49 protein-coding genes (2 of these 49 cut by a window edge) are annotated in these 56,886 nt (G+C 64.1%); 17 read left to right on the top strand and 32 right to left on the bottom strand.

The genetic code is table 11. From position 1 onward, the window contains the following. A protein-coding gene (locus CAG22_RS13715) for an alkene reductase (protein WP_013974072.1) crosses the window boundary here: on the top strand, positions 1-754 show its 3' portion. It extends 296 nt beyond the left edge of the window; the window shows 754 of its 1,050 coding nt (coding positions 297-1,050); the start codon falls outside the window, past its left edge; the stop codon is at positions 752-754. A 108-nt stretch (positions 755-862) separates the two neighbouring features. Here the strand turns inward: CAG22_RS13715 and CAG22_RS13710 are convergent, their stop codons facing one another. The 3 genes from CAG22_RS13710 to CAG22_RS13700 all read right to left on the bottom strand — a co-directional run bounded on the left by CAG22_RS13710 (position 863) and on the right by CAG22_RS13700 (position 3,755). After that, positions 863-1,732, bottom strand: coding sequence for an ATPase (locus CAG22_RS13710; RefSeq protein WP_085664401.1), 870 nt, complete (start codon positions 1,730-1,732; stop codon positions 863-865). A gap of 87 nt (positions 1,733-1,819) precedes the next feature. After that, positions 1,820-2,815, bottom strand: coding sequence for an NAD(P)-dependent oxidoreductase (locus CAG22_RS13705; protein WP_085705604.1), 996 nt, complete (start codon positions 2,813-2,815; stop codon positions 1,820-1,822). A gap of 49 nt (positions 2,816-2,864) precedes the next feature. Next, on the bottom strand, positions 2,865-3,755 hold the full coding sequence (locus CAG22_RS13700) for a LysR family transcriptional regulator ArgP (protein ID WP_054573319.1): 891 nt from the start codon (positions 3,753-3,755) through the stop codon (positions 2,865-2,867). A gap of 97 nt (positions 3,756-3,852) precedes the next feature. On the opposite strand from CAG22_RS13700, the gene CAG22_RS13695 reads away from it, so the two are divergent. From CAG22_RS13695 to CAG22_RS13655, 9 genes are all read left to right on the top strand, one after another. After that, a complete protein-coding gene (locus CAG22_RS13695) occupies positions 3,853-4,452 on the top strand; it encodes a LysE/ArgO family amino acid transporter (protein WP_003258234.1) in 600 nt (199 codons plus the stop codon). Between the two features lie 309 nt (positions 4,453-4,761). Continuing rightward, positions 4,762-5,358: a superoxide dismutase gene (locus tag CAG22_RS13690; protein WP_013974076.1), complete on the top strand. Its 597-nt coding sequence runs from the start codon at positions 4,762-4,764 to the stop codon at positions 5,356-5,358. A 351-nt stretch (positions 5,359-5,709) separates the two neighbouring features. Continuing rightward, positions 5,710-7,764 (top strand): bifunctional diguanylate cyclase/phosphodiesterase, encoded by a 2,055-nt coding sequence (locus CAG22_RS13685; RefSeq protein ID WP_085592090.1) that lies wholly within the window; start codon positions 5,710-5,712, stop codon positions 7,762-7,764. Between the two features lie 158 nt (positions 7,765-7,922). Further along, positions 7,923-9,260 (top strand): imelysin family protein, encoded by a 1,338-nt coding sequence (locus tag CAG22_RS13680; protein ID WP_025340520.1) that lies wholly within the window; start codon positions 7,923-7,925, stop codon positions 9,258-9,260. A gap of 277 nt (positions 9,261-9,537) precedes the next feature. After that, positions 9,538-10,965, top strand: a complete 1,428-nt coding sequence (locus CAG22_RS13675; RefSeq protein ID WP_025340521.1) for a di-heme oxidoredictase family protein — start codon at positions 9,538-9,540, stop codon at positions 10,963-10,965. Between the two features lie 20 nt (positions 10,966-10,985). Further along, on the top strand, positions 10,986-12,050 hold the full coding sequence (locus CAG22_RS13670; protein WP_025340522.1) for an imelysin family protein: 1,065 nt from the start codon (positions 10,986-10,988) through the stop codon (positions 12,048-12,050). 2 nt (positions 12,051-12,052) lie between these two features. Then, positions 12,053-13,150, top strand: coding sequence for a DUF1513 domain-containing protein (locus CAG22_RS13665; RefSeq protein ID WP_085705603.1), 1,098 nt, complete (start codon positions 12,053-12,055; stop codon positions 13,148-13,150). A 232-nt stretch (positions 13,151-13,382) separates the two neighbouring features. Beyond that, complete coding sequence (locus tag CAG22_RS13660; RefSeq protein ID WP_075046245.1) at positions 13,383-14,531, top strand: efflux RND transporter periplasmic adaptor subunit; 1,149 nt, start codon at positions 13,383-13,385, stop codon at positions 14,529-14,531. 12 nt (positions 14,532-14,543) lie between these two features. Then, a complete protein-coding gene (locus CAG22_RS13655) occupies positions 14,544-17,588 on the top strand; it encodes a multidrug efflux RND transporter permease subunit (protein ID WP_025340524.1) in 3,045 nt (1,014 codons plus the stop codon). A gap of 169 nt (positions 17,589-17,757) precedes the next feature. Here CAG22_RS13655 and CAG22_RS13650 read toward each other — a convergent pair whose 3' ends face one another. The 5 genes from CAG22_RS13650 to colR form a co-directional block, all read right to left on the bottom strand. Then, the gene (locus tag CAG22_RS13650) at positions 17,758-17,991 is read right to left on the bottom strand and encodes a hypothetical protein (RefSeq protein ID WP_085592097.1); all 234 of its coding nucleotides are present in this window, start codon (positions 17,989-17,991) and stop codon (positions 17,758-17,760) included. Then, complete coding sequence (locus CAG22_RS13645) at positions 17,988-18,689, bottom strand: lipopolysaccharide kinase InaA family protein (RefSeq protein WP_025340526.1); 702 nt, start codon at positions 18,687-18,689, stop codon at positions 17,988-17,990. Before CAG22_RS13645 ends, CAG22_RS13650 begins: the two co-directional genes overlap by 4 nt. Before the next feature lie 6 nt (positions 18,690-18,695). Beyond that, positions 18,696-19,379, bottom strand: a complete 684-nt coding sequence (locus tag CAG22_RS13640; RefSeq protein WP_025340527.1) for a class I SAM-dependent methyltransferase — start codon at positions 19,377-19,379, stop codon at positions 18,696-18,698. Between the two features lie 107 nt (positions 19,380-19,486). Next, positions 19,487-20,797: a HAMP domain-containing sensor histidine kinase gene (locus CAG22_RS13635; protein WP_085592102.1), complete on the bottom strand. Its 1,311-nt coding sequence runs from the start codon at positions 20,795-20,797 to the stop codon at positions 19,487-19,489. Next, positions 20,787-21,470, bottom strand: a complete 684-nt coding sequence (colR, locus tag CAG22_RS13630; protein ID WP_003255215.1) for a two-component system response regulator ColR — start codon at positions 21,468-21,470, stop codon at positions 20,787-20,789. Before colR ends, CAG22_RS13635 begins: the two co-directional genes overlap by 11 nt. Before the next feature lie 183 nt (positions 21,471-21,653). Between colR and CAG22_RS13625 the strand changes: the two genes are divergently transcribed. Continuing rightward, positions 21,654-22,382 (top strand): phosphatase PAP2 family protein, encoded by a 729-nt coding sequence (locus CAG22_RS13625; RefSeq protein WP_085592104.1) that lies wholly within the window; start codon positions 21,654-21,656, stop codon positions 22,380-22,382. A gap of 673 nt (positions 22,383-23,055) precedes the next feature. On the opposite strand, the gene groL is transcribed toward CAG22_RS13625, so the two are convergent. The 5 genes from groL to CAG22_RS13600 all read right to left on the bottom strand — a co-directional run bounded on the left by groL (position 23,056) and on the right by CAG22_RS13600 (position 27,823). After that, the gene (gene groL / locus CAG22_RS13620; protein WP_085592107.1) at positions 23,056-24,696 is read right to left on the bottom strand and encodes a chaperonin GroEL; all 1,641 of its coding nucleotides are present in this window, start codon (positions 24,694-24,696) and stop codon (positions 23,056-23,058) included. 48 nt (positions 24,697-24,744) lie between these two features. Further along, positions 24,745-25,038 carry a co-chaperone GroES gene (locus CAG22_RS13615; RefSeq protein ID WP_003260750.1) on the bottom strand — a complete coding sequence of 98 codons (294 nt, stop codon included), beginning with the start codon at positions 25,036-25,038 and terminating at the stop codon, positions 24,745-24,747. Between the two features lie 323 nt (positions 25,039-25,361). Beyond that, on the bottom strand, positions 25,362-25,823 hold the full coding sequence (locus CAG22_RS13610) for an FxsA family protein (protein WP_085705602.1): 462 nt from the start codon (positions 25,821-25,823) through the stop codon (positions 25,362-25,364). Between the two features lie 67 nt (positions 25,824-25,890). Beyond that, entirely contained in the window at positions 25,891-26,622 is a 732-nt protein-coding gene (locus CAG22_RS13605; RefSeq protein WP_025340531.1) for a HugZ family protein, read from the bottom strand. Between the two features lie 190 nt (positions 26,623-26,812). Beyond that, on the bottom strand, positions 26,813-27,823 hold the full coding sequence (locus tag CAG22_RS13600; protein ID WP_085692171.1) for a DUF481 domain-containing protein: 1,011 nt from the start codon (positions 27,821-27,823) through the stop codon (positions 26,813-26,815). Between the two features lie 166 nt (positions 27,824-27,989). Between CAG22_RS13600 and CAG22_RS13595 the strand changes: the two genes are divergently transcribed. Beyond that, the gene (locus tag CAG22_RS13595; RefSeq protein ID WP_085592113.1) at positions 27,990-28,343 is read left to right on the top strand and encodes an MGMT family protein; all 354 of its coding nucleotides are present in this window, start codon (positions 27,990-27,992) and stop codon (positions 28,341-28,343) included. A 43-nt stretch (positions 28,344-28,386) separates the two neighbouring features. Continuing rightward, positions 28,387-29,934, top strand: coding sequence for an AmpG family muropeptide MFS transporter (locus CAG22_RS13590; RefSeq protein WP_025340534.1), 1,548 nt, complete (start codon positions 28,387-28,389; stop codon positions 29,932-29,934). A 133-nt stretch (positions 29,935-30,067) separates the two neighbouring features. Here the strand turns inward: CAG22_RS13590 and CAG22_RS13585 are convergent, their stop codons facing one another. From CAG22_RS13585 to CAG22_RS13575, 3 genes are all read right to left on the bottom strand, one after another. Beyond that, positions 30,068-31,312, bottom strand: coding sequence for an MFS transporter (locus tag CAG22_RS13585; RefSeq protein WP_085692172.1), 1,245 nt, complete (start codon positions 31,310-31,312; stop codon positions 30,068-30,070). 214 nt (positions 31,313-31,526) lie between these two features. Then, on the bottom strand, positions 31,527-32,369 hold the full coding sequence (locus tag CAG22_RS13580) for a mechanosensitive ion channel family protein (protein WP_084785263.1): 843 nt from the start codon (positions 32,367-32,369) through the stop codon (positions 31,527-31,529). A gap of 114 nt (positions 32,370-32,483) precedes the next feature. Further along, positions 32,484-32,969: a YajQ family cyclic di-GMP-binding protein gene (locus CAG22_RS13575; RefSeq protein ID WP_016713577.1), complete on the bottom strand. Its 486-nt coding sequence runs from the start codon at positions 32,967-32,969 to the stop codon at positions 32,484-32,486. A 100-nt stretch (positions 32,970-33,069) separates the two neighbouring features. Between CAG22_RS13575 and CAG22_RS13570 the strand changes: the two genes are divergently transcribed. Genes CAG22_RS13570 through CAG22_RS13560 form a run of 3 tightly spaced genes read left to right on the top strand, consistent with a single transcriptional unit; the run spans position 33,070 to position 36,624 of the window. Continuing rightward, a complete protein-coding gene (locus CAG22_RS13570; protein WP_085692174.1) occupies positions 33,070-33,987 on the top strand; it encodes a putative 2-dehydropantoate 2-reductase in 918 nt (305 codons plus the stop codon). 38 nt (positions 33,988-34,025) lie between these two features. After that, positions 34,026-36,056 (top strand): ATP-binding protein, encoded by a 2,031-nt coding sequence (locus CAG22_RS13565; RefSeq protein WP_085705601.1) that lies wholly within the window; start codon positions 34,026-34,028, stop codon positions 36,054-36,056. Position 36,057: 1 nt separating this feature from the next. After that, a complete protein-coding gene (locus tag CAG22_RS13560; RefSeq protein WP_085592121.1) occupies positions 36,058-36,624 on the top strand; it encodes a cob(I)yrinic acid a,c-diamide adenosyltransferase in 567 nt (188 codons plus the stop codon). Between the two features lie 125 nt (positions 36,625-36,749). Here CAG22_RS13560 and CAG22_RS13555 read toward each other — a convergent pair whose 3' ends face one another. The 4 genes from CAG22_RS13555 to secA form a co-directional block, all read right to left on the bottom strand. Beyond that, positions 36,750-37,694 carry a Nudix family hydrolase gene (locus CAG22_RS13555; RefSeq protein WP_085692176.1) on the bottom strand — a complete coding sequence of 315 codons (945 nt, stop codon included), beginning with the start codon at positions 37,692-37,694 and terminating at the stop codon, positions 36,750-36,752. Beyond that, positions 37,691-38,323 carry a glutathione S-transferase family protein gene (locus CAG22_RS13550; protein WP_025340541.1) on the bottom strand — a complete coding sequence of 211 codons (633 nt, stop codon included), beginning with the start codon at positions 38,321-38,323 and terminating at the stop codon, positions 37,691-37,693. The genes CAG22_RS13555 and CAG22_RS13550 overlap by 4 nt, the downstream gene beginning before the upstream one ends. A 143-nt stretch (positions 38,324-38,466) precedes the next feature. Then, complete coding sequence (gene argJ, locus CAG22_RS13545; protein WP_023662147.1) at positions 38,467-39,684, bottom strand: bifunctional glutamate N-acetyltransferase/amino-acid acetyltransferase ArgJ; 1,218 nt, start codon at positions 39,682-39,684, stop codon at positions 38,467-38,469. A 173-nt stretch (positions 39,685-39,857) separates the two neighbouring features. Then, entirely contained in the window at positions 39,858-42,593 is a 2,736-nt protein-coding gene (secA, locus tag CAG22_RS13540) for a preprotein translocase subunit SecA (RefSeq protein ID WP_075046258.1), read from the bottom strand. 392 nt (positions 42,594-42,985) lie between these two features. Here secA and CAG22_RS13530 point away from each other — a divergent pair, with 392 nt between their 5' ends. Further along, on the top strand, positions 42,986-43,441 hold the full coding sequence (locus CAG22_RS13530) for a DUF721 domain-containing protein (protein WP_085592128.1): 456 nt from the start codon (positions 42,986-42,988) through the stop codon (positions 43,439-43,441). Between the two features lie 190 nt (positions 43,442-43,631). Here the strand turns inward: CAG22_RS13530 and lpxC are convergent, their stop codons facing one another. The 12 genes from lpxC to CAG22_RS13470 all read right to left on the bottom strand — a co-directional run. Continuing rightward, on the bottom strand, positions 43,632-44,543 hold the full coding sequence (lpxC, locus tag CAG22_RS13525) for a UDP-3-O-acyl-N-acetylglucosamine deacetylase (RefSeq protein WP_003260771.1): 912 nt from the start codon (positions 44,541-44,543) through the stop codon (positions 43,632-43,634). Between the two features lie 112 nt (positions 44,544-44,655). Next, on the bottom strand, positions 44,656-45,852 hold the full coding sequence (ftsZ, locus tag CAG22_RS13520; RefSeq protein ID WP_003251871.1) for a cell division protein FtsZ: 1,197 nt from the start codon (positions 45,850-45,852) through the stop codon (positions 44,656-44,658). Positions 45,853-45,907: 55 nt separating this feature from the next. After that, a complete protein-coding gene (gene ftsA / locus CAG22_RS13515; protein WP_015271706.1) occupies positions 45,908-47,164 on the bottom strand; it encodes a cell division protein FtsA in 1,257 nt (418 codons plus the stop codon). Positions 47,165-47,178: 14 nt separating this feature from the next. Then, positions 47,179-48,048, bottom strand: coding sequence for a cell division protein FtsQ/DivIB (locus tag CAG22_RS13510; RefSeq protein ID WP_025340544.1), 870 nt, complete (start codon positions 48,046-48,048; stop codon positions 47,179-47,181). Positions 48,049-48,053: 5 nt separating this feature from the next. Beyond that, positions 48,054-49,010: a D-alanine--D-alanine ligase gene (locus tag CAG22_RS13505; RefSeq protein ID WP_015271707.1), complete on the bottom strand. Its 957-nt coding sequence runs from the start codon at positions 49,008-49,010 to the stop codon at positions 48,054-48,056. Further along, on the bottom strand, positions 49,007-50,455 hold the full coding sequence (gene murC, locus CAG22_RS13500) for a UDP-N-acetylmuramate--L-alanine ligase (RefSeq protein WP_013974110.1): 1,449 nt from the start codon (positions 50,453-50,455) through the stop codon (positions 49,007-49,009). The genes CAG22_RS13505 and murC overlap by 4 nt, the downstream gene beginning before the upstream one ends. After that, positions 50,448-51,527: an undecaprenyldiphospho-muramoylpentapeptide beta-N-acetylglucosaminyltransferase gene (murG, locus tag CAG22_RS13495; RefSeq protein WP_085592134.1), complete on the bottom strand. Its 1,080-nt coding sequence runs from the start codon at positions 51,525-51,527 to the stop codon at positions 50,448-50,450. Before murG ends, murC begins: the two co-directional genes overlap by 8 nt. Continuing rightward, a complete protein-coding gene (gene ftsW, locus CAG22_RS13490; protein WP_085705600.1) occupies positions 51,517-52,731 on the bottom strand; it encodes a putative lipid II flippase FtsW in 1,215 nt (404 codons plus the stop codon). The genes murG and ftsW overlap by 11 nt, the downstream gene beginning before the upstream one ends. Beyond that, entirely contained in the window at positions 52,728-54,074 is a 1,347-nt protein-coding gene (murD, locus tag CAG22_RS13485) for a UDP-N-acetylmuramoyl-L-alanine--D-glutamate ligase (RefSeq protein ID WP_039613069.1), read from the bottom strand. Before murD ends, ftsW begins: the two co-directional genes overlap by 4 nt. A 6-nt stretch (positions 54,075-54,080) precedes the next feature. Beyond that, the gene (mraY, locus tag CAG22_RS13480) at positions 54,081-55,163 is read right to left on the bottom strand and encodes a phospho-N-acetylmuramoyl-pentapeptide-transferase (protein WP_025340548.1); all 1,083 of its coding nucleotides are present in this window, start codon (positions 55,161-55,163) and stop codon (positions 54,081-54,083) included. Beyond that, positions 55,163-56,530, bottom strand: a complete 1,368-nt coding sequence (murF, locus tag CAG22_RS13475; RefSeq protein ID WP_085592136.1) for a UDP-N-acetylmuramoyl-tripeptide--D-alanyl-D-alanine ligase — start codon at positions 56,528-56,530, stop codon at positions 55,163-55,165. The genes mraY and murF overlap by 1 nt, the downstream gene beginning before the upstream one ends. After that, positions 56,523-56,886, bottom strand: the 3' end of a protein-coding gene (locus CAG22_RS13470; protein ID WP_085705613.1) for a UDP-N-acetylmuramoyl-L-alanyl-D-glutamate--2,6-diaminopimelate ligase. 1,124 nt of this gene lie beyond the right edge of the window; only the last 364 of its 1,488 coding nucleotides appear in the window; its start codon lies off the right edge, out of view; it ends in the stop codon at positions 56,523-56,525. Before CAG22_RS13470 ends, murF begins: the two co-directional genes overlap by 8 nt.

The raw sequence follows: 56,886 nt of genomic DNA, 5'->3' as shown, positions 1-56,886 counted from the left end.
GTGGCACGTTGGCCGCATCTCCCACCCCAGCTACCTGAACGGCGAGCTGCCGGTGGCCCCCAGCGCGATCCAGCCCAAGGGCCATGTAAGCCTGGTGCGCCCGCTCAGTGACTACCCCACCCCACGCGCGCTGGAAACCGAAGAAATCATCGACATCGTCGAGGCCTACCGCAGCGGTGCCGAGAATGCCAAGGCTGCCGGTTTCGATGGCGTGGAGATCCACGGTGCCAACGGCTACCTGCTCGACCAGTTCCTGCAGAGCAGCACCAACCAGCGCACCGACCGCTACGGCGGCTCGCTGGAAAACCGTGCTCGGCTGCTGCTCGAAGTGACCGATGCGGCCATCGAGGTGTGGGGCGCAAACCGCGTTGGCGTGCACCTGGCGCCGCGTGCCGATGCCCATGACATGGGCGATGCCGATCGTGCCGAAACCTTTACCTACGTGGCCCGTGAGCTGGGCAAGCGTGGTATTGCCTTCATCTGCTCGCGGGAAAAGGAAGCCGATGACAGTATCGGCCCGCTGATCAAAGAGGCGTTCGGTGGCCCGTACATCGTCAATGAGCGGTTTGACAAGGCCAGTGCCAATGCAGCCCTGGCCAATGGCAAGGCCGACGCCGTGGCGTTTGGCGTGCCGTTCATTGCCAACCCTGACCTGCCGGCGCGGCTGGCGGCGGATGCGCCGTTGAACGAGGCGCGGCCGGAGACTTTCTATGGCAAGGGGCCGGTGGGGTACATCGATTATCCGCGGTTGTGATTCAGGGCCATTCGCGGGCACGCCCGCTCCCACAGGGTCAGCACAATCCTCAAGCTTGTCGCTGTACCTGTGGGAGCGGGCGTGCCCGCGAAGAAGGCTCAGGTGATCTCACGGCCGGGCATTGATCTGCTGCTGCAGGTTCTGGATCTGGCTCTGCAAGGTATTCAGGTTGCGGGTCGTCTGCGCCCGGAAGGCGTCGAATTCCTGTACCGAAGCACCACTGGACGCCGCCGCGGCCGGGCGGTTGTCGATCTGGCTCTTGAGCACCAGGATGTCCTGCTCCAGGTCCTGGATGGCCGCGCTCGGGTTACCCTGCTTCTTCAGCGCTGCCACCTCGTTGCCCAGGCTCTTGAGCTGCCCGTCCAGCTTGGCGCCATCAGCCTGCGCGGCCTTCAGCGCAGCAACCTGTTCGTTCAGGCCCTTGAACTGCGTATCCAGCTTGCCACCATCGACCTGCCCCGAGCGCAACGCGGCCAGCTCGCCATTCACCGCCTTCAGCTGCGCCTGCAACTGGGTTTGCAGCTGGGTCACGACCTTCTGCTGTTCACGGGTATCGGCCAGTACCTGCTCCAGGCGCTTGCCCAGGTCGCCGGTCTGCCCGGCCACACCCTTCTGCAACTGGCGCAGCTGCAGCTTCAACGCCTCGCTGTTGGTAGTGGCGCCGGATTCGCTGGCTGCCACCTTGCCGCTGATCGCCTGCAGGCGCCCGGCAGCCTCTTCGCTGATGCGGGCGAAGCTTTCCTGGGTCGCCACCAGTTGCTGCTCCATCAGCGAGATCTGCTGGAAGCTCCACCAGCCAAGGCCCGCCAAGGCGATGAACGAGGCCCCGAGCAATGCCCACAGCGGCGCCGTGCTGGCACCGCGAGCGGCTTTCTGGCGGCTGCGCACCACGTGCGCCGGCATCAGTTCGTCATCGTCATGGGTGCCGGCCCGCAGGCTAGGCACGTCATCGTAGTCATCGTGAGCATGGTTACGCATGGATACATTCAACCGCGGTAGTCGCAAAGAGGCACGAGTATAAACCGCCAGCGCGGCGCGTTGATGACCATTGTCAGCCGAGCGGCTTCACTGCCCCGGCGGCTGGTGCTTCCACCAGGCACAGAATTCATCCAGCGCCGTCCACAGGCTGACCTTGGGCTGGTAGTCCAGGTACTGCCGGGCGCGGCTGATATCCAGGGTGAAATCGCGGCTCATTACCTGCATCCCCAGGCGCGACAGGGTCGGTTGCGGGCGCCCCGGCCACAACATGCAAGCCGCCTCGTTCAGCGCGGCCAGGCTGTAGGCCAGGCCGTAGGAGCGGTACCGGGTAACCTGCGGCAACTGCATCTGGCGCATCACGTAGTTGACCACGTCCCACAGCGGCAGCGGCTGGCCGTTGCTGATGTTATAGGCCTGGCCCAGCGCCCGGTCGTCAGCGAACAGGGCACTGAGCAGCGCTTCGTTGAGGTTGTGCACGCTGGTGAAATCGACTTTGTTCAGGCCGTTGCCGATGATCGCCACACGCCCCTTGCGCTGCATCTGCATCAGCCGCGGGAAGATACTGGCATCGCCGGCGCCAGTGACGAAGCGCGGGCGCAGCGCCAGCACCTCGAGGCCGAACTCCTGGGCACCGAACACTTTCTGCTCGGCCATGTGCTTGGTCTGCCCGTAGTGGTCATGGAAGCGGCGCGGCACCTGGTCTTCCCGGATGTCCAGGCGCGAGCGGCCATTGAAGTAGACCGACGGCGACGACAGGTGTACCAACCGCCGTACGTGTTCCTTCAAGCAGCCCTCGACCACGTTTTCGGTGACCACCACATTGCCTTGATAGAAGTCCTGGTAGCGCCCCCAGTTGCCCACTGCGCCGGCGCAGTGCACCACCGCCTCGACCCCCTGGCACAGGCGGCGGGCCAGCTCGGCATCACCCAGGTCGCCGGGGATGAACTGGGCGCCGCGCTTGACCAGGTGCTCGACCCCTTCGGCTCGACGGCCGCTGACCCGCAGGTCCAGGCCCTGCTCCAGGGCAAAGCGCGCAAAGCGCCCGCCAATGAAGCCACTCGCGCCGGTGACCAGAATTCGCATGTAAGACTCCGTCTTGCCAGATTTCAGATGCAACTGACGCCAGCCGTGGCTACAAGGGCACCAGCCATTGCCGTGCGGTGTGCCGCAGGTGGTCGGTCAGTTGCGCGAGCAGTTGCCCGCCATTGCGCCAATGATGCCAGTACAGCGGCACATCGATGGGGGTATCGCTGCAGATTTCCACCAACTGGCCGCTGGCCAGTTGCTCGCGAGCCTGCAGTTCCGGCACCAGGCCCCAGCCCAGGCCGGCTTCGGTCATGCGCAGGAAACCTTCGGACGACGGGCACAAGTGGTGCAGGAAGCCATCCTCGATGCCCAGCGATGCCAGGTAGCGGTGTTGCAGGAAGTCGTCCGGGCCGTACACGATCGCCGGGGTACGGGCCAGGCGGCTGGCAGCGAAGCCCTGCGGAAAATGCCGCGCCATGAACCCGGGGCTGGCCAGCGCCCGGTAGCGCATGGCGCCCAGCGGCAGGCTGCGCGCGCCGGCCACCGGCCGCTCGCTGCCACACAGGCAAGCCGCCACTTCGCCCGCACGCATGCGTTTCAGGCCCACTTCCTGGTCTTCCACCACCAGGTCGGTCAGCACGTTCTGCTGTGCGCAGAAGTTGCCTACTGCGCCGGCCCACCAGGTAGCCAGGCTGTCGGCGTTGAGGGCGATGCGCAGGCGCTCCGGCATGCCCTCCTCGTCCAGCGCCGGCACCTGGCGCTGCAGGTCGCGTTCGAGCAGGCGCACCTGCTGCACATGGTTGAGCAACTGGCGGCCGACTTCGGTCGGGCTTGGCGGTGTGGCACGCACCAGCACCGGCTGGCCGACCCGCGCCTCGAGCAGCTTGATGCGCTGGGAGATGGCCGACTGCGACAAGCCCAGCACCTGCGCCGCGCGTTCGAAACCGCCCTGCTCGATCACGGCGGCAAGGGCGGCCAGCAGCTTGTAGTCGAACATCGATTTTCCTAATGACGGATCAGCTCTATTTGTTTTTCTTATACAGCGTGGTTCATCACAATGACCAGCATCTTTTGGACTCTTTGGAGAGCACGCCATGTGGCAAAGCTATCTCAACGGCATGCTCGTGGCCTTCGGCCTGATCATGGCCATCGGTGCACAGAACGCCTTCGTCCTCGCCCAGAGCTTGCGCCGCGAGCATCATTTGCCGGTGGCGGCACTGTGCATCGTCTGTGACGCCATCCTGGTGGCGGCCGGAGTGTTCGGCCTGGCCACCGTGCTGGCGCACAACCCGACGTTGCTGGCGATCGCCCGCTGGGGCGGTGCGGTGTTCCTGATCTGGTACGGCGCCAAGGCTTTGCGCAGCGCCTGCTCCAGGCAGAGCCTGCAGCACCAGCAAGGCCAGGGTGCGCGCTCACGCCGCGCGGTACTGCTCAGCGCCCTGGCGGTGACCCTGCTGAACCCGCACGTATACCTCGACACGGTGCTGCTGATCGGCTCGCTGGGCGCCCAGCAGGCTGCGCCTGGTGCCTACGTGGCCGGCGCTGCCAGCGCCTCGCTGCTGTGGTTCTCGACCCTGGCGATCGGTGCGGCCTGGCTGGCACCGTGGCTGGCCCGGCCGGCGACCTGGCGCATGCTCGACCTGATGGTGGCGGTGATGATGTTCGCGGTGGCGGCGCAGTTGATCTTCAACTGACCACAAGGGCCCTATCGCCGGCAAGCCAGTTCCCACAGGGATATCACCAGGCCTGAGGTCGGTGATATCCCTGTGGGAACTGGCTTGCCGGTGATGAGGCCCTTGCAGGCAATAGCTGACGCCACCGGTCGGCACGCCCCGACCGCTCTGGAACCTCTATTCCCTATCTTTGTTGCGTGGTTATGCGCCGGGCCCGGTGCTATGATCCAGCCCTTGCGTCGCAAAGAGTACAAACTCGCCGACGCTCATCGGGCCGCCCGTGATCGGCCTTGCGCAAACCGCAAACAGACCTGAATCAGGAGATCCACCATGGCTTTTGAATTGCCGCCGCTGCCGTACGCCCACGATGCCCTGCAGCCGCACATCTCCAAGGAAACCCTGGAGTATCACCACGACAAGCACCACAACACCTATGTCGTGAACCTGAACAACCTGGTCCCAGGCACCGAATTCGAAGGCAAGACCCTGGAAGAGATCGTCAAGAGCTCTTCGGGCGGCATCTTCAACAACGCCGCTCAAGTCTGGAACCACACCTTCTACTGGAACTGCCTGGCACCAAACGCCGGTGGCCAGCCGACCGGTGCCCTGGCTGACGCCATCAACGCCGCTTTCGGTTCCTTCGACAAGTTCAAGGAAGAGTTCACCAAGACTTCGGTTGGCACCTTCGGTTCCGGCTGGGGCTGGCTGGTGAAGAAGGCTGACGGTTCCCTGGCCCTGGCCAGCACCATCGGCGCCGGCTGCCCGCTGACCAGCGGCGACACCCCGCTGCTGACCTGCGACGTATGGGAACACGCCTACTACATCGACTACCGCAACCTGCGTCCGAAGTACGTCGAGGCGTTCTGGAACCTGGTCAACTGGGCCTTCGTTGCCGAACAGTTCGAAGGCAAGACCTTCAAGGCCTGAGTCATTCAGCCCTGAACGAAAAACCCGGCCCGGTGCCGGGTTTTTTTATGCCTGTACCGGCCTCTTCGCGGGCATGCCCGCTCCAGCAGGGAGAGCATCAGGTCCACAGGCGGCGCCCTACCTGTGGGAGCGGGCGTGCCCGCGAAGGGGTCAGCACAGATTTCACCTTCAACCCACCAGCAAAGGCTTGCTCAGCCCGCATAGCACGCTAACATCAAACCTCTGGAAGATTGTTACAGCACATTCAAGTTGCGGGGTCAGGCAACCGATACACTATTGATGGTCGGCCGATAGTGTATCGTCATCGTTGATGGCAAAATGATGCCATGCGCATGGATTAAGGAAACCCCATTGAAGCTGGAATTGCGGAACAGCTTGTCGGTCAAGTTGCTCAGGGTCGTGCTGCTGTCGGCGCTAGCGGTCGGTGTCGTGCTCAGCTGTGCGCAAATCGTCTACGACACCTACAAGACCCGCCAGGCCGTGAACAACGATGCCCAGCGCATCCTCGACATGTTCCGCGACCCCTCGACCCAAGCGGTATACAGCCTCGACCGCGAAATGGGCATGCAGGTGATGGAAGGCCTGTTCCAGGACGAATCGGTACGCATGGCCTCCATCGGCCACCCCAACGAAACCATGCTGGCGGAAAAGTCCCGCCCGTTGCAGGACATGTCCATGCGCTGGCTGACCGACCTGATCCTCGGCCAGGAACGTACCTACACCACGCAACTGGTCGGCCGCGGCCCCTACAGCGAATACTACGGCGACCTGAGCATCACCCTGGACACCTCGTCCTACGGCGAAGACTTCCTGATCAACGCCGTGATCATCTTCATCTCCGGTGTGCTGCGGGCCCTGGCCATGGGCCTGGTGCTGTACCTGGTCTACCACTGGCTGCTGACCAAACCGCTGTCGAAGATCATCGAGCACCTCACCCAGATCAACCCCGACCGCCCAAGCCAGCACCAGCTGCCGCTTCTCAAGGGCCACGAGAAGAACGAGCTGGGCCTGTGGGTAAATACTGCCAACCAGTTGCTGGCCTCGATCGAGCGCAACACCCATCTGCGCCACGAGGCGGAAAACAGCCTGCAACGCATGGCCCAGTACGACTTCCTCACCGGCCTGCCCAACCGCCAGCAGTTGCAGCAGCAACTGGACAAGATCCTCGTCGACGGCGGCCGCCTGCAACACCGCGTGGCGGTACTGTGCGTAGGCCTGGACGACTTCAAGGGCATCAACGAGCAGTTCAGCTACCAGGTCGGCGACCAGCTGCTGCTGGCCCTGGCCGACCGCCTGCGCGCCCACAGTGGCCGCCTGGGCGCCCTGGCACGCCTGGGTGGTGACCAGTTCGCCCTGGTGCAGGCCAATATCGAGCAGCCCTACGAGGCGGCCGAACTGGCGCAGAGTATCCTCGACGACCTGGAAGTGCCGTTCGACCTCGACCACCACCAGCAGATCCGCCTGCGCGCCACCATCGGCATCACCCTGTTCCCGGAAGACGGCGACAGCACCGAGAAGCTGCTGCAGAAAGCCGAACAGACCATGACCCTGGCCAAGGCCCGTTCGCGCAACCGCTACCAGTTCTACATCGCCAGCGTCGACAGCGAGATGCGCCGCCGTCGCGAGCTGGAAAAGGACCTGCGCGAAGCCCTGCCGCGCAACCAGCTGTACCTGGTGTACCAGCCACAGATCAGCTACCGCGACCACCGCGTGGTCGGTGTCGAGGCATTGCTGCGCTGGCAGCACCCGGAGCTGGGCATGGTGCCGCCAGATCAGTTCATCCCCCTGGCCGAACAGAACGGCAGCATCATCAGCATCGGCGAATGGGTGCTCGACCAGGCCTGCCGGCAATTGCGCGAATGGCACGACATGGGCTTCAGCGAGCTGCGCATGGCGGTCAACCTGTCGACCGTGCAGCTGCACCACAACGAACTGCCGCGGGTGGTCAACAACCTGCTGCAGGCCTATCGCCTGCCGCCGCGCAGCCTGGAGCTGGAAGTCACCGAGACCGGCCTGATGGAAGACATCAGCACCGCCGCCCAGCACCTGCTGAGCCTGCGCCGCTCCGGAGCACTGATTGCCATCGACGACTTCGGCACCGGCTACTCATCGCTCAGCTACCTGAAATCGCTGCCGCTGGACAAGATCAAGATCGACAAGAGCTTCGTCCAGGACCTGCTGGACGACGATGACGACGCCACCATCGTTCGCGCCATCATCCAGCTGGGCAAGAGCCTGGGGATGCAGGTGATCGCCGAGGGCGTGGAAACCGCCGAACAGGAAACCTACATCGTCGCCCAGGGCTGCCACGAGGGCCAGGGCTACCACTACAGCAAGCCGCTGTCGGCCCGTGAGCTGACCAACTTCCTCAAGCAGGCACAGCGAAACCAGGTTTCGATGTTCTGAGCCGCCTGCCCGGTTACAGGCCGTGACCGGCATTTACACGAATTGCATGCCTGCCCCCTTTACAGCAAATGCAAATCTTTCGCATGATGTTGCGGTTTCGCGTGCCACGGCGCACGGTCCACCCCTTGGTCCAACCACACGACGCAGGAAAACCAATAATGATTCGAATGCCTCTGGCCTCCGCCAGTCTGCTGGCCATTGCCATCGCTCTCGCCGGTTGCGGTGAAGGCAAGGACGACAAGGCCGCCGCGCCGCAAGCCCAGGCACCTGCTGCCGCCAGCACCACCGCTGCGGCGCCCGGGGCTGTCGACGAAGCCGCCGGCAAAGCCGTGGTCAAGCATTACGCCGAGCTGGTCTACGCCGTGTACAGCGATTCGCTGAGCACCGCCAAGACCCTGCAGACCGCAGTCGACGCGTTCCTGGCCAAGCCCAACGACGAAACCCTGAAGGCAGCCAAAGAAGCCTGGGTCGCCTCGCGCGTACCGTACCTGCAGAGCGAAGCCTTCCGCTTCGGCAACACCATCATCGACGACTGGGAAGGCCAGGTGAACGCCTGGCCGCTGGACGAAGGCCTGATCGACTACGTCGACAAGAGCTATGAGCACGCGTTGGGCAACCCGGCGGCCAACGCCAACATCATCGCCAACACCGAGATCCAGGTGGGCGAAGAGAAGATCGACGTCAAGGACATCACCCCCGAGAAGCTGGCCAGCCTGAACGAGCTGGGCGGCTCCGAGGCCAACGTCGCCACCGGCTACCACGCCATCGAGTTCCTGCTCTGGGGCCAGGACCTGAACGGCACCGGCCCGGGCGCGGGCAACCGTCCGGCGTCGGATTACCTCGAAGGCAAGGGCGCCACCGGTGGCCACAACGACCGCCGCCGTGCCTACCTGAAAGCGGTCACCGACCTGCTGGTCAAGGACCTCGAAGAGATGGTCGGCAACTGGGCACCGAACGTCGCCGACAACTACCGCGCCAAGCTGGAAGCCGAGTCGGTCAACGACGGCCTGCGCAAGATGCTGTTCGGCATGGGCAGCCTGTCGCTGGGCGAACTGGCTGGCGAACGCATGAAGGTTTCGCTGGAAGCCAACTCGCCGGAAGACGAGCACGACTGCTTCAGCGACAACACCCACTACTCGCACTTCTACGACGCCAAGGGCATCCGCAACGTCTACCTGGGCGAGTACACCCGCCCGGACGGCAGCAAGGTGACCGGCCCGAGCCTGTCGTCGCTGGTGGCCAAGGTAGACCCGGCCGCCGACGCCACCCTCAAGGCCGACCTGGAAGCCACCGAAGCCAAGATCCAGGTGATCGTCGACCACGCCCTCAAGGGCGAGCACTACGACCAGCTGATCGCTGCCGACAACGCAGCCGGCAACCAGATCGTGCGTGACGCCATCGCCTCCCTGGTCAAGCAGACCGGTGCGATCGAGCAGGCCGCGGGCAAGCTGGGCATTGCCAACCTGAACCCGGATACCGCGGATCACGAGTTCTGATCCTGCTGTAGAGGTTCTGAAAGAGGCGGCCTTCGGGTCGCCTTTTTTGCTTCCGGCCCTATCGCCGGCAAGCCAGCTCCCACAGGTACCCCACAGGGCTCAAGGGCTGTGAAGTACCTGTGGGAGCTGGCTTGCCGGCGATAGGGCCCGACCAGGCAACCACAGACCATGGCCAACTGACACCGATTTCATCCAGCAATTGCAAATTGCTCTTATTCAAACTCCCTCACCCTGCTAAGCTTGCACGCCGGTTTTTCGCTCACGCCCAGGATTCTCGATGTCCTTGTCGCTGTCCCGACTCTCCCCCCTGCTGCTGGCCTTTGCCCTCGCCGCCTGTGACGACGCCCCGCGTTTCACCCAGGCCGAGCCCGGCGAAGCGTTGTCGGGCGGCAAAGCCACCGTGCAGCGCACTGACCGCAATGCCTATTCCCTGCCCTCGGCCAACCTCTCGCCCGAGCGGCGCCTGGACTTCGCCGTAGGCAACAGCTTCTTCCGCAACCCCTGGGTGATCGCCCCGTCCACCACCACCGCCCGTGACGGCCTGGGCCCGCTGTTCAACACCAATGCCTGCCAGAACTGCCACGTGCGCGACGGCCGCGGCCACCCGCCAGAGCCGGGCGACAGCAACGCCGTATCGATGCTGGTACGCCTGTCGATCCCCGACCAGCCCTACCTGGCCAAGGTGGTCGAACGCCTCGGCGTGGTGCCGGAGCCGGTCTATGGCACCCAGCTGCAGGACATGGCCATCCCCGGCGTGACGCCGGAAGGCAAGGTGCGGGTGAGCTACACCAGCGAAACGGTGTCGTTCGAGGACGGCCACCAGGTCGAGCTGCGCAAGCCGGCCCTGCAGATCACCCAACTCGGCTATGGCGTGATGCACCCCGACACGCGCTTTTCGGCGCGGGTGGCGCCGCCAATGATCGGCCTGGGCCTGCTCGAAGCCATCCCCGAAGCCGATCTGCTGGCCAACGAAGACCCGGATGACCGCAACCGCGACGGCATCCGCGGCCGGGCCAACCGGGTGTGGGACGACGCCCAGGGCAAGACCGTGGTCGGCCGCTTCGGCTGGAAGGCCGGGCAGCCCAACGTCAACCAGCAGAACGTGCACGCCTTTGCCGGCGACATGGGCCTGACCACCACCCTGCAGCCCAACGACGACTGTACCCCGGCGCAGGCCGACTGCCTGGCCGCGCCCAACGGGGACGGTGCCAATGGCGAGAAGGAAGTCAGCGACAACATCCTGCGCCTGGTCACCTTCTACACCCGCAACCTGGCCGTGCCGGCCCGCCGCGACGTGGGCTCGCCGCAGGTACTGGCAGGCAAGAACCTGTTCTACCAGGCCGGCTGCCAGGGCTGCCATACACCGCAGTTCACCACCGCCGCCAATGCCGCCGAGCCGGAGCTGGCCAACCAGCTGATCCGTCCCTACAGCGACCTGCTGCTGCATGACATGGGCCCGGGCCTGGCCGACGAGCGCACCGAATTTGCCGCCAACGGCCAGGACTGGCGCACCCCGCCACTGTGGGGCATCGGCCTGAGCGAAACGGTCAGTGGCCACAGCCAGTTCCTGCACGACGGCCGCGCCCGCAACCTGCTCGAAGCCGTGCTCTGGCACGGTGGCGAGGCCGAGGCGGCACGCAATTTCGTACTCACTTTCAATGCCGAGCAGCGTGCCGCGTTGCTGGCTTTCCTGAACTCACTTTAAAAAGCGCAAAGGAGCCGGGCATGTTCCGACCCAAACTGTTGTTCACCAGCCTCGCCGCACTCGCCCTCGGCGCCTGCTCGCCGCAGGACCCGCAAGCCGTGACCTCCGCTGCCATCGCCAAGCAGGTGATCCTGCCCACCTACAGCCGCTGGGTCGAAGCCGACCGCACGCTGGCCGCCAGCGCCCTGGCCTACTGCGAAGGCAAGGAAACCCTGGACAAGGCCCGTGCCGACTTCCTCAACGCGCAAAAGGCCTGGGCCGAACTGCAACCGCTGCTGGTCGGCCCGCTGGCCGAAGGCAACCGCGCCTGGCAGGTACAGTTCTGGCCCGACAAGAAGAACCTGGTCGGCCGCCAGGTCGAGCAACTGGTCAACGCCGACCAGCCGGTCGATGCCGCGGCCCTGGGCAAGGCCAGCGTGGTGGTACGTGGCCTGTCGGCCTACGAGTACATCCTGTTCGACAGCAAGCCGGACATCGCCACAGCCGAGCAGAAAGCCCGCTACTGCCCGTTGCTGGTGGCCATTGGTGAACACCAGAAGGCCCTGGCCGAAGAGATCCTCAAGGGCTGGAACAGCACCGACGGCATGCTCTCGCAGATGACCAAGTTCCCCAACCAGCGCTACGCCGACTCCCACGAGGCCATCGCCGACCTGTTGCGCGCTCAGGTCACCGCCCTGGACAGCCTGAAGAAAAAGCTCGGTGCGCCGATGGGCCGCCAGAGCAAGGGTATCCCGCAGCCACTGCAGGCCGAAGCCTGGCGCAGCCACAGCTCGCTCAAGAGCCTGGAGGCCAGCCTCAAGGCCGCCGAAGCGGTCTGGGTCGGGGTCGACAACCAAGGCCTGCGCGGCTTGCTGTCCAGCGATCAGAAAGCCCTGGCGGACAAGATCGATGCCGCCTACGCTGCCTCGCTCAAACTGCTGGCCGCCAACCAGAAGACCCTGGGCGAGCTGCTGGCCGACGACGCCGGCCAGCAAACCCTGAACCAGATCTACGACAGCCTCAACGCCGTCCACCGCCTGCACGAAGGCGAGCTGGCCAAGGCGTTGAACATCCAGCTGGGCTTCAATGCCAACGACGGTGACTGATCATGCTGCGACGCCAGGCCCTCAAACTCGGTAGCGTATTGCTCAGCGCCCTCACCCTGGGCGGCTGGAGCCTGTTCCGCAACAAAGGCAGCGAGCCCCTGCTGCTGTCGGCGCGTGACGACGGCGAAGGCAAGCACTATGCGGTCGGGTTCCGCCTGGACGGCACCCAGGTGTTCAGCACCCAGGTCGCCCAACGTTGCCATGCCATCATCCATCACCCGGACCTGCCGATCGCCCTGTTCGTCGCCCGCCGTCCCGGCACCGAAAGCTACCTGGTCGACCTGCGCGACGGGCGCCTGCTGCAGACCGTCACCTCGCAGCCGAACCGGCACTTCTACGGCCACGCGGTCATCCACAAAGGTGGCGAATGGCTGTATGCCACCGAGAACGACACCACCGACCCGGGGCGTGGCGTACTCGGTGTGTACCGCTTCGAAGGCGAGCGCCTGGTGCACAGCGGGGAGATTCCGACCCACGGCATCGGCCCGCACGAAGTGGCCTGGCTACCGGACGGCGAAACGCTGATCGTGGCCAACGGCGGTATCCGCACCGAAGCCGAAAGCCGGGTGGAGATGAACCTCGACGCCATGGAACCGAGCCTGGTGCTGATGCAGCGCGACGGTACCCTGCTGAGCAAGGAAACCCTGGCCCAGCAGATGAACAGCGTGCGCCACCTGGCGGTAGGCAGCGATGGCACCATCGCCGCCTGCCAACAGTTCATGGGTGATGCCGATGAAACCGCAGAGCTGCTGGCGATCAAGCGCCCGGGCGAGCCGTTCAAGGCCTTCCCGGTGCCGGAGCGGCAGTTGCAGGCCATGGCCCAGTACACCGCCAGCGTGGCTATCCACAGCGAGCTGCGGCTGGTGGCGCTGACCGCGCCACGGGCCAACCGCCTGTTCGTCTGGGACCTGGACAGCGGCGCGGTGCGGCTGGATGCGCCAATGCCCGATTGCGCGGGGGTGGGCGCGGTACAGGACGGCTTTGTCGTCACCTCCGGGCAGGGCCGTTGCCGGTTCTACGATTGCCGCAAGGCCGAGCTGGTCGGGCAACCGATGAACCTGCCGTCCGGTTTCTGGGACAACCACCTGCATCTCGTCTGATTTTTGGGTTGGCTGTACTGGCCCCTTCGCGGCTAAAGCCGCTCCCACAGGAATAGCGCAACCCGTTGACTGCGCGGTCCCTGTGGGAGCGGCTTTAGCCGCGAAGGGGCCGGCCCAGGCATTCATCTCCCCTTCCCCCAAAAAACAGTCAATACTTCCCCCATCCACACGTGGGCAGGATCGCCCGTTGTCGTGTCTAAGCGAATAACAACCGCATCCAAGGAACCGGACTATGCTGCGCCGCCGCATGCTCATCATGTTGGCCGTGGTTCTGCTGATCGTGCTGGCCCTGGGGGGCTACAAAGCCTTTTCGATCTACCAGCAGATCCAGATGTTCACTGCCCCCAAGCCGCCTATCACCGTGGCGGCCGCCTTGGCCGAACAGCGCCCGTGGCAAGAGCGCCTGCCCGCCGTCGGCAGCCTCAAGGCGCTACAGGGCGTGGAGCTGAGCCTGGAGGTGGAAGGCATCGTCAAGGCCCTGCACTTCGACTCGGGCCAGCAGGTCAAGGCCGGGCAACTGTTGCTGCAACTCAACGACGACCAGGAAACCGCCCTGCTCGGCACCGCCCAGGCTGACCTGGGCCTGGCCAAGGTCGATTTCGGCCGTGGCAGCCAGCTGGTCGGCGACTCGGCCATCTCCCGCGGCGAGTTCGACCGCCTCACCGCCCAGTACCGGCGCAACCAGGCGGTGGTCGACCAGCTCAAGGCATCGAAGACCAAGAAGAGCATCAGCGCCCCGTTCAGCGGCACCATCGGCATTCGCCAGGTGGACGTCGGCGACTACCTGGCCGCCGGCACGGTGATCGCCACCCTGCAGGACACATCCAGCCTCTACGTCGACTTCAACGTACCGGAACAGGCCCTGCCGCACCTCAGCCTGGGCCAGCAGGTGCTGGTGCAGGTGGCCGCCTACCCGGGCCAGACCTTCCCCGCCAGCCTCAGCGCCATCAACCCCAAGGTCGAGGAAACCACGCGCAACCTGCTGGTGCGCGCGACCATGGCCAACCCGGACGGCAAGCTGCTGCCGGGCATGTTCGCCAGCCTGCTGATCCTGCTACCCAACCCGCAGCCACAAGTGGTAGTGCCGGAAAGCGCCATCACCTACACCCTGTATGGCAACTCGGTGTACGTCGCCACGCCGAAAAAGGACAAGGACGGCAAGCCGGAAAACGACGACAAGGGCCAGCCGCAGCTCACCGCCGAGCAGCGCACGGTGCAGACCGGCGAGCGCCGTGACGGCGTGGTGGTGGTCAGCAAGGGCCTGCAGGCCGGGGAACAGGTGGTCACCGCCGGCCAACTGAAGCTCACCCCCGGCGCCGCGATCCGCATCGGCCAGGACAAAGCCCTCAAGCCCGCACAGGGCGCGCCGGGCAAGGACTGACAGGAGGCTGGCATGGCGTTCACCGACCCGTTCATCCGCCGACCGGTGCTGGCCAGCGTGGTCAGCCTGCTGATCCTGCTGCTGGGCTTCCAGGCCTGGAACAAGCTGCAGATCCGCCAGTACCCGCAAATGGAAAACGCCCTGATCACGGTGACCACCGCCTACCCCGGCGCCAACGCCGAGACCATCCAGGGCTATATCACCCAACCGCTGCAGCAAAGCCTGGCCAGCGCCGAAGGCATCGACTACATGACCTCGGTGAGCCGGCAGAACTTCTCGATCATTTCCATTTACGCCCGCATCGGCGCCGACAGCGACCGGTTGTTCACCGAACTGCTGGCCAAGGCCAACGAAGTGCGCAACAAGCTGCCCCAGGACTCGGAAGACCCGGTACTGAGCAAGGAAGCCGCCGATGCCTCGGCGCTGATGTACATCAGTTTCTACAGCAAGGAGATGAGCAACCCGCAAATCACCGACTATCTGTCACGGGTGATCCAGCCCAAGCTGGCGACCCTGCCGGGCATGGCCGAAGCGGAAATCCTCGGCAACCAAGTTTTCGCCATGCGCATCTGGATCGACCCGGTGAAACTGGCAGGCTATGGCCTGTCGGCCACCGACGTGACCAATGCCGTGCGCCGCTACAACTTCCTTTCCGCGGCCGGCGAGGTGAAGGGCGAATACGTGGTCACCAGCATCAACGCCAGCACCGAGCTGAAGTCGGCCGAGGCGTTCGCCGCCCTGCCGGTCAAGACCAGTGGCGACAGCCGCGTGCTGCTGGGCGATGTGGCACGGGTCGAGATGGGGGCGGAAAACTACGACACGGTCAGCTCGTTCGACGGCACCCCATCGGTGTACATCGGCATCAAGGCCACACCGGCCGCCAACCCGCTGGATGTCATCAAGGAAGTGCGGCGCATCATGCCCGAGCTGGAAAGCCAGCTGCCCTCGGCACTGAAGGTATCGATCGCCTACGACGCCACGCTGTTCATCCAGGCCTCCATCGACGAAGTGATCAAGACCCTCGGCGAAGCGGTACTGATCGTCATCGTGGTGGTGTTCCTGTTCCTCGGTGCCCTGCGTTCGGTGCTGATCCCGGTGGTAACCATTCCGCTGTCGATGATCGGTGTGCTGTTCTTCATGCAGATGATGGGCTACTCGCTCAACCTGCTGACCCTGCTGGCCATGGTGCTGGCCATCGGCCTGGTGGTGGACGACGCGATTGTCGTGGTGGAGAACATCCACCGGCACATGGAAGAAGGCAAGTCACCGTTCGACGCCGCCCTCGAGGGCGCCCGCGAAATCGCCATGCCGGTGGTGTCGATGACCATCACCCTGGCGGCGGTGTATGCACCGATCGGCTTCCTTACCGGGCTCACCGGCGCGCTGTTCAAGGAGTTTGCCCTGACCCTGGCCGGTGCGGTGATCATCTCCGGCATCGTTGCCCTCACCCTGTCACCGATGATGTGCGCCCTGCTGCTGCGCCAGGAACAGAACCCCAGCGGCCTGGCCCACCGCCTGGACGTGCTGTTCGAACGCCTGAAGGTGCGCTACCAGCGCCTGCTGCACACCACCCTCGACAGCCGGCCTGTCGTGCTGGTGTTTGCCGTGATCATCCTGTGCCTGATTCCGGTACTGCTGAAGTTCACCCAGAACGAACTGGCGCCCAACGAGGACCAGGGGGTGATCTTCATGATGAGCAGCTCGCCGCAGCCGGCCAACCTTGATTACCTCAACGCCTATACCGACGAATTCACCCCGCTGTTCAAGGCTTTCCCCGAGTACTACTCGTCGTTCCAGATCAACGGTTTCAATGGCGTGCAGACCGGCATCGGCGGCTTCCTGCTCAAGCCCTGGAACGAGCGCGAGCGCACGCAGATGGAGCTGCTGCCGCTGGTGCAGAGCAAGCTCGAGGAAATCAGTGGCCTGCAGATCTTCGGCTTCAACCTGCCGTCGCTGCCCGGCACCGGCGAGGGCCTGCCATTCCAGTTCGTCATCAACAGCGCTGGCGACTACCCGGCACTGCTGGATGTGGCCCAGCGCATCAAGGCCCGCGCCCAGGAATCCGGCAAGTTCGCCTTCCTCGACATCGACCTGGCCTTCGACAAGCCCGAGGTGGTGGTGGATATCGACCGGGCCAAGGCGGCGCAGATGGGGGTGTCGATGGACACCTTGGGCAGCACCCTGGCGACCTTGCTGGGCGAGGCGGAAATCAACCGCTTCACCCTCGAAGGCCGCAGCTACAAGGTGATTGCCCAGGTCGAGCGGCCGTACCGCGACAACCCCGGCTGGCTGAACAACTACTACGTGAAGAACGACCAGGGCCAACTGCTGCCACTATCCACCCTCATCACCCTCACCGACCGCGCCCGCCCGCGCCAGCTCAACCAGTTCCAGCAGCTGAACTCGGCGATCATCCAGGGCGTGCCCATGGTCAGTCTGGGCGAGGCGCTGCAGACCGTGCAGGGCATCGCCCGCGAAGAGGCTCCGGAAGGCTTCGCCTTCGACTATGCCGGCGTGGCGCGCCAGTACGTGCAGGAAGGCAGCGCGCTGTGGGTGACCTTCGGCCTGGCGTTGGCAATCATCTTCCTGGTGCTGGCGGCGCAGTTCGAAAGCTTCCGCGACCCGCTGGTGATTCTGGTGACGGTGCCGTTGTCGATCTGTGGCGCGCTGTTGCCGCTGTTCCTGGGCGTATCGAGCATGAACATCTACACCCAGGTCGGGCTGGTGACGCTGATCGGGCTGATCAGCAAGCACGGCATCCTCATTGTCGAGTTTGCCAACCAGTTGCGTGAGGAGCGCGGCCTGAGCGTGCGCGAGGCGATCGAGGAAGCCGCGGCGATTCGCCTGCGGCCGGTGCTGATGACCACGGCGGCGATGGTGTTCGGCATGGTGCCGCTGATCCTGGCGACCGGGGCGGGGGCGGTCAGCCGCTTCGACATCGGTACGGTGATTGCCACCGGGATGTCGATCGGCACGCTGTTTACCCTGTTCGTGTTGCCTTGTATCTACACCTTGCTGGCGCACAAAGAGGTGGCCAGAGCGACATCGGTTGCCTGAACCGGCCTCTTCGCGGGTAAACCCGCTCCCACAGGTACGGCACCGGATCCGGAATGGGTGCAGTACCTGTGGGAGCGGGTTCACCCGCGAAGAGGCCGGCAAGGCAGATGCAAAAATGCCAGAGGCCCCGCAATCGCGAGGCCTCTGGCATTTCCATCTACCACCGGGTTCAACCGAACGGCCGCAACCCCTGGCGCATGCCGAACAGGAACAGCAACAGGTCCTGATCCGGCGCGGCCTCGGCCTGTTGCTGCGGTTTCACATCCCGCGGCAACGCGCACTGGTCGGCCAGTTCGGCCTTGCTGAACACTGTCGGCCTCGGCTCTTCCCACGCAGCCACCGCCGCGGTGGTCACCGCCAGGCCAGCTACCAGGAACAAAGCTCGAGCTATTTCTAGTTTCATTGCCCTAACCCTTTGACAGCGCTGCCAAACGCCATCTGGTAAAAGTAGAGCAGTGTTTGCCATTCCGCGTCATTGATCGACGAATGGCGACGCAGCTGGCGCAGGTCATTGCCCGCCGCGCGCTGGCAGCTGATGCGCCGCCGGCATTTTTCCAGGTCCAGCAGGGCGACCTCGACCCGGGCCTGCTCGCCCTCGCCAATCACCTTGATGAACACGTGCTTGCCATACAGGCAGCCGTGCTGCCAGTGCCCCAGGTGCATGCGCGCCAGGTTGTCCGCCAGGTCCTTGAGCATGCGCTCATGCACCACCTGCGGGTAACGCTCGCGGGCACCTTCGGCATGCCAGGTGTCGAGTTCGACGAAGCCGTCGAGTGCTTCGCTCACCAGCAGCGCACGCCACTGCTGGTCGGCACCACGCTCGGCGCCACAGAAGACGATGCGCGGTACACGTACGCCCAGTTGCTCGAAGCTGTTCAACGCATCGAGTTCACGCAATACCGTCGGCCGGCCGAAAGGGTGCAGCAGGCTACGGTAGATATGCCCGACCTGGCGCTTGGCATACAGCAACTTGCCATTGCCATCGTCGAGGCGTTGCACACCACTCTCGCCACCACGGCGCTGGTTAGGCTCCTCGACCCACTCGCCCTGCTGGCGCCAGTAAAAATCGAACCGCGACTCCCCTCTCTGGGCTACAGCCATCAAACACTACCCCTTACGCAATACATATACCCGCCACATGGCATAGAACGGCAGGAAGTCGAGGCGTTCCTGGATTCTGAAGCCGGCGGCTCGGAATTCTTCTTCGACCGTGTCGGCCGGTAACACAAAACGGTTCTGGTAATTGTCCTGGTCGCCCTTTCTGGCGCTGCGACGCTGTTCCAGTTTTTTCCGGCGCCAGGCCTTGAAGTTACCATCCACCCACAATGACAGGATCACACTATCACGGCTAACCCGTTGAAATTCCGAAAGAATGGTCTTTCTGTGCGCCGCTTCGCCAATGTGGTGGAACAGGCGCATGCAGAAAATGCTGTCCACCGAGTTGTCCGGCAAGTCGATGGCAAATGCCGAAGTCTGCAAAGGGCGTACCCGTGCAACCACCTCTGGCGCTTGCGCGGTACAGGCTGTCTCGATCATCGCTTCGGAGTTGTCGGCGCCGATGATCACCCGGTTGGGCTTTTCTGCCAGCAATGGCCAGAAGCGGCCGGCACCGCATGGCAGGTCGAGGACTAGCCCAGGCTCACCAGCCAATGCCAAGGCGCGACGCGCCAGCTGCTCATCACGCTTGTGGGAAAGGCGTCGCGCCAGGCCATCCTGGTGCTTGAGAAAGTACTCGCGCGCATGTTCTTTGTCGTACTTCTCGGAAAATTCAAGCTTGATGGGGCTACGCATTGGGCATCTCCTGACTCCATTCCGCCCACATTAGGTAAGCAAGCGTAGGAATCAGGTCATGCCGATGTGAAAAATATGTTGAGCGCCGAATGACCTGTTACAACAGATTACTCGACCAAAGCCTCCGGGTCGCCCTTGGCCGCGGTATTGCTCAGGTCCACCATGAAACGGCAGCCGTGCGGCAAGGTCGAGGTCAGGGTGACATGCCAGCCCTGGTCGTCGCAGATCCGCTGTACCAACGACAGGCCCAGGCCCAGGCCCTCGCCGCGCCGCTCGTCGCCGCGCACGAACGGCCGGAACATCGCCTCGCGCTGCTCCTCCGGGATACCTACACCGCTATCCTCCACGCTGAAGCCGTTGGCTTCCAGGCTCAGGCGGATGTAGCCGCTGTCGGTGTAGTGCGCGGCATTGCGCAGCAGGTTGCCCATCACCGATTGCAGGAAGGTGGCGTTGTACAGCACCGGGCTGGCACTGACGCGACCATCGAAATACAGGGCCAGGCCCTTTTGCTCGATGGTGTCGCGCCAGACCCCGACCAGTTCGTCCGCCACTTCCCGCAGGGTGGCCCGCGAAGCCACGGCGCCCTCGTCGCGCTGTGCCCGGGCCAGCATCAGGAAGGTCTTGACCAGTTCGCGCATTTCTTCCGTGGCCCGCGCCACGCGCTCCACCTGGCTGCGCGAGCGGGCGTCCAGCGTCGGGTTTTCCATCAGCAGTTCGCACGAGGTGGCCAGCACCATCAAGGGCGTGCGCAGTTCATGGCTGACATCGCTGGTGAACAACCGTTCGCGGGTCAGCGCATCGCGCAGGCGGCCCAGGGTATCGTCGAAGGCTACCGCCAGCTGGCCGACTTCGTCCGCGGCATAGTCCGGCGCCAGCGGCGGGGCCAGGCCCAGCAACTGATCACGGTGGCGTACCTGGCGCGCCAGGCGGATCACCGGCGCCATCACTCGGCGCGCCACCAGCCAGCCGAGGATGGCCGCCAGCACCAGGCTGAGCAGGAAGCCCACCACCACCACCGCGAACAGCACGCGCTCGCGTTCCTCGAAGTCGCTCTGGTCCTGCAGCAGCACATAGCGGCGGCCATCGACGATCTCGACCATGGCGTGGTACGACAGCTGATCGCGGAATACCTCGTGGAAGCCGCGGTCGAGGTGGCGCAGGTCCTTGGGCAGCTCGAAGTCGTCACGCCCGCCGCTGAAGTAGAACAGCTGGTCGGGGCGTGGCCGGTGGCTCCAGTCGCTGACGCTGTCCATGCGCAGCAGGCGTTGCAGGTCACCGCCCAGCACCGAGGAAATCAGCCGCTCTTCGACCAGGTGCACGGTGCCGACGATGCCGAAGGCGAAGGCCCCGGCCACCAGCGCGCTCATCAGGGCAAAGGCGATGATGATGCGCTGGGCAAGGCTTTGCTTAAACTCCATCACGGCCCTCGGCGAGGCGATAGCCGACGCCATGGACGGTATGCAGCAACGGTTTTTCGAACGGCTTGTCGATCACCTGGCGCAGCTGGTGCACATGGCTGCGCAGGCTGTCGCTGTCAGGGCAGTCATCGCCCCACAGGGCTTCTTCCAGCACTTCGCGACGCAATACGTGCGGGCTCTTCTGCATCAGCACCGCCAGCAGCTTGAGGCCGACCGGGTTGAGCTTGAGCAAGCGGCCCTGGCGGGTGACTTCGAGGGTGTCGAGGTCATAGCTGAGGTCGGCCACCTGCAAGGTGCGGCGCCCGCCGCCTTGGGCCCGGCGCAGCACCGCTTCGATGCGGGCGGCCAGCTCCGACAGGGCGAAGGGCTTGAGCAGGTAATCGTCGGCACCGGAGCGGAAGCCTTGCAGGCGGTCGTCCAGTTGGTCGCGGGCGGTGAGCATGATCACCGGCGTATCGCGGCGGGCGTCTTCGCGCAGGCGCTTGCACAGGGTGTAGCCGTCGATGCCCGGCAACATGATGTCAAGCACGATCAGGTCGTAGTGCTCGGTGGCAGCCAGGTGCAGGCCGGACAGGCCATCCTGGGCGCAGTCGACGGTGTAGCCCTTCATGCCCAGGTAATCGGCCAGGTTGGCCAGGATATCGCGGTTGTCTTCAACCAAAAGAATGCGCATCGGTTTCTCCTGTGCGGCGCTTCTCGCTGTGGTGCGCGGCAGGCGCAGCTTAAGGCCTATGCCTGCAGGGTGCCAGCCCCAGGGAAAATTCAGCGCACTTGACGGTTTTTTCACTGATCCTTCACGGACACAGGATAGCGGGCGGCCGACAATGCCCGTTCTTTTTCGCGCCCTGGAGCCGTCATGCAGCAACCAACCCGCCCTCGCCCGATCAATTTCTGGCTGTACCTTGGGCTACCCCTGGCGACCGCGCTTGGCTTGATCCTGCTGGAACTGACCTCGGTCGACATGGACATTGCCAACCTGTTCTTCGACCCTGCTGCCGGGCAATTCATCGGCCGCCACAGCTATTTGCTGGAGAACATCCTGCATGACCGGGTCAAGCAGGGGGTGATCCTGCTGGGGGTGATGTCACTGGTGACCTTTGCTGCCAGCTTCTTCTGGAAGCGCCTGTTCGGCTGGCGCCGTGAGCTGGGCTGCCTGGTGCTGGCACTGGGCCTCTCCACGGCGTTTGTCACACCGCTGAAGAAAGTGACCCAGGTGCAATGCCCGTGGAGCCTGACCCAGTTTGGCGGGAAGGAAACCTACAGCAAGCTGCTGGAGCCGCGGCCGGCGACCGACAAGCCCGGGCTGTGCTGGCCGGGCGGGCATGCCGCCACCGGGTTCTGCCTGTTCGGGCTGTTCTTCATGTTGCGTGATCGCAAGCCGAGGCTGGCGCGGGTCGCGTTGGCGGTGGCCTTAGTGGCCGGGTCGGTGCTTTCGCTGGGGAGGATGATGCAAGGGGCGCACTTTCTTTCGCACAACGTGTGGACGGCGGTGTTCTGCTGGTTGATCGGCTTGGGGTCGTATTACCTGGTTCTGTATCGTCGGGGAATGGCTGAGGTGCCTGCTGCCGAGCGTAGCGTCGCCTGAACCAGGGGCCGCTTTGCGGCCCTTTCGCCGGCAAGCCAGCTCCCACAGGTACAGCGCAAGTCCCAGTGTTGGCGCAATCCTGTAGGAGCGGCCTTGTGTCGCGATGGGCTGCAAAGCAGCCCCAATGGCCCTCACAGGAAAACAAAAAAGCCCCGACTCTCGCGAACCGGGGCTTTCTGATGGTGCAGGGGGTAAGGCTGGCTTACGGCATGCCAGCATGCCTGCAGCATCGCCTGAACCAGGGGCCGCTTTGCGGCCCTTTCGCCGGCAAGCCAGCTCCCACAGGTACAGCGCAAGTCCCAGTGTTGGCACAATCCTGTGGGAGCTGGCTTGCCGGCGATGGGCTGCGCAGCAGCCCCGATGGCCCTCACTGGCAAACGAAAAAGCCCCCGACTCTCGCGAACCGGGGCTTTCTGATGGTGCAGGGGGTAAGACTGGCTTGGCATGCCAGCATGCCTTCAGCATCGCCTGAACCAAGGGCCGCTTTGCGGCCCTTTCGCCGGCAAGCCAGCTCCCACAGGTACAGCGCAAGTCCCAGTGTTGGCGCAATCCTGTAGGAGCGGCCTTGTGTCGCGATGGGCTGCAAAGCAGCCCAAAAGGCCCCAACAGGAAAGCAAAAAAGCCCCGGTTCTCGCGAACCGGGGCTTTTCATGGTGCAGGGGGTAAGGCTGGCTTACATCATGCCGCCCATGCCACCCATGCCGCCCATGTCAGGCATGCCAGCAGCTGGCTTGTCTTCCGGCAGGTCGGCAACCATGGCTTCGGTGGTGATCATCAGACCGCCGATCGAAGCAGCAGCTTGCAGCGCCGAACGGGTGACCTTGGCTGGGTCCAGAATGCCCATCTCGATCATGTCGCCGTATTCGCCGGTAGCAGCGTTGTAACCGAAGTTACCCGAACCTTGCTTGACCTTGTCAGCGACAACGCTTGGCTCGTCGCCGGCGTTGGCAGTGATCTGGCGCAGCGGCGCTTCAACGGCGCGACGCAGCAGGGCGATACCGACGTTCTGGTCTTCGTTGTCGCCTTTGAGGTCGGCAATGGCAGCCAGGGAGCGAACCAGGGCCACACCACCGCCAGGCACCACGCCTTCTTCAACGGCTGCACGGGTAGCGTGCAGGGCGTCTTCAACGCGGGCTTTCTTCTCCTTCATTTCAACTTCGGTGCCAGCACCGACCTTGATCACGGCAACACCGCCAGCCAGCTTGGCCAGACGCTCTTGCAGCTTCTCACGGTCGTAGTCCGAGGAAGTCTCTTCGATCTGGGCACGGATCTGCTTGACGCGTGCTTCGATCTCGGTGTCGGCGCCAGCGCCGTCGATGATGGTGGTGTTTTCCTTGGACAGGATGACGCGCTTGGCGTTACCCAGGTGCTCCAGGGTAGCGGTTTCCAGGGACAGGCCGATTTCTTCGGAGATGACCTGGCCGCCAGTCAGGACGGCGATGTCCTGCAGCATGGCCTTGCGGCGGTCGCCGAAGCCCGGAGCCTTGACCGCAGCAACCTTGACGATGCCGCGCATGTTGTTGACTACCAAGGTAGCCAGGGCTTCGCCTTCAACGTCTTCGGCAACGATCAGCAGTGGGCGGCCGGCCTTGGCAACGGCTTCCAGAACTGGCAGCAGCTCACGGATGTTGGAGATCTTCTTGTCGACCAGCAGCAGCAGCGGGCCTTCCAGCTCGGCAACCATGGTGTCCGGCTTGTTGACGAAGTAGGGCGACAGGTAGCCACGGTCGAACTGCATGCCTTCCACGACCGACAGTTCGTTTTCCAGGCCCGAGCCTTCTTCAACGGTGATCACGCCTTCTTTACCGACTTTTTCCATGGCTTCGGCAATGATTTCACCGATGGAGTTGTCGGAGTTGGCGGAGATGGTACCTACCTGGGCGATGGCCTTGGAGTCGGCGCATGGCTTGGACAGGTTCTTCAGCTCGGCGACGACGGCAGCGGTGGCCTTGTCGATGCCGCGCTTCAGGTCCATCGGGTTCATGCCGGCAGCGACGGCTTTCAGGCCTTCGTTGACGATGGCCTGAGCCAGGACGGTAGCGGTGGTGGTGCCGTCACCGGCAGCGTCGTTGGCCTTGGAAGCAACTTCCTTGACCAGCTGGGCGCCCATGTTCTCGAAGGCGTCTTTCAGCTCGATTTCTTTGGCGACGGAAACGCCGTCCTTGGTGATGGTCGGCGCGCCGAAGCTCTTGGCCAGCACCACGTTACGGCCTTTCGGGCCCAGGGTCGCTTTTACCGCGTCAGCCAGAACGTTGACACCAACCAGCATTTTCTTACGAGCGGAGTCGCCGAATTTTACGTCTTTAGCAGCCATGATCGTTTAATCCTTGGAATTCTTTGGAGTAACGGGAAGTCGGGGAAATCAGCCTTCGATAACGGCGAGGATTTCGTTCTCGGCCATGACCAGCAGGTCTTCGCCATCGACTTTCACGGTGTTGCTGCCCGAGTAAGGGCCGAAAACCACTTTGTCACCCACTTTCACGGCCAGCGCGCGAACTTCGCCGTTGTCCAGGATGCGACCGGTGCCGACGGCGACGACTTCGCCGCGGTTTGGTTTTTCAGCGGCCGAACCCGGCAGGACGATACCGCCAGCGGTTTTCGATTCTTCTTCGCTGCGACGGATAACGACGCGGTCATGCAGAGGACGAAGCTTCATTGTCGATCTCTCCCAAATTGTGGTTTTCATCGGCCGGTGTCGACACCGGCGGGTTGATGCGGTCCGGCGTTGCCGGGGGTGGCCCGCAATGGGCGAACCACCTGTGTCATGTCTGGTGTTGCCACCAGAAACCTTGCGGTGACCACATACATGAGGCCGTCATATTCAATTACAAGGCTTGCTTCAGAAAATTTTTCATTAGCCTGAAAAGCTTGGGGCCGCTTCGCAGCCCTATCGCGACACAAGGCCGCTCCTACAGGGGGTCGCGTACTCTGTAGGAGCGGCCTTGTGTCGCGATAGGGGCGCAAAGCGGCCCCCGGCTATTACTTGTCGCGGCGCTCGTACTCGCCTTCGATCACATTCGGCCGATGCCCGCCATCCTGCGGCCGGGCCCGGAACGGGTCGTCCTGGAAGGCGCGCTGGCGCATGGCCTGGGCCTCGGCACGCTCGCGCATCTTGCGCGCGGCCAGGTGACGGGTGAATGGCAGCAGGCACAGCAGGCCCAGCACGTCGCTGATGAAACCTGGCAGCAACAGCAGGCCACCACCAACGGCCAGCATCATGCCCTGGAACATGTCCTCGGCGGGCAGTTCGCCACGCTGCAGGCTTTCACGGGCGCGCAGTGCGGTGGCCAGCCCGGCCACGCGCATCACCAGCACACCCAGGGCGGAGCCAGCGATGATCAGCAGCAGCGCCGGGAAGAAACCGATGGCGGCACTGACCTTCACGAAGACGAACAGCTCCAGCACGGGAAACAGTAGAAACAACAGTAGAAAAGCACGCATCAAAGCATTCCTCGTCGGAAGAGACCCTTCCTGTAAGACCAACAAATGGATGCGGGCGCTCGGCTTTTCAACCCTCGACTTCCGTCGCAACCGGCCACTGGTCGGCGCGCGCCAGCAAAACCAGGGCTTCGCGGACTTGTGTCGGCGTGTTGCAAGTACTTGGGAAAGGCAACCAGTGCACCGCCTGGCCGATACGCAGGTGCATGCCTTCGCTGTCTACCCCGACCATCTGCGCTGGCGCATGGCTTGGCAGCTCGGTCAGTTGCACATAGTGGGCGATGGCGTTGGCGTGGTCGTTGTTCATGTGCTCGACCATGCTTGCCTCGGCTTTACCGGCGAACGGGTTGGCCAGGGTTACCTGGTCAAGCCAGTGGATCGCGCCGAAGCCGCCGATGTAGCGGTGGCGCACCGGCTGCAGCACCCAGAAGTCGAAGTCGTGGGCCTTGTGGTAGTTGGCCGCGTCCGGGAAATAGCGGTAGTAGCGCTCGGCGGCGGCCTCGATGGCGGCCTCCTCCACCAGCTTGTGCGCCTCGGCCATCACCGTCAGGCGCCCCACGGCCTGTACGTCCTCGGCTTCGCGTTCGCCCACCAGCAGCGAGCACTTGGGGTCTTTCTGCAGGTTGTGGGTGTGCTGGGCGATGCGGCTGATGAGGATCAGCGGGTTGCCCTGGGCGTCCAGGCAGTACGGCACGACCGAGCCGAAGGGGTAGCCGGGCATCGACTTGGAATGGGTCGAGAGCACGCCGCGGTATTCCTTGAGCAGCAGCTCCCGGGCGGGGCGGATGGCATTGGTACTCACTTGGGGGCGGCTCCTGATATCGGGCTGGATGGGACAAGATAAGCATTATCAGATCCAGTGCCAATGGGGCTGCTACGCAGCCCTATCGCCGGCAAGCCAGCTCCCACACTGACCGCGCAATGCCAAGGCCTGTGCAGTACCTGTGGGAGCTGGCTTGCCGGCGATAGGGGCGCAACGCGCCCCCGGCGGTTTACCAGGTAACGCCGAAGCCTGCGGTATAGCGGGTCTTGTCCAGGTCACTGTCCCGCGTACCGGTGATGACGTCCTTCTCCGCCTTGAGGTTGAGCGAGGCCCACTCGGTGACCTTGTAGCGCAGGCCAATCTCGGCATCCAGCGCGTAATCGGCCACGCCACCCAGCGGCTTGGCGAACTCGCCGTTGGTGAACAGCTGCACGTTCTTGCCAATCAGGTAGCGGGTGTAGTCCCACTTCACCGCCGCGGAATAGAAGTTGTCCTTGGCGCCATCCTGGTATTCGAAGTCGGTACGGTTGATCAGCGAACCCAGCGAGAATGCGCCCAGTTCGTCGTCCCAGAACTGGTAACCCGGGCCGGTACCCACGGTGCGCTGGCGGGCGAGGTCTTCGATGCGGTCGCGCTTGTACTCCACGCGCCCCTGCCAGAACCACTTCTCGGTGAGGAAGCGGTCCAGGGCGTACTCGGCACTCCAGTTGTCGGTGGTGGTGACGTCGTCCTTGGTCTCGCGGTTGTATTCGCCTTCGGCGTTGTGCCGCCAGCGGCCATGACGGGCGCTGGTCTTGAAGCCGACGTCGTAGTCGTCGGTGTCGTTCTCGGCGCGCTTGTAGTCCAGCGCCACGTCGACGTTGCCCTTCCACACGAAGTCCTCGACCAGTGGCTTGGGCTTCATGATCTGCTCGATGCTGGCCAGCTCCACGGTCTTTGGCGCCTCGCCATTGGCCAAGGTCACCTTGCCGGGCTCGGCGGCCTTCAGCGACTTGGCGCGCTCACCGCTGTAGGCGTCCTGCTTGACCAGCATCTCCTGGTCGCTCTCCAGGGTCTGGACTTCTTTCCAGTCCAGGGCGATGGAACCGCCATAGGGGGTTTCCAGCAGCAGCTTGCCGCCATCGAAGACTTTGATCTTGCCGCTGAGCCGGTCGCCGTTCTTCATCCACACGGTGTCGGCGAACACCGGGGAGGCGCACAGGGAAACAGCAAGCAGGCACAACAAGGATCTAGAATACATAAGCGGGCTATGATTTGCGGACTACGGGTTCGATTTGACGAAAAAAGCCGGGCATTATCCAGATAACCACGACCAGAGCAAGGAAAGACCGGGAGCATGCCGTTGAGTTCAACTCTCATTTGCCAGACCGCCGGTCCGGTTTCATCTGCAGCCCAGTGGGGGCCTGATGTCTGACGGATATGAGCACGCCCTGGACTCCGCCGAGGGCCGACGAACGGCGCTGTATTCGGTACTCGGCCAAGTGCCGGCCGGCAAGGTGGTCAGCTATGGCCAGTTGGCCGAACTGGCGGGGCTTGGGCGGGCGGCACGCTGGGTCGGGCGTACCCTCGGGCAACTGCCCGCGGACACTCGCCTGCCCTGGCACCGGGTGCTTGGCGCAGGTGGCCGGCTGAGCCTGGCACTGGGTACCCCGTCTGGGGATGAACAACGGGCGCGACTGCGTGCGGAGGGTGTGAATGTAACCAACAATCGTGTGGATATGACGCGCCATGGCTGGCGCCCGATGGAGCACAGCGGTTAGAGTGCGCGCTTTGTTTTCGCAAACTTGAGGCAGATGTTGGCCCATGCCCCGTAAAACCTGGCGCGCTGCGCTTGCTGCCTATGCCAGCCCGTCAACCTTGGTACTTTTGCTGCTCGGCTTCGCTGCCGGTCTGCCTTACATGCTGGTGTTCTCCACCCTTTCGGTGTGGTTGCGCGAAGCCGGCGTGGCCCGCGAGACCATTGGCTACGCCAGCCTGATCGGCCTGGCCTACGCCTTCAAGTGGGTGTGGTCGCCGCTGCTCGACCAATGGCGCCTGCCACTGCTCGGCAGCCTGGGGCGTCGGCGTTCGTGGCTGCTGCTGTCGCAGGCGCTGGTGGTGGTCGGGCTGGTCGGCATGAGCCTGTGCGATCCGCAGCAGCACCTGTCATGGCTGATCGCCCTGGCGGTGCTGGTAGCCTTCGCCTCCGCTACCCAGGACATCGCCGTCGATGCCTACCGCCTGGAAATCGCCGACGACCAGCGCCAGGCTGCGCTCGCTGCCAGCTACATGGCCGGCTACCGCGTGGCGGCCCTGCTGGCCACGGCGGGTGCACTGTTCTTCGCCGAGTGGTTCGGCTCCACCGGTTTCAGCTACCTGCACAAGGCCTGGGCCGGCACCTACGTCATGTTCGCGGTGATGATGCTGCCCGCCGTGTTCACCACCCTGATCATGCGCGAACCGCCCGTACCCATGCGTACCCAGCTGTCGGCAGCGCGCTATGGGCTGGTGCACCAGCTGGCCTCGGTGTTCGTACTGATCATCCTGCTGGTTTCGGTACCGGCCAGCTTCACCCAGATGTTCAATACCGGCTGGTCCAGCGTCATCTCCGGTGATGCCACTCCACTGGACCTGCTGCTGGAAGACCGCGCCTTCCTGCGCCTGATCCTCTACGTGCTGCTGACCTGGGCGTGCCTGTCGAGCCTGGGTCGTCGCGGCCTGGCCCCGGTGCTGACCCCGGTCAACGACTTCATCGCCCGCTACCGCTGGCAGGCCCTGCTGCTGCTCGGCCTGATCGCCACCTATCGCATGTCGGACACGGTGATGGGCGTGATGGCCAACGTGTTCTACATCGACATGGGCTTCACCAAGGACCAGATCGCCAGCGTCAGCAAGATCTTCGGCCTGATCATGACCCTGGTCGGCGCCGGGGTTGGTGGCCTGCTGATCGTGCGCTTCGGCATCATGCCGATCCTGTTCATCGGCGGTGTGGCCTCGGCGGGCACCAACATCCTGTTCCTGATGCTGGCCGACATGGGCCCGAACCTGCAGATGCTGGTGGTGACCATCTCGCTGGACAACTTCAGCTCCGGCATGGCCACCTCGGCCTTCGTCGCCTACCTGTCGAGCCTGACCAACCTGAAGTTCTCGGCTACCCAGTACGCGTTGCTCAGTTCGATCATGCTGCTGTTGCCAAGGCTGATCGGGGGTTATTCGGGGGTGATGGTGGAGAAGTTCGGTTACCACGACTTCTTCCTGATCACTGCCCTGCTGGGCGTGCCGACCTTGATCCTGATTGCCCTGCAATGGCGCCAGGAGGCCGGGCCGGGCAAACCGGTGGCAGAGGAAGGTTCGGCGGCCGAGCGGCCCTGACAGATTTGTATTGCCTGTACTGGCCTCTTCGCGGGCTTGCCCGCTCCCACAGGTAAAGCACTGCCCTTGAGAGCTGTGCAGTCCCTGTGGGAGCGGGCAAGCCCGCGAAGAGGCCGGTACAGGTAATCAAAGATTATTGAGTGACAGCCCCTTCCCCAGGCCTTCCACCCACCACAAACCACAGCGGCCACAGCGCCAAGGCCCCCGCCACACCCGCCGCCAGGGCAAAGTGCAGCAAGCTGGCCCCGGCGCCAATCATCGCCAGCACCGCCCCACCCAAGCCCAGCAAGGCGATGGTGATCATCCCCAGCATGGCCGAGACCAGGCCCTTGCTCTGCTCGCTGGCGAACAGCGTCATGCGATACAGCACCGCGTTGGCCACGCCCAACCCCAGTGCGTACAGCGACATGCCCGCCACCACGCTGGTCACGCTCGGCCAGTACCAGGTCGCCAGCACCATCAGGCACAGGCCGGCCAGGTATGGCCACAACGCACCCCGCACCAGCGCTGGCAGCGGATAGCGGTCGGCGATGCGGTTGATGATCAGGTTGCCCAGGATCAGCCCGCCAAACACCGGCAACTGCCACAAGGCGTACTCCATGGTGCTCAGCCCCTCGTCGTGGATCAGCAGCACCGGCGACAGGCCGATCCAGCCAATCAGCGGCAGACCGACCAGGCCCAGGGCCGCGCTACCAGCGACAAAGCGGCGGTTGGCCAGCAACTGGCCGTAACCGGCTAGCAGCGGCAGCAGGTGGATGGGCGTGAATGCCAGGCGCGAGCCATCACGGCGTTCCACGCCAAGGGTTTCCGGCATCAGCCGGTGAAGCAGCAGCCAGGCCAGAACCGCGCCGATGGCAAAGGCCACGAACAGCCAGCGCCAGTCCAGCCACTGCAGCAGCAAGGTACCCACCAGCGGCCCGAGCAGTGGCGAGAGCAAGGCGATGTTGGCCAGCAGGGCCATCATGCGCACGGCGTCCGCTTCGCTGAAGGCTTCGTTCAGGGCCGGGTAGCTGACCGTGACCACAAAGCCCAGGCCGATGCCCTGCAGCAGGCGCAGCAAGTTGAACAGGCCGATGTCGTGGACCCAGAAGGTGGCCAGGCAGGCCAGGCCGAAGAACGCGCAGCCAATCAGCAGCAACGGGCGCCGGCCATAACGGTCGGCCAGCGGGCCGATCAGCCATTGCAGCACCACGCCACCCAGCAGGTACAGATTGAGGGCGTGGGGAATGTATTCGGGGCTGGCGTTCAGGTCGCCGACCACCACCGGCATGGCCGGCATGACGGCGTCGCTGGCCAGGTAGGTGAGCAGCTCGAACAGCGCCAGGGTCAGGCCGAACAGCAAGGCGCGCAGGGGGGTGATGTACAGCAGTGGTTTCATGATGGCGTATCGGGTGTGGCAGGTGGGGTCAGGCTATATGCCAGAAATGGCGGGGTATTGCTGTGAACAAGTGTAAAAAGCCGGGGCCGCTTCGCGCCCCATCGCCGGCAAGCCGGCTCCCACAGGTACGACACAGGCCTGAAGACTGTGATAACCCTGTGGGAGCTGGCTTGCCGGCGATGGGGCGCGAAGCGGCCCCGGCTTCAACGCGGTATTACTGCGCTGCAGTCTCCTGCACCACGCGAATCACCCGCTGCGGGAACGGAATGTCGATCCCTTCAGCCTTCAATCGGTCGCGCGCATGCTCGTTGAGCATGAACATCACATCCCAGTAATCGGCAGTCTTGGTCCACAAGCGCAACGACACGGTGATCGAGCTGTCGCCCAGGGTCGCGACCACCGCCTGCGGCGCCGGGTCGGGCAGTACACGCGGGTCCTGCGCCAGCTCCAACAGCACGTTGCGGGCCTTCTGCAGGTCGGCCTCGTAGTCCACGCCCACATCGAACACCACCTTGCGCGTCGGCTGGCGGTTGGTGTTGGTGATGATGCCGTTGGACAGGCTGCCGTTGGGCATGATCACAGTCTTGTTGTCACCGGTGCGCAGCACGGTGTGGAAGATCTGGATGCTGTCGACGGTGCCAGCCACGCCTTGCGCCTCGATCCAGTCACCGATGCGGAACGGGCGGAACATCAGGATCAGCACACCGCCGGCGAAGTTCGCCAGGCTGCCCTGCAAAGCCAGGCCGATGGCCAGGCCCGCGGCACCGATGGCGGCAACGAACGAGGTGGTCTCGATACCGATCATCGATGCCACGCTGACGAACAGCAGCACTTTCAGCACGATATTCGACAGGGTGCTGATGAAGCCCTGCAGCGCCAGGTCGGCGTTGCGCAGGCCAACCAGCCTGCCCAGGCGGGCGCTGACCTTGTTGATGATCCACCAGCCGACCGCCAGGGTCAGCAGCGCCAGCAGCACACGGCTGCCGTATTCCATGATCAAGGGAATCCAGGTCTGGGATTGGCGGACCAGCTGATCGACTTCAGCGTTCAAATCCATATTCATCTCCTGATGCCGAGCGGCAAGTACACGGTAGAACAGGCCGCGCGCGATTGCGCAGCCCCGGCCCCCATGGACATCATTTCGCCATCGGGGTTCCGGGTGGTGCCCACATCAGTCGCGGAAGTTGTTGAACTGCAACGGCATGTCGAATTCCTTGGTACGCAGCAGGGCAATGGCTTCCTGCAGGTCGTCACGCTTTTTACCGGTAACGCGTACCTGTTCGCCCTGGATGGCGGCCTGCACTTTCAGCTTGCCATCCTTGATGGTGGCGACGATCTTCTTCGCCAGGTCCTTGTCGATGCCTTCGCGGAACTTGGCTTCCTGTTTCTTTTCCTTGCCCGAGGCGTACGGGTCCTTGGTTTCCAGGCACTTCACGTCGATCTTGCGCTTGACCAGCGCCAGGCGCAGGATTTCCAGCATCGCTTCGAGCTGGAACTCTTCCTCGGCGGTGAGCATCACGGTCTGCTCTTTGTCCTTGAACTCGAAGGTACCCTTGCCCTTGAGGTCGTAGCGGCGGTCCAGGTCCTTGATGGCGTTGTCGACCGCGTTCTGCACTTCGTGCTTGTCCAGTTCCGATACCACGTCGAACGAAGGCATGGTTGTTCTCCCAAAATAAAAGCGCGCTCAGGCTGAAGATGGAGCGCGCTGGGTTTGACGGTTAAAATGCGGGCTCATTATAACGGGTTGCGAAACGCATATGAGCAGCACCTGGCATATTCTCGGCGCCGGTAGCCTGGGCAGCCTGTGGGCTTGCCGCCTGGCGCGCGCGGGCAAGGCAGTACGCCTGATCCTGCGCGACGGGCAACGGCTGCAGGCCTACCAGCAGGCCGGCGGCCTTACCTTGGTCGAACAGGACCAGCCCCGCCACTACGCCATCCCCGCCGAAACCGCGCAGGCACACGGCCCGATCCACCGTCTGCTGGTGGCCTGCAAGGCCTACGACGCTGCCCCGGCCATTGCCGGCGTGGCAGCGCGCCTGGCCGAGGGCGCCGAGGTGGTGCTGCTGCAGAACGGTCTGGGCAGCCAGGACGAAGTCGCCGACCTGGTGCCCCACGCGCGCTGCATCTTCGCCTCCAGTACCGAAGGGGCGTTCCGCGAGGGTGACTGGCAGGTACGCTTTGCCGGCCACGGCTTCAACTGGCTGGGCGACCCACGCAACCCGACGATCCCGACCTGGTTCGATGACCTGCACGAGGCCGGCATACCCGCCGAATGGACGGTGGATATCCTCACCCGCCTGTGGCGCAAGCTGGCGCTCAATTGCGCCATCAACCCGCTGACCGTGCTGCACGACTGCCAGAACGGCGGGCTGCTAGGGCACCTGGGCGAAGTGGACGCCCTGTGCGTCGAGCTGGCCCAGCTGCTGCGCCGTTGTGGCCAGCCAGAAGCGGCAGACGGGCTGAACGAAGAAGTACAGCGGGTGATCCTTGCCACCGCAGCCAACTACTCTTCCATGTACCAGGATGTACGCGCTGGCCGGCGCACCGAGGTGCACTACCTGCTTGGCCACGCCTGCCGCGCCGCTGGCCGTCATGGCTTGCAGCTGCCACAGCTGGAACGCCTGCTGCAGCACCTGGTCGATAACCTGCGCGTGCGTGGTTTGCCCTGCGACTGACGCGACCCTTTCAACCGGATATGGACATTGCCTAGCCCATGACCTTGCGCCAACGCCTGGAAAACCTCCCGGTCGGGCAGAAGCTGCTGGCGGCCCTGCTGGTGTTGCTGGTGACCATCCTGCTGGTGGCCAACCTCACCTTCATCAGCGCCGCCTACTGGATCACCCAGGAAAGCATGGCGCCACAGGCGCTGCACACCATCGGCCGGCTGGTGGCCAACCCGCAACTGGCAGCCCGCGCCAGCGACAGCCCGGACACCGCCAGCGCCCTGCTCAAGGAACTGGACAGCTACACGCCGCTGCGCGCCGCCGCCGTCTACGGTGGCGATGGCCGCATACTGGCGCAACTGCAGCACGGCGAGCCGCTGGCGTTGCCCAGGCGTTTTCGCGACATCGACGGCTGGCGCCTGATGGAGTTTCGCAGCACCCAGCTGATCCGCATGCCACGTGACGCCAACCCGCCCGCGCATCTGCTGCTGGTGGCCAGCAGCGAACTGCCCACGGCTTTCTACACCGGCACCCTCAGCGCCAGCCTGGGTATCCTGGTGTTCAGCATCCTGCTGTGGATCGTCATCGCCCGGCAGATCAAACGCCTGATCACCCAGCCGATCAACCAGCTCGAAGAGCTCAGCCGCCAGGTCACCCGCGAAGAAAGCTATGCCCTGCGTGCGCATCGCGGCAACGACGACGAAATCGGCAGCCTGGCCGAAGCGTTCAACACCATGCTTTCGCGCATCGAGGCCCGCGAACAGCAGCTCAAGCGCACCCGCGACGAGTTCCAGGAGGCCTATGACCAGGCCCAGGGCCTGGCCGAGGAAACCCGCCATACCAACCGCAAGCTGGAGCTGGAAGTCCAGGTGCGCAGCAAGATCGAGAAGAAACTCACCGGCTTCCAGAATTACCTCAACAGCATCATCGACTCGATGCCTTCGGCGCTGATCGCCCTCGACGAACAGCTCTACGTGACCCAGTGGAATCACGAAGCCACGGTGCTTTCCGGCACGCCACTGGACGAAGCGCTGAACCAGCCGATCTTCATCGCCTTCGAACCGCTCAAACCGTTCCTGCCACAGCTGAAGGAAACCGTGGAAAAGCATCGGGTGGCGAAGATCGAGCGGGTCACCTGGCCCAAAGGCGACGACCTGCGCCACTACGCCCTGACCTTCTACCCGCTGACCGGTGGCGGCGGCCGTGGCGTGGTCATCCGTATCGACGACATCACCCAGCGCCTGTCGCTTGAGGAAATGATGGTGCAATCGGAGAAGATGCTTTCGGTCGGTGGCCTGGCCGCCGGCATGGCCCACGAGATCAACAACCCGCTAGGCGCGATCCTGCATAACGTGCAGAACATCCGCCGGCGCCTGTCACCCGAGTTGCCGCGCAACCAGGAGCAGGCCGAGGAACTGGGCATCGACCTGCCCACGGTCAACCGTTACCTGGAGAGTCGCGAAGTGCCGCTATTGCTCGACGGCATCCAGCAGGCCGGAGCGCGTGCGGCGAAGATCGTCACCCACATGCTCAGTTTCAGCCGCCGCAGCAACCGCCAGTTGGCGCCGTGCGACCTGCCGGCGCTGATCGATCAGGCGGTGGAGATTGCCGGCAACGACTTCGACCTGGCCATCGGCTTCGACTTCAAGGGCCAGGCCATCGTGCGCCAGTTCGACCCCGAACTGGGGCAGGTGCCGTGCACCGCCAACGAATTGGAGCAGGTGCTGCTCAACCTGCTGAAAAACGCCGCCCAGGCCATCCACCAGCGGCCGCAGCCGAGCGAGCCCGGGCGCATCACCCTGCGCACCCGCTTGAGCCCGCCATGGGCGGAAATCCAGGTCGAGGACAACGGCGTCGGCATGCCCGAGGGGGTGCGCAAACGCACCTTCGAGCCGTTCTTCACCACCAAGGAAATCGGCCAGGGCACCGGGCTGGGCCTGTCGGTCTCGTACTTCATCATCACCAACAACCACAAGGGGCAGATGGAAGTGCAATCCACGCCCGGCCAGGGTACCTGCTTCACCCTGCGCCTGCCCCTCGGCCAGCCGGCAGCGGTGGCGCCGGCCAAAACGGAGAAATGACATGGGTTACCGCCTGTCGAAGATCTACACCCGCACCGGCGACAAAGGCGAAACCGGCCTGGGCGACGGGCGTCGGGTGCCCAAGGACCACCCACGGATCGAGGCGATTGGCGAGGTGGACAGCCTGAACAGCCAGCTGGGTTTGCTGCTGGCGGGGCTGGCCGAACAAGGGTTGGATGAGGTGAGCGCAGTGTTGGCGCCGTGTCAGCACCGCCTGTTCGACTTGGGCGGTGAGCTGGCGATGCCCAGTTATCAGGCGTTGAACCTGGCGGAAGTGGAACGCCTGGAAGCAGCGATCGATGTGTGGAATGAAGAGCTGGGGCCGTTGAAGAACTTCATCTTGCCCAGTGGCTCGGCGCTGGTGGCACAGGCGCATGTGTGCCGGAGCCTGGCGCGCAGTGCGGAGCGGCGGTGCCAGCAGCTGAATGCGCTGGAGCCGTTGGCGGGGGTTGGGTTGGCGTATATCAACCGGCTTTCGGATCTGCTGTTCGTGGCGGCGCGGATCATTGGGCGGCGGCAGGGGGTGGCTGAGGTTTTGTGGCAACCTGCTGAAAAGCCGCTGGGCTGATATTTTTGGGGCTGCTGCGCAGCCCATCGCCGGCAAGCCAGCTCCCACAGAGCCCGGTCTGTGCTGCCTCTGTGGGAGCTGGCTTGCCGGCGATGGGCCGCAAAGCGGCCCCAATTACAGGCGACTCAGATCTCAGGCCAGAACGCCCGGATCCCGGCCACACCCTGTGCCCCCGCTTCCCAGGCCTGCTCGCGCTCACCCGGGCCTACCCCACCCAGCAGGTAGACCGGCTTGTTGAACCCGGCAATCAACCGCTGTGCCTCGTCCCACCCCAGCAGCACCGCCTCAGGGTGTGTCAGGGTTGCCTGCACCGGCGACAAGGTGACGAAGTCCACGCCCATCTGCTCCGCCAGCGCCAGCTCTTCGGCACTGTGGCAGGACGCCGCCAGCCAGCGCTCCTTGGGGAACGGCCGGCCGTTGGCGGCATACTTGCGCAGTTGTGCAGCCGTCAGGTGCCAACCCGCGGCTGGGAAGTCACCCAGCCACTCCAGCGGCCCCTTGAGCATCAACTGCGCCTTGCCCGCGCACAGGCCGACCGCATCCACCGCCACATCGCGGTACTTGGGGTCGTACATGTCCGGGGCACGCAACTGGATCAGGCGAATGCCGCTGGCCACCGCCTTCTGGATGCCCTTGAGCATCTGCGGCACTTCCAGGCCATCGGGGGTGATCAGGTACTGGTCCGGCAGGCGCGCGGCTGCAACGATCGGTTTATTGGCCTCGGGGAATTCGTACTGGGGCAAATCACGTGGGGCAACCCATTCCAGCGGCTGGCCCTCGGCGCCATGCGGCTCGCCGGTGAACGCCTCGACCTCGCGCACGTCCAGCAGCACCTGCTTGTCCGGGTAGTCGTGGCTGACCTTGATCAGCGCACGCGAACGGCTTACCTCGATGCCCAGCTCCTCGCGCAGCTCGCGGGCCAGCGCCGCCTCGACGCCCTCACCCTCTTCCACCTTGCCGCCCGGGAATTCCCACAGGCCGCCCTGGTGCTGGGTATCGGCACGCCGTGCGATCAGAATGCGGCCGTCAGTACCACGAATGACAGCGGCTACAACATGAATCCGTTTCACCCTTCACGCTCCGCCAGGCCAGCCTGCTGCCAGGCCTGGAAGGCCGGCCAATGGTAAATGGTTTCGATATAGGCCGCCGCCTCCGCAGGCACTTCCACGCGGTAGGTGCGCAGGCGTACGGCCACCGGGGCGAAGAAGGCATCGGCCAGGCTTGGCTTGCCGAACAGGAACGGGCCGCTGTCCTTGGCCACCAGGCGGCATTCGGACCACAGTGCAACGATACGGTCGATATCGATTTGAACCTCCAGCGGCACGCTGTCCAGCGCCTGGTCGCGCGACAGGTCGAACGGCATGGCACCGCGCAGGGCGAAGAAGCCGCTGTGCATCTGCGCGCAGGCCGAACGGGCCTGGGCCCGAGCCGCCACGTCGGCAGGCCACAGCTGGGCGTCGGGGTGGCGTTCGTTGAGGTATTCGGCAATGGCCAGCGAGTCGGCGATGACACCGTGCTCGGTCTTGAGCAGCGGTACCTTGCCGGTGGCAGAGAAGGCGAGGATGCGCTGACGGGTGTCAGGCTGGTTGAGTTTGATCAGTGTTTCTTCGTAAGGCACGCCAGCCAGCTCGAGGGCCAGGGCGCCACGCAGCGACCAGGAGGAATACAGCTTGTCGCCGATGATCAGGTGATAGCTCATGGTTCGGCTCCATCGTTTGGGAATTTTGGGGCTGCTTTGCAGCCCTTTCGCGACACAAGGCCGCTCCCACATGGGGCGGTGTACGCAGGTCCTTGTGGGAGCGGCCTTGTGTCGCGATGGGCCGCAACGCGGCCCCAATTACATCAGGTACGGTACTCGGCGTTGATCTTCACGTACTCGTGGGACAGGTCGGTGGTCCAGATGGTTTCGCTGCACTGGCCACGGCCCAACTCGATGCGGATGGTGATCTCTTCCTGGGCCATTACCTTGGCGCCCTGGTCTTCGGTGTAGCTCGGGCTGCGGCCGCCTTTGCTGGCAATGCACACGCTGTCCAGGTACACATCGATCAGGCTCACATCCAGCTCCGGTACGCCGGCACGGCCAACGGCGGCGAGGATACGGCCCCAGTTGGGGTCGGAAGCGAACAGCGCGGTCTTGATCAGTGGCGAGTGGGCCACGGCGTAGCCGACGTCCAGGCACTCCTGGTGGTTGCCACCGCCGTTGACCTGCACGGTAACGAACTTGGTGGCGCCTTCGCCGTCACGGACGATGGCCTGGGCCACTTCCATGCACACTTCGAACACCGCCTTCTTCAGCGCTTCGAACAATGCGCCGCTGGCTTCGGTGACTTCCGGCAGGTTGGCCTTGCCGGTGGCGATCAGCATGCAGCAGTCGTTGGTCGAGGTGTCGCCATCGATGGTGATGCGGTTGAACGACTTGTTGGCGCCGTCCAGCATCAGGTCCTTGAGTACCGCCGGGGCAACCTTGGCGTCGGTGGCGATGTAGCCGAGCATGGTAGCCATGTTCGGACGAATCATGCCTGCACCCTTGCTGATGCCGGTGACGGTAACGGTCACGCCATCGTGCTGGAACTGGCGGCTGGCACCCTTGGGCAGGGTGTCGGTGGTCATGATGCCGGTGGCGGCTTCGGCCCAGTGGTTTTCCGACAGGTTGTCGAGGGCGGCCTGCAGCGCGCCTTCGATCTTCTCGACCGGCAGCGGCTCGCCGATTACGCCGGTGGAGAACGGCAGTACCGACTCGGCCGGTACGCCAGCCAGTTCGGCCAGCTTGGCGCAGGTGCGCTCGGCGGCGGCCAGGCCTGGCGCGCCGGTGCCGGCGTTGGCGTTACCGGTGTTGGTCAGCAGGTAGCGCACGGTGCCCTGCACACGCTGCTTGGACAGGATCACCGGCGCTGCGCAGAAGGCGTTGAGGGTGAACACGCCAGCCACGCTGGAGCCTTCGGCGCAGCGCATGACCACCACATCCTTGCGCCCCGGGCGCTTGATGCCGGCAGAAGCGATGCCGAGTTCAAAACCCGGAACCGGGTGCAGGGTGGGCAAAGGACCAAGACCAACAGCCATTAGAGCGCTCCTAGAAAATACGGTTGATATCGAAAAACGGGGCCGCTTCGCGCCCCATCGCGACACAAGGCCGCTCCCACATAGGACGGCGCAGCGTTGCGGCTGTGCGCTATCCCTGTGGGAGCGGCCTTGTGTCGCGATAGGGCCGCACCGCGGCCCCAATTCAGGTCAGATCACTCGATCTGCCCGTGGCAATGCTTGAACTTCTTGCCCGAACCACACCAGCACGGCTCGTTGCGGCCCAGCTTCTGCTCGTTGCGCACCGGTGCCGAGGCGACGGCCACTTCGGCGCCCTCCTCGTTCAGTTGCTCGCTTTCCAGGCCCGGGGCAGCGGCATGCTGGAACTGCATGCGGCTGGCCAGTTCCTCGGCCTCGCGGCGCAGGCGGGCTTCCTCTTCGACCGGGTCTTCGCGGCGTACCTGAACGTGCGACAGCACACGGATGGTGTCGCGCTTGATCGACTCGAGCAGCTCCTGGAACAGGCTGAAGGATTCGCGCTTGTACTCCTGCTTCGGGTTCTTCTGCGCATAACCACGCAGGTGGATACCGTGACGCAGGTGGTCCATGGTCGACAGGTGGTCTTTCCACAGGTCATCCAGCACGCGCAGCAGGATCTGCTTCTCGAAGGTACGCAGGGCTTCGATACCGGCCTGGTCTTCCTTCTCGGTGTACGCGGTGGTGATTTCGTTCAGCAGCTTCTCGCGCAGGGTCTCTTCGTAGAGGTGATCGTCCTCGTCGAGCCACTGCTGGATCGGCAGCTTCATGGCGAAATCGCTGGCAAGCGAAGCTTCCAGACCGGCCACATCCCACTGCTCTGGCAGCGACTGCGGCGGAATGTGCTGGCTGATGGTAGCGTCCAGTACTTCCTTGCGGAATTCGACGATGGTGTCGCCAATGTTCTCGGCGGCCAGCAGGCTGTTGCGCATGTGGTAGATCACCTTGCGCTGCTCGTTGGCCACGTCGTCGTATTCCAGCAACTGCTTGCGGATGTCGAAGTTGCGGCCTTCGACCTTGCGCTGGGCCTTCTCGATGGCGTTGGTGACCATGCGGTGCTCGATGGCCTCGCCGGACTGCATGCCCAGCGCCTTCATGAAGTTCTTCACCCGGTCAGAGGCGAAGATACGCATCAGGCTGTCTTCCAGCGACAGGTAGAAGCGGCTGGAGCCCGGGTCGCCCTGACGGCCGGAACGGCCACGCAGCTGGTTGTCGATACGGCGCGATTCGTGGCGCTCGGAAGCGATCACGTGCAGGCCACCCGTCTCGATCACCTGCTGGTGACGCTTCTGCCAGTCGGCCTTGATCTGGGCGATCTGCTCGGCGGTCGGGTTTTCCAGGGCAGCCACTTCGGCTTCCCAGTTACCGCCCAGCAGGATGTCGGTACCACGGCCGGCCATGTTGGTGGCGATGGTAAGGGCACCTGGCGCACCTGCTTGCGCGATGATCTCGGCTTCCTTCTCGTGGTACTTGGCGTTGAGCACCTTGTGGTCGATACCTTCCTTCTTCAGGAGGTTGGACATGTGCTCGGAGGTTTCGATGGTCGCAGTACCCACCAGCACCGGGCGGCCCTGCTTCATGCTTTCCTTGATGTCGGCGATGATCGCGGCGTATTTCTCGTCGGCGGTCAGGTACACCAGGTCATTGAAGTCTTTACGCGCCAACGGCTTGTTCGGCGGAATGACCATCACGTTGAGCCCGTAGATCGACTGGAACTCGAACGCTTCGGTGTCGGCGGTACCGGTCATGCCGGACAGCTTGGTGTAGAGGCGGAAGTAGTTCTGGAAGGTGGTCGAAGCCAGGGTCTGGCTCTCGGCCTGGATGTTCAGGTTCTCTTTGGCTTCGATGGCCTGGTGCAGGCCTTCGGACAGACGACGGCCCGGCATGGTACGGCCGGTGTGCTCGTCGATCAGCAGGACCTGGCCGTCCTGGACGATGTATTCGATGTTGCGGTGGAACAGCTTGTGCGCGCGCAGGCCGGCGTAGACGTGGGTCAGCAGGCTCAGGTTATGCGCCGAGTACAGGCTCTCGCCCTCGGCCAGCAGGCCGGACTGGGTGAGCATCTCTTCGATGAACTGGTGACCGGCTTCGTTCAGCTCGACCTGACGGCTCTTCTCGTCGATGGTGAAGTGGCCTTCCTGGGTGACCTGGCCCTCGACCTCTTCGATGTGCTGGGTAAGGCGCGGGATCAGACGGTTGATCTCGATGTACAGCTTGGAGCTGTCCTCGGCCTGACCGGAGATGATCAGCGGGGTACGCGCTTCGTCGATGAGGATGGAGTCGACTTCGTCGATCACGGCGAAGTTCAGTTCACGCTGGAACTTCTCGTCCTGGCTGAACGCCATGTTGTCGCGCAGGTAGTCGAAACCGAATTCGTTGTTGGTGCCGTAGGTGATGTCGGACGCGTAGGCGGCGCGCTTTTCTTCCGGCGGCTGGAAGGCCGAGACGATGCCGACCGACAGGCCGAGGAACTCGTACAGCGGGCGCATCCAGTTGGCGTCGCGGCGGGCCAGGTAGTCGTTGACGGTGACCACGTGCACGCCCTTGCCAGACAATGCGTTGAGGTACACGGCCAGGGTACCGACCAAGGTCTTGCCTTCACCGGTACGCATTTCTGCGATCATGCCCTCGTGCAGGGTCATGCCACCGATCAGCTGCACGTCGAAGTGGCGCATGCCCATCACGCGCTTGCCGGCCTCACGGGCCACGGCGAAGGCTTCAGGCAGCAACTGGTCCAGTGTCTCGCCTTTGGCCAGGCGCTCCTTGAACTCTGCGGTCTTGCCCCGCAGTTGCTCGTCGGAGAGGGCCACCATCTTCTCTTCGAGAGCATTGACGATGTTCACCGTCTTGAGCATGCGTTTGACTTCACGCTCGTTCTTGCTTCCAAAAAGTTTCTTTAACAAAGGCGCAAACATATCGGCAGGATCTTCCACACGTAGGGATGGAGGGCGGCCCCATGAGTCGCCCGTGCAGCCCTGAGGCCGCATGCGAACGAGCATTCTACCCGGAAACGATGGTGAGGAAAGTGGTGGATTTCCACGATGCTTGTACAGCGTTTTGGCGGGGGCTTGTTTTAGATAGGGGCATTTTCCCTGAGTTCAAGGTTCGGGAAGATGAAACGTATCGAGAATGAGTCTTGTCCTTGGTTGCCTGCACGGGCCTCTTCGCGGGCTTGCCCGCTCCCACAGGATCACCACAGGTCTCAAGTGTTGCGAAATACCTGTGGGAGCGGGCAAGCCCGCGAAGAGGCCGGTGCAGGCTACAAGAGGTGTTAAACTGCCGATCTTGTAACCTCATGCACATACCCATGGCCTACAAACCCTCCCCCGCCCAGCCGCCCTCGGCCCTGCTCCGCCAGGTCCGCCCGCTGCGCCTGCTGCTGAACCAGGCCGAACGCCTGGAGCACCTGCAGCGCCTGCTGGAAAGCCAGCTGCAACCAGCCGCCCGCGAGCACTGCCATGTGGCGTCGTGGCGCGATGGCACATTGTTGCTGGTGGTAACCGACGGCCACTGGGCAACCCGCCTGCGCTATCAGCAGAAACGCCTGATGTCGGCATTACAGGCCATGGAGGCGTTCGCCAACCTCAGGCGCATCCAGTACAAGGTCCAGCCCCCGCTGGTGCCAGCCAAGCGTGGTGGCCATGCTGCAGAACTGTCCAATAACGCAGCCGAGAGCCTGCGCGATACCGCCGAGGGCATCACTGACCCCAAGCTGCGCGCAGCACTGGAAAGGCTGGCAGCTCACGCCCAGGACAAGCGCTGACACCTTCGGGACTGCTGCGCAGTCCATTCGCGGGCACGCCCGCTCCCACAGGGTGCCCACTGCCTCTGGAGCGGCGCAGGACCTGTGGGAGCGGGCGTGCCCGCGAATGGCCGGACCTGCCGGGCAAAATGCGTCAGCCATAAAAAAGGCCACCCGAAGGTGGCCTTAATGAACTAGAGAGTGTTCGAACTTACACGGCCGCAACAGGGCGCATGTACGAGATCGGTGCCGTGCTGGCATCTTCGAAGGTGACCACTTCCCAGGCATCGGTTTCGGCAATCAGCTTGCGCAACAGCTGGTTGTTCAGCGCGTGGCCGGACTTGTAGCCCTTGAACTCGCCGATCAGGCTGTTGCCCAGCAGGTAAAGGTCGCCAATGGCGTCGAGGATCTTGTGCTTGACGAATTCGTCATCGGAACGAAGGCCGTCTTCGTTGAGCACACCGGTCTCGTCGACCACGATGGCGTTCTCGACACTGCCACCCAGCGCAAGGTTGTGCTTGCGCAGGTACTCGATGTCACGCATGAAACCGAAGGTACGGGCGCGACTGACTTCCTTCACGAACGAGGTGCTGGAGAAGTCGACGACCGCACTCTGGGTCTGGCCCTTGAGGACCGGATGATCGAAGTCGATCTCGAAGCTCACCTTGAAACCGTCGAAAGGCAGGAAAGTGGCGCGCTTGTCGCCCTCTTCCACGGTTACCTCACGCAGGATGCGGATGAACTTCTTGGCTGCGTCCTGTTCTTCCAGGCCGGCAGACTGAATCAGAAATACAAAGGGTCCGGCGCTGCCATCCATGATCGGCACTTCCGAGGCGGAGAGCTCGACGTAGGCGTTATCGATGCCCAGGCCCGCCATGGCGGAGAGCAGGTGCTCGACCGTATCGACCTTGACGTCACCGTTGACCAGCGTCGTCGACATAGTTGTCTCGCCGACGTTGGCCGCGCGCGCCGGGATTTCGACCACAGGGTCGAGGTCGGCGCGGCGGAAGACGATGCCGGTGTCAACAGGTGCAGGCTTGAGGGTCAGGTAAACCTTCTCCCCGGAGTGCAGACCGACACCTGTGGCACGGATGGTATTCTTCAGGGTGCGTTGTTTAATCATGGCATTGGCCGCTTCAGCGCAAATTGCGAACAGGTATCAACAAAGGCTGGGGATGATAACAGACCCAACCTTTGATGAATACCAATCACCTTTATAGCCCTGATAAATTCCATTAATCAGCCTGACGACGCAGGAATGCCGGGATATCGAGGTAGTCCAGGTCATCCTGAGGGTTCAGTTTAGCGGCTGCAGCAGCACCTGCATGGGCCTGGTTGCGCATTACGGTCGGGCGCTCCAGGTCACGGTAGTTGACCGCAGGCTGCTCCTGGCGAACCGGAGCCGGGTTGGAAGCCTCATATGCCTGCTGGGCAGTCTGCAGGGTGTTGTCGACCACCTTCACAGGCTTCTCGATGCGCGCGCCCAGGCCGGTGGCCACTACGGTCACGTGCAGCTCGTCACGCATGTCCGGGTCGATCACGGTGCCGACCTTGACCATGGCGTGGTCGGAGGCGAAGGCTTCGATGATGCTACCCACGTCGGAGTACTCGCCCAGCGACAGGTCAGGGCCTGCGGTGATGTTCACCAGGATGCCGCGGGCGCCCTGCAGGTTGACGTCTTCCAGCAGCGGGTTGCGGATCGCTGCCTCGGTGGCTTCACGCGCACGGTTCGGGCCGCTGGCGCAGCCAGTACCCATCATGGCCATGCCCATTTCACCCATCACGGTACGCACGTCGGCGAAGTCGACGTTGATCATGCCCGGGCGCTTGATGATATCGGAGATACCGCGCACGGCACCGGCCAGTACGTCGTCGGCCTTGGCGAAGGCGGACAGCAGGCTGGCATCCTTGCCCAGGATGGTCAGCAGCTTCTCGTTGGGGATGGTGATCAACGAGTCGACGCTTTCGGCCAGCATGCGGATGCCTTCATCGGCGATCTGCATGCGCTTGCGGCCTTCGAACGGGAACGGACGGGTCACCACGGCAACGGTGAGAATGCCCATTTCCTTGGCCACTTCGGCGATGATCGGCGCTGCACCGGTACCGGTACCGCCGCCCATGCCAGTGGTGATGAACACCATGTTGGTGCCCTGCAGCACTTCAGCGATGCGCTCACGGTCTTCCAGCGCGGCCTGGCGGCCGACTTCCGGATTGGCACCGGCACCCAGGCCCTTGGTCACGCCAGTGCCCAATTGCAGGATGGTGCGCGCGCCGATGTTCTTCAGCGCCTGAGCATCGGTGTTGGCGCAGATGAATTCCACGCCTTCGATGCTGCTCTTGACCATGTGGTTGACGGCGTTGCCGCCACCACCGCCAACACCGATCACTTTGATGACCGGGCTTTGCGGGACGTTGTCTACGAGCTCGAACATTTTCCCTCTCCTTACAGTTCTCTAGTTGTCGCGCCTACCACTACTGCTTTGAAACTTAGAAATTGCCCTGGACCCAGCGCTTGAAGCGTTCAAGCACTGGAGCCTTCGGTTCATCGCCATAGCTGTTGTTGCTGCTGTTACCGGTCAGGGGCAGGTCTTCGGTCTGCTTCTGCAGGCCGTAGGTGAGCAAGCCCACGCCGGTGGAATAGATCGGGTTGCGAACCACGTCGCTGAGCCCCCGAACGCTGTGCGGCACGCCCAGGCGTACCGGCATGTGGAAGATTTCCTCGGCCAGTTCCACGGCGCCTTCCATCTTGGCGGTGCCACCGGTGAGGACGATGCCGGCCGGCACCAGGTCCTCGTAGCCGCTGCGGCGCAGTTCGGCCTGGATCAGGGTGAAGAGCTCGTCGTAACGTGGCTCCACCACCTCGGCCAGGGCCTGGCGCGACAGCTCGCGCGGTGGGCGATCACCCACGCTTGGCACCTTGATGGTCTCGCCAGCGCCAGCCAGTTTGGCCAGGGCGCAGGCGTAGCGGATCTTGATTTCTTCGGCGTACTGGGTCGGGGTACGCAGGGCCATGGCGATGTCGTTGGTCACCTGGTCGCCGGCAATCGGGATCACCGCGGTGTGACGGATCGCGCCCTCGGTGAAGATGGCGATGTCGGTGGTGCCACCACCGATGTCCACCAGGCACACGCCCAGCTCTTTTTCATCGTCGGTCAGCACCGAGTAGGCCGAGGCCAGCTGCTCGAGGATGATGTCGTCGATTTCCAGGCCGCAGCGGCGTACGCATTTTTCGATGTTCTGCGCCGCGTTGACCGCGCATGTGACCACGTGGACCTTGGCTTCCAGACGTACGCCAGACATGCCCAGCGGCTCGCGCACGCCTTCCTGGTTGTCGATCACGTAGTCCTGCGGCAGGGTGTGCAGCACGCGCTGGTCAGCCGGGATGGCAACGGCCTGGGCGGCGTCGAGTACGCGCTCCAGGTCGGCCAGGCTGACCTCGCGGTCGCGGATGGCGACGATGCCGTGGGAGTTCAGGCTGCGGATGTGATTGCCGGCCACGCCGACGAAGGCCGAGTGGATGCGGCAGCCGGCCATCAGCTGCGCTTCTTCCACGGCGCGCTGGATCGACTGCACGGTGGACTCGATGTTCACCACCACGCCTTTTTTCAGGCCGCGGGACGGATGGGTACCGATCCCGACGATTTCCAGGGTGCCGTCCTCGCCCACTTCACCCACCAGCGCCACCACCTTGGAGGTGCCGATGTCCAGCCCGACGATCATTTTGCCGCTATGCGCGTTTGCCATGGTCCTGCCTCTCTCTAATTCTTCGCAACGGCGGGTTGGGCCGTCGTCGGTGCAATCGGTTCCCGCCAACCAACGGCAAGTCCGTTGGAGTAACGCAGATCAATGCGGGCGATAGTGCTGATCTGGTCTTTGAGTGTCTTGTCGTAAATGGCAATGAAACGGCGCATCTTCTCCACCAGATGGTCGCGCCCCAGCAGCAGCTCGATGCCCGGCCCGGCGCTGCTCGCGCCCGTGGTCAGGAACCAGCTGCCTCGCTCGCGCAGCTCCAGGCGAGCGATGGAAAAGCCCAGGGGGCGCAGCATCTGGCTCAATACCTGATACTGCTGCATCACTTGTTGCTGAGCACGCTGCGGCCCGGCCAGCTGCGGCAGGTGCTCGTAGTTGGCCAGTTCGCGCGGGGTGAAGGCCTGGCCCTGGTTGTTGAGCAAGGCTTCGTCACCCCAGCGCGCCACCGGCAACTGTTCTTCCAGGCGGATCACCACCTCGTCGGGCCACACCCGGCGCACTTCGGCGTGGGCGATCCACGGCATCTGCTCGAGCTCTGCGCGCATCGCCGGCAGGTCGACACTGAAGAAGCTCGCTGCCACGTAGGGCGCGATACGCTGCTGTACCGACTGCTGGCTGATGTAGCTGAGGTCGCCCTGCACGTCGATCTTGGTGATCGGCCGGTCGGCGTACGGCATCAGCCGAATGGCGCCCTCGTAGGCGCCAAACCCGGCCGCCACCAGCAGCACCGGCCACAGCAGGCGCTTGAGACCACCCAGGCTTGGCCGCGGCAGGCGCGCCGATACGGGCTCGTCGGCCACCAGCCGGCTGGCACCACGCGGCACCGGCTTGCTACGGCCGGTAACGGGTTGCTGCTGACGTATCATCGCGCCTTGCATGGTTGTTAACCTCGCGTCGCCACGCTTTCGGCCAGGATCGCCAGCACCAGTTGCTGGAAGTCCAGGCCGGCCGCGCGGGCCGCCATGGGCACCAGGCTATGGTCGGTCATGCCGGGTGCGGTGTTGACTTCGAGCAGCCAGAACCGGCCCTGCTCGTCCTGCATCACGTCCAGCCGCCCCCAGCCTTCGATGCCGATGGCATCGCAGGCGCGCGCGGTCAGGTCGATCAGTTCCTGTTCCTTGACGCTGTCCAGGCCGCACGGAATGCGGTACTGGGTATCGTTGGCGATGTACTTGGCGTCGTAGTCGTAGAACACGTGCGGCGTACCCAGGGCGATCGGCGGCAGCACCTGGCCGCGCAGTACCGCGACGGTGAACTCCGGCCCGTGGATCCACTGCTCCACCAGTACCTGGGAATCGTATCGGGCGGCATCCTGCCAGGCGGCGACCAGTTCCTGGGCGCTGTTCACCTTGGCCATGCCGATGCTGGAACCTTCATGGGCGGGTTTGACGATAAGCGGGAAGCCCAGTTCCGTACTGGCCTGCAAACAATCGCTTTCGCTCGCCAGCACCGCGTGGCGCGGGGTCGGAATGCCCAGGCTCTGCCACACCTGCTTGGTGCGCAGCTTGTCCATGGCCAGTGCCGAGGCAAGGATGCCACTGCCGGTGTAGGGGATGCCCAGGCACTCGAGCAGGCCTTGCATGCTGCCGTCTTCACCGCCACGACCGTGGAGGATGATGAAGGCGCGATCGATCTTCTCGCTTTGCAGGCGGTCGAGCAGGTCGTCACCCACGTCGATGGCGACCACGTCGACACCGGCGGTGGTCAGCGCGTCGATCACTGCGGCGCCGGACTTGAGCGACACTTCGCGCTCGGCGCTCTTGCCGCCGTACAGCACCGCGACGCGGCCGAACGCCTTGACGTCCAGGGTCGAGTGCAGTTTGTCGTAGGCGCTGGTCATTTCGACTTCTCCTGCTTGGCGCCAGCGAACAGCGGGCTTTTCATCAATTGAGGGGCCAGGCCGCCGACATCACCGGCACCCTGGCAGATCAGGATGTCGCCAGCGCGCAGCAGTGGCTTGACCAGCGGCGCCAGGTCGACGCCACGCTCGATGTAGATCGGGTCCAGCTTGCCGCGCTGGCGGATGCTGTGGCACAGCTGGCGGCTGTCGGCGCCGGGGATCGGCTCTTCGCCGGCCGGGTAGACCTCCATCAGCAGCAGCACGTTGGCATCGCCCAGCACCTGGACGAAATCGTCGTACAGGTCGCGGGTACGGCTGTAGCGGTGCGGCTGGTAGACGATCACCAGGCGACGGCTTGGCCAACCGCCGCGCACGGCCTGGATAACCGCAGCCACTTCGGTCGGGTGGTGGCCGTAATCGTCGACCAGCATCACGCTGCCGCCTTCGACCGGCAGTTCGCCGTACACCTGGAAGCGGCGGCCGACGCCCTGGAAGCCGGACAGGCCCTGGACGATGGCTTCGTCGGTGATGCCTTCGTCGGTGGCGATGGCGATGGTGGCCAAGGCATTGAGCACGTTGTGGTTGCCGGGCATGTTCACCGACACCTCCAGCGGCTCGCGGTCGCGGCGCAGCACGGTGAAGTGGGTCTGCATGCCCATCTGGCGCACGTTGATGGCGCGGATGTCGGCCTCGTCGCTGAAGCCATAGGTCACGGTCGGGCGCTTGACCTGTGGCAGGATCTCGCGCACTACCGGGTCGTCCAGGCACATCACGGCCAGGCCATAGAACGGCAGGTTGTGCAGGAACTCGACGAAGGTTTTCTTCAGTTTGTTGAAGTCACCTTCGTAGGTCGCCATGTGGTCGGCGTCGATGTTTGTGACCACGGCTACCATCGGTTGCAGGTGCAGGAAGCTGGCATCGCTCTCGTCCGCTTCGGCAATCAGGTAGCGGCTGGTACCCAACTGGGCATTGGTGCCGGCCGCGGTCAGGCGGCCACCGATGACGAAGGTCGGGTCCAGGCCGCCAGCGGCGAACACCGAGGCCAGCAGGCTGGTAGTGGTGGTCTTGCCGTGGGTGCCGGCAACGGCCACGCCATGGCGATAGCGCATCAGCTCGGCGAGCATCTCGGCACGCGGCACCACCGGAATGCGCCGCTCGAGGGCGGTTGCGACTTCCGGGTTGGCCGGGTTGATGGCGCTGGACACCACCAGCACATCGGCGGTGGCGGCGTTCTCGGCGCGGTGGCCGACGAAGATCTCGGCGCCGAACGATTCCAGGCGCTCGGTGACCGGGGAGGCCTTCAGGTCGGAACCGGACACTTCATAGCCCAGGTTCAGCAACACTTCGGCAATGCCGCACATGCCCACGCCGCCGATACCGACGAAGTGGATACGGCGGATACGGCCCATCTTCGGCTGAGGCATGGCTTTCTGGCTCTCAACCATGGGCCACCTCCAGGCAGATATCGACCACGGTGCTGGTTGCGGCAGGTTTGGCCAGGCGCCGTGCGGTGCCTGCCATGACGTTGAGTTTCTCGGGTTGCATCAGCACCTCGTTCAGGCGTTCAGCGAGCTGCGCTGCGCCAGTTGTCGCTTGTGGCATCAGGAAGGCAGCGCCTTCCCGGGCCAGATATTGGGCGTTGTGGGTCTGGTGGTCGTCGATCGCGTGGGGCAATGGCACCAGCATCGAAGGCAGGCCCGCTGCCGCCAGCTCGCTGACGGTCAGGGCGCCGGCCCGGCACACCACAATGTCGGCCCAGCCATAGGCTTGGGCCATGTCCTTGATGAAGGGCTCTACCTGAGCCTCGACGCCCGCCTCGTGATAACGCTCGGCGGTGGCCGGCGCGTGTTGCTTGCCGGCCTGGTGGAATACCTCTGGCCGCAGCGCGGCGGGCACTTCGGACAGGGCCTTAGGCAACAATTTGTTCAATGGTTCCGAACCCAGGCTGCCGCCCATCACCAGCAGGCGCGCACGGCGCTCGGCCAGGGGCGCGCGCAGGGCGTCCATGAACAGTTCCGGGCGCACCGGGTTGCCGGTGGTGCGCAGTTTGTCGCTGGCGGCGAAGGTGGCCGGGAAGGCTTCGCACACACGCGCAGCCAACGGCAGCAGCAAGCGGTTGGTGGTACCGGCGCGGGCGTTCTGCTCGTGGATCACCAGCGGTACGCCGCACAGGCGTGCGGCCACGCCGCCGGGGCCAGTCACATAACCACCGAAGCCGACCACGCATACCGGCTTGAGCTCACGCACGATACGCCGCGCCTGCAACACGGCCTTGACCAGGGTGAACGGTGCCTTGAGCAACGACAGCTTGCTCTTGCCGCGCAGGCCACTGACCTGGATCAGGTGCAGCGGCAGGCCGGCCTGGGGCACCAGTTCATTCTCGATACCGCGCGGGGTGCCCAGCCAGTGCACGCTGTAGCCGCGCGCCTGGAATTCACGGGCGCAGGCCAGGGCCGGGAACACGTGGCCCCCGGTGCCGCCCGCCATGATCAGTACGTTCTTGCCGTCAGCGGCCATGATTGGTCTCCTCGGCAAAATCGCTTTCGCTGAATTCGTGCTCCTCACTGCCCAGGTGCGTGCGGCTTTCCCACTCGATACGCAGCAACAGGCCCACACAGGCACAGCAGATCACCAGCGAACTGCCCCCGTAGCTGAGGAACGGCAGGGTCAGGCCCTTGGTCGGCAGCAGGCCGACGTTCACACCGATGTTGATCAGGAACTGGCCGATCCACAGGAAGGCCAGGCCGAAGGCAACATAAGCGGCAAAGAACTGCCTGGCTTTTTCTGCCCACAGGCCGATATACAGGGCACGCACAGTCACGAATACGAACAGCGCGATAGTCAGCAGCGAGCCGACCACCCCGAGTTCTTCGGCCAGTACCGAGAACACGAAGTCGGTGTGCGCTTCAGGCAGGTAGAACTGCTTCTGCACGCTGTTGCCCAGGCCAACGCCCAGCCACTCGCCACGGCCGAAGGCAATCAGCGCCTGGGTCAGCTGGTAGCCCGAGCCGAACTGGTCGGACCACGGGTCGGTAAAGGTAATCAGGCGCGCCATCCGGTAAGGCTGCGCCTGTACCAGGACGAACACCGCGACCACCGCCAACACCACCATCAGGCTGAAGCGGAACAGCCCCACCCCGCCGAGGAACAGCATGGCCGCCGCCGCGCCCATCATCACCACGGTGGCACCGAAGTCCGGCTCCATCAGCAGCAGGGCAGCCATGGGCAGCAGCACGATGAACGGCTTGAAGAAGCCCATCCAGGTTTCGCGTACCTCGGTCTGCCGGCGCACCAGGTAGCCGGCCAGGTAGACGACCACGAACACCTTGGCAATTTCCGAAGGCTGCACGTTGAAGAAGCTGAAGCCGATCCAGCGCATGGAGCCGTTCACTTCGCGGCCGATACCCGGCACCAGCACCAGTACCAGCAGGCCGAAGGCACCCAGCAGCATCATGAAGCCCATGCGCTGCCAGGTGGCGATCGGTACCAGCATGGTGGCGCCACAGGCGACCAGGCCGAGGAACACGTACACCAGGTGGCGGAACATGTGGTAAAGCGGGTTGCCCGACTGCACCGCAGCCACTTCCGAGGACGCCGAGGTGATCATCACCAGGCCCAGGCCCAGCAATGCCAGGCAGCCGGCAAGCATCGCGAAGTCCAGGTCGATGCCACGGCCGCTGATCAGCGGCGACGGATAGGGCTTGAGGATGCCGAAGATCATGCAAGGCCTCCCGCTGCCTGGGCGAACAGGCGCCCGCGTTCTTCGAAGTTCTTGAACATGTCGAGGCTGGCGCACGCCGGCGACAGCAGCACGGCATCACCCGCCTGGGCCAGTTCGGCGCATTGCTGCACGGCGTCGTCGAGGGTCTTCACGCGGACCAGTTGCACGCCATCGCCCAGGGCTTCGGCCAGGCGCTCGGCATCACGGCCAAGCAGTACCACGGCACGGCAGAAGCGCTTGACCGGCTCGCGCAGCGCGGCGAAGTCGGCGCCCTTGCCATCGCCACCGGCGATCAGCACCAGCTTGCCTTCGATGTCGGCACCCAGGCCTTCGATGGCGGCCAGGGCAGCACCAACGTTGGTGGCCTTGGAATCGTCGTACCAGTTAACGCCGTTACGCTCGCGCACCCACTGGCAACGGTGGGCCAGGCCGCCGAACTCGCGCAGTGCCTCGAGCATCGGTTCGAACGGCAGGCCGGCAGCATGCCCCAGGGCCAGTGCCGCCAGGGCGTTGCTCTGGTTGTGGGCGCCACGAATCTTCAGCTCACGCGCCGGCATCAGCGCCTGGAACTCGAACGCCAGGTATTTCTCGCCGTCCACTTCGCGCAGGCCGAAGGCCTTGAAGTCCGGCTGGTTGAGGCCGAAGGTCCAGCATGGGCGGCCTTCCACCGGCAGCGGCCGGCTCAGGGCGTCCTGGCGGTTGACCACGACCTGGCGGGCACCACGGAAGATCCGGTGCTTGGCCAGGTGGTAGGCCGGCAGGCCGCTGTAGCGGTCCATGTGGTCTTCGCTGATGTTCAGCACGGTGGCCACTTCGGCGTTGAGCTGGTCGGTGGTTTCCAGCTGGAAGCTGGACAGTTCCAGCACGTACAGCTCGACGTCATCGGCCAGCAGGTCCAGCGCCGGGGTACCGAGGTTGCCGCCCACCGCCACGCGCTTGCCCGCCTTGGCGGCCATTTCGCCAACCAGGGTGGTGACGGTGCTCTTGGCGTTGGAGCCGCTGATGGCAATGATCGGAGCCTTGGCGTGGCGGGCGAACAGTTCGATGTCACCGGACAGCTTCACGCCACGCGCGGCCGCCTGCTGCAGGGCCGGGGTGGCCAGGGCCAGGCCGGGGCTGACGTACAGCTCGTTGGCGCGGCACAGGAAGTCCACGTCCAGTTCACCACAGCGCACTTCCACCTGCGGGTAATCACGGCGCAGGGTGTCCAGTTCCGGCGGTTGCTCGCGGGTGTCGGCGACCGCAAAGGCAATGCCCCGGCTCGCCAGGAAGCGAACCAGGGACATGCCGCTCTTGCCGAGGCCGACAACGATGCGGAATTGGTCGGAAGCGATCAGGGACACGCTCATCTACCTCAGTTTCAGGGTTGCAAGGCCGACCAGCACCAGGATCACGGTGATGATCCAGAAGCGGACGATCACCCGTGGCTCTGGCCAGCCCTTGAGTTCAAAGTGGTGGTGGATCGGCGCCATGCGGAACACGCGCTTGCCGGTCAGCTTGAAGGAGGCAACCTGGATCACCACCGACAGGGTTTCCATGACGAACACGCCGCCCATGATGAACAGCACGATTTCCTGGCGGACGATCACGGCGATGGTGCCCAGCGCGGCGCCCAGCGCCAGCGCGCCGACGTCACCCATGAATACCTGCGCCGGGTAGGTGTTGAACCACAGGAAGCCCAGGCCGGCACCGATCAGCGCGCCGCAGAACACGATCAGCTCGCCCGAGCCCGGCACGTAGGGGATCAGCAGGTATTCGGCGAACTTCACGTTGCCCGACAGGTAGCAGAAGATGCCCAGGGCACCGCCGACCATCACCGTCGGCATGATCGCCAGGCCGTCGAGGCCGTCGGTGAGGTTGACCGCGTTGCTCGAACCGACAATGACGAAGTAGGTCAGCACGACGAAGCCGATGCCCAGCGGAATGGTGACATCCTTGATGAACGGCAGGATCAGCGTGGTTTCGACGCTGGTCGGCGCGGTCTTGTACAGGAAGATGGCTGCAGCCAGGCCGAACACCGACTGCCAGAAGTACTTCCAGCGGCTTGGCAGGCCACGCGAGTTCTTTTCGATCACCTTGCGGTAGTCATCGACCCAGCCGATGGCACCGAATGCCAGGGTAACGATCAGCACCACCCACACGTAGCGGTTGGTCAGGTCGGCCCACAGCAAGGTGCTGACGGCGATCGCGGACAGGATCAGCGCCCCACCCATGGTCGGGGTGCCGGACTTGGACAGGTGCGATTGCGGGCCGTCGTTACGCACGGCCTGGCCGATCTGGCGGATTTGCAGGGTACGGATCATCCACGGCCCCAGCCACAGCGCCAGGGACAACGCGGTCAGCACACCCAGAATCCCGCGCAGGGACAGGTACTGGAAGACCGCGAAGCCTTTGTGGAACTGTTGCAGATACTCGGCCAACAGCAGCAGCATTAATGTTTCTCCCCGCTGGCACCGCACAATGCCGCCACGACGTTTTCCATCGCAGCGCTGCGCGAGCCCTTGATCAAGATAGTGGTGTCGCTGGCATTCTCGGCGCCAACCGCGTCGATCAGCTCAGCTTGAGTAGCGAAATGGCGGCCATTGGCGCCGAACGCCTTGACCGCGTGTGTCATGTTGGAACCCACTGCGTACAGGGCGTCGACCTTGCCACGCGCGTAGTCACCCACCTGACGGTGGCCTTCTTCCGCCCATTGCCCCAGTTCGCCGATATCTCCAAGCACCAGGACGGTGCGTCCGGAAAAGCCGGCGAGTATATCAATGGCCGCGCACATGGAGGTGGGATTTGCGTTGTAACTGTCGTCGATCACGCGCACACCGTTCGGCGCGATCTGCGCCACGGTACGGCCCTTGACCGGCTGCACGGCAGCCAGGCCGGCGGCGATGCCGCTCAGGCTCAGACCAACGGCATGGGCAGCGGCGGCGGCGGCCAGGGCATTGCTGACGTTGTGCTCACCGAGCACATTGAGTTGCACGTCTACCACATCACCAGCGCCGTGCAGCTTGAACGACGGGCAACCACGGGCATCACGACCGATGTCCGTGGCATGGAAATCGGCCTTTGCATTGCTGCGGGCGAAGCTGAAGACCTTGTGCGCGCCGGCGCGTGCCTTCCAGATATCAAAGGCCTTGTCGTCCAGGTTGAGGATGGCGATACCGCCCTCGCCCAGGCCTTCGAGGATCTCGCCCTTGGCTTCGACGATCTTTTCCGGGCCGCCGAACTCGCCAACGTGGGCGGTACCAGCGTTGTTGATGATGACCACCTGGGGCCGGGTCAGGCCGACGGTGTAGCGGATCTCGCCAATGCGCGAGGCGCCCAGTTCGATTACCGCGGCACTGTGCTCGGGGGCGATCTCCAGCAGGGTCAGCGGCGCGCCGAGGTCGTTGTTCAGGTTGCCGCGGGTGGCGTGCACCAGGCCACGGGTGCGCAGGATGCTGGCGAGCATCTCCTTGACCGTGGTCTTGCCGCTGGAACCGGTGATGGCCACCACCGGCTTGTCGAAGGCAGCACGGTTCAGCGCGCCAAGCTGGCCGAGGGCCAGGCGGCAATCGGCGACCAGCAGCTGCGGCAGGTCGACATCGGCCACTTCACGCTCGACCAGGGCCGCGACAGCGCCCTTGGCCTTCACATCGGCCAGGTAGTCGTGGCCATCGAAGCGCGGGCCGGCCAGGGCGACGAACAGTTGCCCGGCGCCAACACTGCGGCTGTCGATGCTGACGCCGGTGAAGGTGGCGTCGGCACCGACTTGTTGACCACTCAGTGCTGTGGTCAGCTGGCTGAGTGACATCGGCTTAAGCATGTGGAGCCTCCCAGGCTGCAAGTGCCTTTTCGGCCTCGATCAAATCGGAGAAATCATGGCGCTCGCCATTGATCTCCTGGTAATCCTCGTGCCCCTTGCCGGCCAGCACGATCACATCGTCGGCAGCGGCAGTGGCGATCAGGTGTGCGATGGCTTCGCCACGACCGGCAACGAACTCGACCTCGGCAGGACTGGCGAAACCGGGACGGATGTCATCGAAAATGCGCAGCGGGTCTTCAGTACGCGGGTTGTCGTCGGTGACCAGCACTCGGTCGGCCAGGCGTTCGGCCACTTCGGCCATCAGCGGACGCTTGCCGCGGTCTCGGTCGCCGCCGCAGCCGAACAGGCACAGCAGC

This window comes from Pseudomonas sp. B8(2017), from assembly GCF_002113575.1.
GTDB classification, from domain to species: Bacteria; Pseudomonadota; Gammaproteobacteria; order Pseudomonadales; family Pseudomonadaceae; genus Aquipseudomonas; species Aquipseudomonas putida_Z.
Note: the sequence above shows the minus strand (reverse complement) of the source record. Positions and strands in the feature narration are given on the sequence as shown.

What these genes read in the sequence shown, in the direction of transcription:
- CAG22_RS13705 (WP_085705604.1), bottom strand. Translation starts at nt 2,815, where the DNA reads ATGCGAATTCTGGTCACCGGCGCGAGTGGCTTCATTGGCGGGCGCTTT.
- ftsW (WP_085705600.1), bottom strand. Translation starts at nt 52,731, where the DNA reads ATGATCTTCGGCATCCTCAAGCCCTATCCGTCGCCGCTGATCAGCGGC.
- CAG22_RS13670 (WP_025340522.1), top strand. Translation starts at nt 10,986, where the DNA reads ATGTTCCGACCCAAACTGTTGTTCACCAGCCTCGCCGCACTCGCCCTC.
- CAG22_RS13585 (WP_085692172.1), bottom strand. Translation starts at nt 31,312, where the DNA reads ATGAAACCACTGCTGTACATCACCCCCCTGCGCGCCTTGCTGTTCGGC.
- CAG22_RS13530 (WP_085592128.1), top strand. Translation starts at nt 42,986, where the DNA reads ATGGCCTACAAACCCTCCCCCGCCCAGCCGCCCTCGGCCCTGCTCCGC.
- murF (WP_085592136.1), bottom strand. Translation starts at nt 56,530, where the DNA reads ATGCTTAAGCCGATGTCACTCAGCCAGCTGACCACAGCACTGAGTGGT.
- ftsZ (WP_003251871.1), bottom strand. Translation starts at nt 45,852, where the DNA reads ATGTTCGAGCTCGTAGACAACGTCCCGCAAAGCCCGGTCATCAAAGTG.
- mraY (WP_025340548.1), bottom strand. Translation starts at nt 55,163, where the DNA reads ATGCTGCTGCTGTTGGCCGAGTATCTGCAACAGTTCCACAAAGGCTTC.
- CAG22_RS13580 (WP_084785263.1), bottom strand. Translation starts at nt 32,369, where the DNA reads ATGGATTTGAACGCTGAAGTCGATCAGCTGGTCCGCCAATCCCAGACC.
- CAG22_RS13590 (WP_025340534.1), top strand. Translation starts at nt 28,387, where the DNA reads ATGCCCCGTAAAACCTGGCGCGCTGCGCTTGCTGCCTATGCCAGCCCG.
- CAG22_RS13640 (WP_025340527.1), bottom strand. Translation starts at nt 19,379, where the DNA reads ATGCGTAGCCCCATCAAGCTTGAATTTTCCGAGAAGTACGACAAAGAA.
- murC (WP_013974110.1), bottom strand. Translation starts at nt 50,455, where the DNA reads ATGGTTGAGAGCCAGAAAGCCATGCCTCAGCCGAAGATGGGCCGTATC.
- CAG22_RS13570 (WP_085692174.1), top strand. Translation starts at nt 33,070, where the DNA reads ATGAGCAGCACCTGGCATATTCTCGGCGCCGGTAGCCTGGGCAGCCTG.
- CAG22_RS13565 (WP_085705601.1), top strand. Translation starts at nt 34,026, where the DNA reads ATGACCTTGCGCCAACGCCTGGAAAACCTCCCGGTCGGGCAGAAGCTG.
- CAG22_RS13710 (WP_085664401.1), bottom strand. Translation starts at nt 1,732, where the DNA reads ATGCGTAACCATGCTCACGATGACTACGATGACGTGCCTAGCCTGCGG.
- CAG22_RS13615 (WP_003260750.1), bottom strand. Translation starts at nt 25,038, where the DNA reads ATGAAGCTTCGTCCTCTGCATGACCGCGTCGTTATCCGTCGCAGCGAA.
- CAG22_RS13665 (WP_085705603.1), top strand. Translation starts at nt 12,053, where the DNA reads ATGCTGCGACGCCAGGCCCTCAAACTCGGTAGCGTATTGCTCAGCGCC.
- CAG22_RS13550 (WP_025340541.1), bottom strand. Translation starts at nt 38,323, where the DNA reads ATGAGCTATCACCTGATCATCGGCGACAAGCTGTATTCCTCCTGGTCG.
- CAG22_RS13675 (WP_025340521.1), top strand. Translation starts at nt 9,538, where the DNA reads ATGTCCTTGTCGCTGTCCCGACTCTCCCCCCTGCTGCTGGCCTTTGCC.
- CAG22_RS13510 (WP_025340544.1), bottom strand. Translation starts at nt 48,048, where the DNA reads ATGCAAGGCGCGATGATACGTCAGCAGCAACCCGTTACCGGCCGTAGC.
- secA (WP_075046258.1), bottom strand. Translation starts at nt 42,593, where the DNA reads ATGTTTGCGCCTTTGTTAAAGAAACTTTTTGGAAGCAAGAACGAGCGT.
- CAG22_RS13655 (WP_025340524.1), top strand. Translation starts at nt 14,544, where the DNA reads ATGGCGTTCACCGACCCGTTCATCCGCCGACCGGTGCTGGCCAGCGTG.
- CAG22_RS13560 (WP_085592121.1), top strand. Translation starts at nt 36,058, where the DNA reads ATGGGTTACCGCCTGTCGAAGATCTACACCCGCACCGGCGACAAAGGC.
- CAG22_RS13680 (WP_025340520.1), top strand. Translation starts at nt 7,923, where the DNA reads ATGATTCGAATGCCTCTGGCCTCCGCCAGTCTGCTGGCCATTGCCATC.
- CAG22_RS13600 (WP_085692171.1), bottom strand. Translation starts at nt 27,823, where the DNA reads ATGTATTCTAGATCCTTGTTGTGCCTGCTTGCTGTTTCCCTGTGCGCC.
- CAG22_RS13695 (WP_003258234.1), top strand. Translation starts at nt 3,853, where the DNA reads ATGTGGCAAAGCTATCTCAACGGCATGCTCGTGGCCTTCGGCCTGATC.
- CAG22_RS13660 (WP_075046245.1), top strand. Translation starts at nt 13,383, where the DNA reads ATGCTGCGCCGCCGCATGCTCATCATGTTGGCCGTGGTTCTGCTGATC.
- murG (WP_085592134.1), bottom strand. Translation starts at nt 51,527, where the DNA reads ATGGCCGCTGACGGCAAGAACGTACTGATCATGGCGGGCGGCACCGGG.
- CAG22_RS13610 (WP_085705602.1), bottom strand. Translation starts at nt 25,823, where the DNA reads ATGCGTGCTTTTCTACTGTTGTTTCTACTGTTTCCCGTGCTGGAGCTG.
- CAG22_RS13575 (WP_016713577.1), bottom strand. Translation starts at nt 32,969, where the DNA reads ATGCCTTCGTTCGACGTGGTATCGGAACTGGACAAGCACGAAGTGCAG.
- CAG22_RS13505 (WP_015271707.1), bottom strand. Translation starts at nt 49,010, where the DNA reads ATGACCAGCGCCTACGACAAACTGCACTCGACCCTGGACGTCAAGGCG.
- groL (WP_085592107.1), bottom strand. Translation starts at nt 24,696, where the DNA reads ATGGCTGCTAAAGACGTAAAATTCGGCGACTCCGCTCGTAAGAAAATG.
- CAG22_RS13700 (WP_054573319.1), bottom strand. Translation starts at nt 3,755, where the DNA reads ATGTTCGACTACAAGCTGCTGGCCGCCCTTGCCGCCGTGATCGAGCAG.
- CAG22_RS13650 (WP_085592097.1), bottom strand. Translation starts at nt 17,991, where the DNA reads ATGAAACTAGAAATAGCTCGAGCTTTGTTCCTGGTAGCTGGCCTGGCG.
- argJ (WP_023662147.1), bottom strand. Translation starts at nt 39,684, where the DNA reads ATGGCTGTTGGTCTTGGTCCTTTGCCCACCCTGCACCCGGTTCCGGGT.
- CAG22_RS13635 (WP_085592102.1), bottom strand. Translation starts at nt 20,797, where the DNA reads ATGGAGTTTAAGCAAAGCCTTGCCCAGCGCATCATCATCGCCTTTGCC.
- CAG22_RS13625 (WP_085592104.1), top strand. Translation starts at nt 21,654, where the DNA reads ATGCAGCAACCAACCCGCCCTCGCCCGATCAATTTCTGGCTGTACCTT.
- CAG22_RS13690 (WP_013974076.1), top strand. Translation starts at nt 4,762, where the DNA reads ATGGCTTTTGAATTGCCGCCGCTGCCGTACGCCCACGATGCCCTGCAG.
- ftsA (WP_015271706.1), bottom strand. Translation starts at nt 47,164, where the DNA reads ATGGCAAACGCGCATAGCGGCAAAATGATCGTCGGGCTGGACATCGGC.
- colR (WP_003255215.1), bottom strand. Translation starts at nt 21,470, where the DNA reads ATGCGCATTCTTTTGGTTGAAGACAACCGCGATATCCTGGCCAACCTG.
- CAG22_RS13645 (WP_025340526.1), bottom strand. Translation starts at nt 18,689, where the DNA reads ATGGCTGTAGCCCAGAGAGGGGAGTCGCGGTTCGATTTTTACTGGCGC.
- CAG22_RS13595 (WP_085592113.1), top strand. Translation starts at nt 27,990, where the DNA reads ATGTCTGACGGATATGAGCACGCCCTGGACTCCGCCGAGGGCCGACGA.
- lpxC (WP_003260771.1), bottom strand. Translation starts at nt 44,543, where the DNA reads ATGATTAAACAACGCACCCTGAAGAATACCATCCGTGCCACAGGTGTC.